This is a genomic window from Vibrio sp. Vb2131 (assembly GCF_033338535.1).
Taxonomy (GTDB): domain Bacteria; phylum Pseudomonadota; class Gammaproteobacteria; order Enterobacterales; family Vibrionaceae; genus Vibrio; species Vibrio alginolyticus.
On record NZ_JAWOSW010000012.1, the window covers coordinates 1 to 57,671 of the forward strand.

At 44.5% G+C, this 57,671-nt stretch carries 44 protein-coding genes, 4 tRNA genes, 1 pseudogene and 1 other annotated feature; of the genes and pseudogenes, 27 read left to right on the forward strand and 22 right to left on the reverse strand.

Going from position 1 to position 57,671, the window contains the following annotated elements:
* Positions 1–288: 288 nt before the first annotated feature.
* On the forward strand, positions 289–801 hold the full coding sequence (locus tag R7E38_RS13675) for a glycine cleavage system protein R (protein WP_047103274.1): 513 nt from the start codon (positions 289–291) through the stop codon (positions 799–801).
* 77 nt (positions 802–878) lie between these two features.
* Here R7E38_RS13675 and nspC read toward each other — a convergent pair whose 3' ends face one another.
* From nspC to uvrY, 10 genes are all read right to left on the reverse strand, one after another.
* Positions 879–2,012, reverse strand: coding sequence for a carboxynorspermidine decarboxylase (nspC, locus tag R7E38_RS13680; protein ID WP_005386789.1), 1,134 nt, complete (start codon positions 2,010–2,012; stop codon positions 879–881).
* Between the two features lie 103 nt (positions 2,013–2,115).
* A complete protein-coding gene (locus R7E38_RS13685; RefSeq protein WP_012841628.1) occupies positions 2,116–3,360 on the reverse strand; it encodes a carboxynorspermidine synthase in 1,245 nt (414 codons plus the stop codon).
* An 18-nt stretch (positions 3,361–3,378) separates the two neighbouring features.
* Positions 3,379–6,255, reverse strand: coding sequence for a pyridoxal phosphate-dependent class III aminotransferase (locus R7E38_RS13690; RefSeq protein ID WP_226083570.1), 2,877 nt, complete (start codon positions 6,253–6,255; stop codon positions 3,379–3,381).
* 897 nt (positions 6,256–7,152) lie between these two features.
* Positions 7,153–7,228 (reverse strand) — tRNA-Gly (locus tag R7E38_RS13695).
* Positions 7,229–7,241: 13 nt separating this feature from the next.
* Positions 7,242–7,328, reverse strand: a tRNA-Leu gene (locus R7E38_RS13700).
* Between the two features lie 77 nt (positions 7,329–7,405).
* Positions 7,406–7,481: transfer RNA gene (locus R7E38_RS13705), tRNA-Gly, on the reverse strand.
* A gap of 37 nt (positions 7,482–7,518) precedes the next feature.
* Positions 7,519–7,592: transfer RNA gene (locus tag R7E38_RS13710), tRNA-Cys, on the reverse strand.
* Positions 7,593–8,055: 463 nt separating this feature from the next.
* Positions 8,056–8,613: a CDP-diacylglycerol--glycerol-3-phosphate 3-phosphatidyltransferase gene (gene pgsA, locus R7E38_RS13715; protein WP_005394805.1), complete on the reverse strand. Its 558-nt coding sequence runs from the start codon at positions 8,611–8,613 to the stop codon at positions 8,056–8,058.
* A gap of 46 nt (positions 8,614–8,659) precedes the next feature.
* On the reverse strand, positions 8,660–10,492 hold the full coding sequence (uvrC, locus tag R7E38_RS13720; RefSeq protein WP_080773718.1) for an excinuclease ABC subunit UvrC: 1,833 nt from the start codon (positions 10,490–10,492) through the stop codon (positions 8,660–8,662).
* A 1-nt stretch (position 10,493) separates the two neighbouring features.
* Entirely contained in the window at positions 10,494–11,138 is a 645-nt protein-coding gene (gene uvrY, locus R7E38_RS13725) for a UvrY/SirA/GacA family response regulator transcription factor (RefSeq protein ID WP_005386783.1), read from the reverse strand.
* Positions 11,139–11,565: 427 nt separating this feature from the next.
* On the opposite strand from uvrY, the gene R7E38_RS13730 reads away from it, so the two are divergent.
* On the forward strand, positions 11,566–13,929 hold the full coding sequence (locus R7E38_RS13730; protein ID WP_042522809.1) for a DNA polymerase II: 2,364 nt from the start codon (positions 11,566–11,568) through the stop codon (positions 13,927–13,929).
* On the opposite strand, the gene R7E38_RS13735 is transcribed toward R7E38_RS13730, so the two are convergent.
* Positions 13,926–14,693, reverse strand: coding sequence for a nucleotidyltransferase (locus R7E38_RS13735; protein ID WP_042522811.1), 768 nt, complete (start codon positions 14,691–14,693; stop codon positions 13,926–13,928). The genes R7E38_RS13730 and R7E38_RS13735 overlap by 4 nt on opposite strands.
* A 194-nt stretch (positions 14,694–14,887) precedes the next feature.
* On the opposite strand from R7E38_RS13735, the gene yeiP reads away from it, so the two are divergent.
* Together yeiP and R7E38_RS13745 are read left to right on the forward strand one after the other, a co-directional pair.
* Positions 14,888–15,454: an elongation factor P-like protein YeiP gene (gene yeiP, locus R7E38_RS13740; RefSeq protein WP_005376801.1), complete on the forward strand. Its 567-nt coding sequence runs from the start codon at positions 14,888–14,890 to the stop codon at positions 15,452–15,454.
* A 2-nt stretch (positions 15,455–15,456) separates the two neighbouring features.
* Complete coding sequence (locus tag R7E38_RS13745; protein ID WP_005376800.1) at positions 15,457–15,777, forward strand: HI1450 family dsDNA-mimic protein; 321 nt, start codon at positions 15,457–15,459, stop codon at positions 15,775–15,777.
* Positions 15,778–15,964: 187 nt separating this feature from the next.
* On the opposite strand, the gene rluB is transcribed toward R7E38_RS13745, so the two are convergent.
* Entirely contained in the window at positions 15,965–16,903 is a 939-nt protein-coding gene (rluB, locus tag R7E38_RS13750) for a 23S rRNA pseudouridine(2605) synthase RluB (protein ID WP_005376798.1), read from the reverse strand.
* Positions 16,904–17,468: 565 nt separating this feature from the next.
* Between rluB and R7E38_RS13755 the strand changes: the two genes are divergently transcribed.
* Entirely contained in the window at positions 17,469–18,179 is a 711-nt protein-coding gene (locus R7E38_RS13755; protein WP_005376796.1) for a calcium-binding protein, read from the forward strand.
* A gap of 93 nt (positions 18,180–18,272) precedes the next feature.
* Here the strand turns inward: R7E38_RS13755 and R7E38_RS13760 are convergent, their stop codons facing one another.
* Both R7E38_RS13760 and rnm read right to left on the reverse strand, forming a co-directional pair.
* Positions 18,273–18,893, reverse strand: a complete 621-nt coding sequence (locus tag R7E38_RS13760) for an L-threonylcarbamoyladenylate synthase (RefSeq protein ID WP_005376791.1) — start codon at positions 18,891–18,893, stop codon at positions 18,273–18,275.
* A gap of 59 nt (positions 18,894–18,952) precedes the next feature.
* A complete protein-coding gene (rnm, locus tag R7E38_RS13765; protein ID WP_005386777.1) occupies positions 18,953–19,810 on the reverse strand; it encodes an RNase RNM in 858 nt (285 codons plus the stop codon).
* Positions 19,811–19,905: 95 nt separating this feature from the next.
* On the opposite strand from rnm, the gene R7E38_RS13770 reads away from it, so the two are divergent.
* From R7E38_RS13770 to R7E38_RS13805, 8 genes are all read left to right on the forward strand, one after another.
* On the forward strand, positions 19,906–20,031 hold the full coding sequence (locus R7E38_RS13770; RefSeq protein WP_005376787.1) for a trp operon leader peptide: 126 nt from the start codon (positions 19,906–19,908) through the stop codon (positions 20,029–20,031).
* Positions 19,978–20,081: a sequence feature (Trp leader region), on the forward strand. It overlaps the preceding gene by 54 nt.
* A gap of 126 nt (positions 20,082–20,207) precedes the next feature.
* The gene (locus R7E38_RS13775) at positions 20,208–21,773 is read left to right on the forward strand and encodes an anthranilate synthase component 1 (protein WP_025767265.1); all 1,566 of its coding nucleotides are present in this window, start codon (positions 20,208–20,210) and stop codon (positions 21,771–21,773) included.
* A 16-nt stretch (positions 21,774–21,789) separates the two neighbouring features.
* Positions 21,790–22,398 carry an aminodeoxychorismate/anthranilate synthase component II gene (locus R7E38_RS13780; RefSeq protein WP_226083571.1) on the forward strand — a complete coding sequence of 203 codons (609 nt, stop codon included), beginning with the start codon at positions 21,790–21,792 and terminating at the stop codon, positions 22,396–22,398.
* 37 nt (positions 22,399–22,435) lie between these two features.
* Positions 22,436–23,446, forward strand: coding sequence for an anthranilate phosphoribosyltransferase (gene trpD, locus R7E38_RS13785; protein ID WP_226083572.1), 1,011 nt, complete (start codon positions 22,436–22,438; stop codon positions 23,444–23,446).
* Positions 23,447–23,459: 13 nt separating this feature from the next.
* Entirely contained in the window at positions 23,460–24,899 is a 1,440-nt protein-coding gene (gene trpCF / locus R7E38_RS13790; RefSeq protein ID WP_226083573.1) for a bifunctional indole-3-glycerol-phosphate synthase TrpC/phosphoribosylanthranilate isomerase TrpF, read from the forward strand.
* Between the two features lie 64 nt (positions 24,900–24,963).
* On the forward strand, positions 24,964–26,154 hold the full coding sequence (gene trpB, locus R7E38_RS13795; RefSeq protein ID WP_151514973.1) for a tryptophan synthase subunit beta: 1,191 nt from the start codon (positions 24,964–24,966) through the stop codon (positions 26,152–26,154).
* Entirely contained in the window at positions 26,154–26,960 is an 807-nt protein-coding gene (gene trpA, locus R7E38_RS13800) for a tryptophan synthase subunit alpha (RefSeq protein WP_130545111.1), read from the forward strand. Before trpB ends, trpA begins: the two co-directional genes overlap by 1 nt.
* 196 nt (positions 26,961–27,156) lie before the next feature.
* On the forward strand, positions 27,157–27,852 hold the full coding sequence (locus tag R7E38_RS13805; RefSeq protein WP_005376777.1) for a Crp/Fnr family transcriptional regulator: 696 nt from the start codon (positions 27,157–27,159) through the stop codon (positions 27,850–27,852).
* Positions 27,853–27,978: 126 nt separating this feature from the next.
* Here R7E38_RS13805 and R7E38_RS13810 read toward each other — a convergent pair whose 3' ends face one another.
* Positions 27,979–29,520, reverse strand: coding sequence for a long-chain-fatty-acid--CoA ligase (locus tag R7E38_RS13810; protein WP_054577046.1), 1,542 nt, complete (start codon positions 29,518–29,520; stop codon positions 27,979–27,981).
* 543 nt (positions 29,521–30,063) lie between these two features.
* On the opposite strand from R7E38_RS13810, the gene R7E38_RS13815 reads away from it, so the two are divergent.
* The 8 genes from R7E38_RS13815 to R7E38_RS13850 all read left to right on the forward strand — a co-directional run bounded on the left by R7E38_RS13815 (position 30,064) and on the right by R7E38_RS13850 (position 37,743).
* A complete protein-coding gene (locus R7E38_RS13815; protein WP_213891790.1) occupies positions 30,064–31,323 on the forward strand; it encodes a dicarboxylate/amino acid:cation symporter in 1,260 nt (419 codons plus the stop codon).
* 156 nt (positions 31,324–31,479) lie between these two features.
* Positions 31,480–32,664 carry an acyl-homoserine-lactone synthase gene (locus R7E38_RS13820; RefSeq protein WP_213891789.1) on the forward strand — a complete coding sequence of 395 codons (1,185 nt, stop codon included), beginning with the start codon at positions 31,480–31,482 and terminating at the stop codon, positions 32,662–32,664.
* On the forward strand, positions 32,657–35,197 hold the full coding sequence (locus R7E38_RS13825) for a hybrid sensor histidine kinase/response regulator (protein WP_226083574.1): 2,541 nt from the start codon (positions 32,657–32,659) through the stop codon (positions 35,195–35,197). Before R7E38_RS13820 ends, R7E38_RS13825 begins: the two co-directional genes overlap by 8 nt.
* Positions 35,198–35,308: 111 nt before the next feature.
* Positions 35,309–35,551 (forward strand): hypothetical protein, encoded by a 243-nt coding sequence (locus tag R7E38_RS13830; RefSeq protein ID WP_005376770.1) that lies wholly within the window; start codon positions 35,309–35,311, stop codon positions 35,549–35,551.
* Between the two features lie 199 nt (positions 35,552–35,750).
* Positions 35,751–36,314 (forward strand): septation protein A, encoded by a 564-nt coding sequence (locus R7E38_RS13835; protein ID WP_005376769.1) that lies wholly within the window; start codon positions 35,751–35,753, stop codon positions 36,312–36,314.
* 225 nt (positions 36,315–36,539) lie between these two features.
* Positions 36,540–36,935, forward strand: coding sequence for an acyl-CoA thioester hydrolase YciA (gene yciA / locus R7E38_RS13840; RefSeq protein ID WP_005376768.1), 396 nt, complete (start codon positions 36,540–36,542; stop codon positions 36,933–36,935).
* A 115-nt stretch (positions 36,936–37,050) separates the two neighbouring features.
* On the forward strand, positions 37,051–37,347 hold the full coding sequence (locus tag R7E38_RS13845; RefSeq protein WP_005376766.1) for a YciI family protein: 297 nt from the start codon (positions 37,051–37,053) through the stop codon (positions 37,345–37,347).
* 3 nt (positions 37,348–37,350) lie between these two features.
* Positions 37,351–37,743: a GspS/AspS pilotin family protein gene (locus R7E38_RS13850; protein WP_005376765.1), complete on the forward strand. Its 393-nt coding sequence runs from the start codon at positions 37,351–37,353 to the stop codon at positions 37,741–37,743.
* 133 nt (positions 37,744–37,876) lie between these two features.
* Here R7E38_RS13850 and metE read toward each other — a convergent pair whose 3' ends face one another.
* A complete protein-coding gene (gene metE / locus R7E38_RS13855) occupies positions 37,877–40,159 on the reverse strand; it encodes a 5-methyltetrahydropteroyltriglutamate--homocysteine S-methyltransferase (protein WP_025767259.1) in 2,283 nt (760 codons plus the stop codon).
* Between the two features lie 278 nt (positions 40,160–40,437).
* Between metE and metR the strand changes: the two genes are divergently transcribed.
* Complete coding sequence (gene metR / locus R7E38_RS13860) at positions 40,438–41,349, forward strand: HTH-type transcriptional regulator MetR (protein WP_005376763.1); 912 nt, start codon at positions 40,438–40,440, stop codon at positions 41,347–41,349.
* Between the two features lie 21 nt (positions 41,350–41,370).
* Here metR and R7E38_RS13865 read toward each other — a convergent pair whose 3' ends face one another.
* The 3 genes and pseudogenes from R7E38_RS13865 to R7E38_RS13875 all read right to left on the reverse strand — a co-directional run bounded on the left by R7E38_RS13865 (position 41,371) and on the right by R7E38_RS13875 (position 44,978).
* On the reverse strand, positions 41,371–41,571 hold the full coding sequence (locus R7E38_RS13865; RefSeq protein ID WP_005376762.1) for a DUF4250 domain-containing protein: 201 nt from the start codon (positions 41,569–41,571) through the stop codon (positions 41,371–41,373).
* 152 nt (positions 41,572–41,723) lie between these two features.
* A complete protein-coding gene (locus R7E38_RS13870; RefSeq protein WP_005376761.1) occupies positions 41,724–42,434 on the reverse strand; it encodes a hypothetical protein in 711 nt (236 codons plus the stop codon).
* Positions 42,435–42,521: 87 nt separating this feature from the next.
* Positions 42,522–44,978: pseudogene (locus tag R7E38_RS13875) on the reverse strand (EAL domain-containing protein).
* 425 nt (positions 44,979–45,403) lie between these two features.
* Between R7E38_RS13875 and R7E38_RS13880 the strand changes: the two are divergent.
* The 3 genes from R7E38_RS13880 (at position 45,404) to R7E38_RS13890 (ending at position 52,457) form a co-directional block, all read left to right on the forward strand.
* Positions 45,404–47,737 (forward strand): YgiQ family radical SAM protein, encoded by a 2,334-nt coding sequence (locus R7E38_RS13880; RefSeq protein WP_226083576.1) that lies wholly within the window; start codon positions 45,404–45,406, stop codon positions 47,735–47,737.
* A 262-nt stretch (positions 47,738–47,999) separates the two neighbouring features.
* Positions 48,000–51,509 (forward strand): T6SS effector BTH_I2691 family protein, encoded by a 3,510-nt coding sequence (locus R7E38_RS13885; protein ID WP_226083577.1) that lies wholly within the window; start codon positions 48,000–48,002, stop codon positions 51,507–51,509.
* A 3-nt stretch (positions 51,510–51,512) separates the two neighbouring features.
* Positions 51,513–52,457, forward strand: coding sequence for a hypothetical protein (locus R7E38_RS13890; RefSeq protein WP_226083578.1), 945 nt, complete (start codon positions 51,513–51,515; stop codon positions 52,455–52,457).
* 132 nt (positions 52,458–52,589) lie between these two features.
* Here R7E38_RS13890 and R7E38_RS13895 read toward each other — a convergent pair whose 3' ends face one another.
* The 3 genes from R7E38_RS13895 to R7E38_RS13905 are packed head-to-tail and all read right to left on the reverse strand — an operon-like array spanning position 52,590 to position 55,460.
* On the reverse strand, positions 52,590–53,006 hold the full coding sequence (locus R7E38_RS13895; RefSeq protein WP_226083579.1) for a GtrA family protein: 417 nt from the start codon (positions 53,004–53,006) through the stop codon (positions 52,590–52,592).
* A 4-nt stretch (positions 53,007–53,010) separates the two neighbouring features.
* Positions 53,011–54,417, reverse strand: a complete 1,407-nt coding sequence (locus R7E38_RS13900; RefSeq protein ID WP_318081840.1) for a glycosyltransferase family 39 protein — start codon at positions 54,415–54,417, stop codon at positions 53,011–53,013.
* 2 nt (positions 54,418–54,419) lie between these two features.
* A complete protein-coding gene (locus R7E38_RS13905; RefSeq protein ID WP_080996144.1) occupies positions 54,420–55,460 on the reverse strand; it encodes a glycosyltransferase family 2 protein in 1,041 nt (346 codons plus the stop codon).
* Between the two features lie 152 nt (positions 55,461–55,612).
* Between R7E38_RS13905 and R7E38_RS13910 the strand changes: the two genes are divergently transcribed.
* Both R7E38_RS13910 and R7E38_RS13915 read left to right on the forward strand, forming a co-directional pair.
* A complete protein-coding gene (locus R7E38_RS13910; protein WP_020197905.1) occupies positions 55,613–56,290 on the forward strand; it encodes a response regulator transcription factor in 678 nt (225 codons plus the stop codon).
* The gene (locus R7E38_RS13915; RefSeq protein ID WP_064376496.1) at positions 56,287–57,585 is read left to right on the forward strand and encodes a sensor histidine kinase; all 1,299 of its coding nucleotides are present in this window, start codon (positions 56,287–56,289) and stop codon (positions 57,583–57,585) included. Before R7E38_RS13910 ends, R7E38_RS13915 begins: the two co-directional genes overlap by 4 nt.
* Positions 57,586–57,671 lie beyond the last annotated feature (86 nt).

Consider the following 57,671-nt stretch of genomic DNA (forward strand, 5'->3'; position numbering starts at 1 on the left):
GTTCTTTTAGTTGTTGATTTCATAACACTCTCCAATTTTGGGGGTGGAAAGTGTCAACCTTATTTAGGACGGCACAGATACTCGGTAAAAAGCAGCCTTACGATGGCTGCTTTTTTGTGCTCTGAACATTGTTTTAATTATTTGCATCACGAATTAGTGTTAAAAATTGACTTTCATCAAACATTACCCGCCCTTAGCACCTACACTAAATAAAAGGATTTATTCCAATAACTTAAGTAGCACGTTTATTCGTACTGCGTCCAAACCTTGATTCCAGGAGGGGACATTATGAACACCGTATTTATTGTTAATTTTGTCGGACAAGCGTCACCCGCCACGATTAAAGAGCTCGCTGCAATCACACACGAAAACGGCGGGAAATGGCTGATCAGCAAAGTAAACTTTATCGAAGACCAAGTTGCAGGTGTCATCAAAGTAGAGCTTCCAAGAGATAATGCCGACATCGTTAAACAGGCGTTCTCTTCTTGTCAGACTCTTGTTGTTAGGTTCGTCGACTCTGAACCTCATTCATATCGTGAAGACACTATCTTCCAACTTCGTTTAGATGCCAACGATAGAGCGGGTATTGTGAATGAAATTACTCACGTTCTCGATAATCAAGGTATCTCAATTTTAGATATGGATTGTCAGCGTGTATTCATTGCTGGAGGCGGAGGGGTAAGCTCTAGCTTATTCAGCGCTAAAATGGCGATAAAACTACCTAGCGAGCTAGAAATTGAAGACATAGCCAATGAGTTAGAATCTCTGAGTGAAGACACTCGTGTAATTGTAGAAAGCTAACTGCATACCTTTAACGCTTCCCCAATAAAAAGAGCAGCAATTCAGCTGCTCTTTGTCGTTCTAATACTCAATACGTTTTATTTCACTGACCACTGAGACAGTGAACGTTTGAAATCAGAGTAGTCAAATTCATTCAGTTTTTGAATGTCACCATTCGAGCGTTCACAGTAAACCGACGGCATACGTAGACCGTTAAACCAGTTTAGTTTCACCATGGTGTAACCGGCACTATCTAGAATATGTAGACGCTGTCCTATCTCTAGAGGCTGTTCGAAGTTCGCTACGCAGAACTGGTCACCAGCCAAACAAGAACACGAGCCGATCACATACTCATGTTCACCATTTTCAGATGCTTCAAGAATTGACGCTGGCTCATTGTAGATCAACGTATCTAAGCGGTGAGCTTCTGTGGCTGAATCGACAATCGCCGTCTTCTTTACGTTCTCTACAATATCAACCACTGTTACAACGAGATCAGTTGTCTTAGTAATTATCGCTTCACCCGGCTCTAAATACATTTGTACGCCGTGTTTCTCTGAGAACGCTTTAAGTGCTAACCCCAACTTCTCGATATCGTACCCCGGCCATGTGAAGAACACGCCGCCGCCCATGCTTACCCAGTCCAGCTTATCTAGGTACTCGCCAAACTGAGCTGAAATAGCATCGAGTAAGCCGATAAACGCATCTACGTCTTTGTTCTCACAGTTCATGTGGAACATTACGCCATCAATACCATCAAAAATTTCCGGTTTGATGTGATCAGCCTGAACACCAAGACGAGAGAATTGACGCGCTGGGTTTGCTAAGTCTTGCCCTGCATAGCTCACACCTGGGTTCAGGCGCAAGCCAATCGATGCTTTACCTTCGACAATATGACGATAAGCCGCTAGCTGTGACTGAGAGTTAAAGATCATCTTGTCACAGATGTCCGCCACATCGCGAACGTCATCTTCGCTGTAACCCACACTGTATGCGTGTGTCTCACCACCGAACGTTTCGTAGCCAAGCTTCACTTCAAACGGGCCAGAACTTGTTGTTCCGTCTAGGTAAGGCTTGATGATGTCGAATACACCCCATGTTGAGAAGCACTTCAGTGCTAATACAAGCTTCACACCAGAGATGTCTTTTAGCTGTTTTGCTTTCTCTAGGTTCTCAATCAGCTTGTCTTCATTGATCATGAAGTATGGCGTTTTTAGTTCGTTTTGTTGCATTTTGATACCTTACGTCCCTTCGCCTTAGCAAAGACACTATAAAATCGAACAAAGCCGACGCAAGTGCATCGGCTTAAACGTACAAATAAGAGTCGCTAAATTCTTACTTCAATTTATGGATAACAGGTTGTCCTGGCTCCAGTTCTTGGACATGCCAATCTAGACCAATAGATGGCATGGTTTCTAGGAATGGGTCTGGATCTAGCTGCTCCATGTTGAACACGCCTTTGTCTGCCCATTTGCCACGGAAGAACTGCAAAGCAGCAGTGATCGCAGGTACGCCAGTGGTGTATGAGATAGCTTGGTGTTCAACATCTTCGTATGCGACTTCGTGATCAGCGTTGTTGTAAATAAATACACTGCGCTCTTTGCCATCTTTCTTACCTTGAACCCAAGTACCGATACACGTTAGGCCAGTGTAGCCTGGTGCGAGAGATGTTGGATCTGGTAGTAGTGCTTTTAGCACGTGCAAAGGTTGAACAACCGTACCGTCGTGAAGCGTTAGTGGATCTGGACTGAGTAGACCGATGTCGCGCATCACATTGAAGTAGTTTAGGTAACGGTCACCAAAGCCCATCCAGAATTCGATGCGTTTCGCCGGGATGAACTCTTGCATAGATCGAACTTCGTCGTGCGCCATTGAGTACACTTTGTGTGAACCACAATTCGGGAATTCAAACTCAAGCATACGTGAGTGACAAGGTACTTGTTTCCACTCGCCGTTTTCCCAGTAGAACGAATCGCCTTGAATCTCAAGCATGTTCGTTTCTGGATCAAAGTTAGTTGCGAACTTCTTACCGTGGTCGCCTGCGTTTACATCCATTACGTCGATAGTATCGATTTCATCGAACAGATGCTTCACTGCGTATGCGGCAAACACCGATACTACGCCCGGATCGAAACCAGCACCAAGAATACCTGTAATGCCCGCTTCTTCAAACTTCTCACGGTAACCCCACTGCCAATCGTAAGCTTGAGGTACTTGTTGGCCTTCAGAGCACAAATCAACCGCAACAGATGTATCAAGGTATGACACTTTAGCTTGGTAACATGCTTCCATAATAGACATGTTCACCCAAGGAGGACCTGCGTTGATCACTAAGTCAGGTTGTACTTCTTTAATTAAAGCAACTAAAGAATCTACGTCGTCCGCGTTTACCGCTCGCGCTTCTAATTTCTTAGTTGAATCTTTCAGATTGTTTTTCTTCTGAATCGATTCGATGATTTTCTCACACTTACCTACGGTACGTGATGCGATTGTGATATCACCCAGAACGTCGTTGTTTTGTGCTGCTTTATGTGCAACTACCCAGCCAACGCCGCCTGCACCAATCTGTAGAATTGCCATAGTTTTCCGTTACCTTTGTTAAACTAGCTCTGCCGCTAGCGTATTGATTTTTGAGAGCAAAGATTCAAAGTCCGCCGTCGTCAGACACGGGTTCAAAATCGTAAATTTCAATGCAGTTTTATCGTCGACAATGGTTTCACCCAATACCGCGATACCGCGTGTTAACGCTTCTAAGCGCAACGTTTTGTTCAGTTCATCAAGATCCGCTGATTCATGTGTCGCGCGGAACAGAACCGTAGATAGTGATGGTTCAGCCAACAACTCAAAGTGTTTGTTATCTCGAATCATGTCCGCCACTTCAAGCGTCTGTTCAAGCAAATGATCATACATATCGCCTAGGGCTTTTGGCCCTACGCTTTGCATCGTCATAAACACTTTGAGCGCATCAAAACGCTTAGTTGTCGCAATAGACTTATCCACCAAGTTCGGTAGTTCGTCGTGTTCGCGGTTCAAATAGTCTGCATGGTGAAGCAGGAATTTAAAGTTAGACTTGTCATTTACCAATAGCGCACCACAACTGATGGTTTGGTAAAACAGCTTATGGAAGTCTACGCTGATGGAATGTGCACGCTCACAACCTTTCAGACGCGCTTTTTGGCTACTTAGAATCAGAGCTCCACCGTATGCACCGTCGACGTGCATCCACATGTCATGTTTCGCTGTAATATCGGCGATAAAGTCTAAGTCATCAATAGCACCGTGGTCCGTTGTACCCGCTGTACCAACAATGGCAAATGGGATCAAACCTTCTGCTTTAGCCTGATTGAGAACTTCGTCTAACTTAGTGACATCCATCGTTCCATCGGCATTAGCATCGACGGTCATGACCGCTTTTTCACCCAATCCCATCCAAGACGCTGATTTTTGAACCGTGAAGTGGGATTTTTTCGAACATACAATACGTAGCTTGTCTGCGTATTCAGGAAGGCCAAGCTTTTGAATTGAGTGTGCACTGAGTTTGTCAGCAATCCAATCTCGCGCAAGCATCAAACCCATTTGATTACTTTGCGTGCCGCCGCTCGTGAAGATACCGTCCGCTTTTGCACCTAACTCATATTTATCGCATAGCCAGTTCACAACTTTCTGTTCAACATAAGTCGCTGATGAAGCTTGATCCCATGAGTCCATCGACTGGTTCAAAGCCGCAATCATTGCCTCTGCCGCGATCGCTGGCATCAACGGTGGAGTATGTAGGTGAGCAATACAATCTGGATGTTGAGTAAAAATTGCGTTTTTCGCGACCAGCTCAGCAGCATCGTCGATAACGGATTTAAGAGGTGCATTTCCATTATCAAGATCAACGTCGTGAATCGCTGCTTCCAATGCTTTTGGATCCATACCTGAATACGGTGCAGTCACTTGTTCAAACACTGACTTCATTGCCGTAGTAGTGTGATTCATCACCGAAGCAAATTCATTGCTGCCCATCTCTCCAGTGTGGATGAAATGCTTCTTCCATTCATCTTGTGGCTGAGTTTCGATGTGACTACCGCCAGCGGCTAAAATCGCGTCTTCAAATACACGTAAAGCAAAGTCGATTTGTTCAAACGAGATGATAAGAGGAGGAAGGAAACGAATTACTGCGCCTTCGCGTCCACCTTTCTCAACGATCAAGCCACGCTCAAGTGCTGCGCGTTGAATAGAAAGTGTGAGTTCACTATCCGCTTGAGGTTCACCAAATTTGTTGAGCTCACCATTTGGATTTTTAATCTCCACGCCTAGCATCAAACCTTTGCCACGAACCTCTGCGATACAGTTCACACGCTTTTGAATACTTTCAAGGCCGTAGCGCAGGTACTGACCCGCAATATTGGCATGCTCAACAAGGTTATCACGCTGGATAATTTCTAATGCTTTCGCACCAGAGACCATGGCTAGCTGGTTACCACGAAATGTACCTGTGTGCTCGCCCGGCTTCCATGTATCATGTTGCTTGTTGATAACCAATAGCGACATTGGTAAACCACCACCAATTGCTTTTGATAAACACAGAATATCTGGAACAATGCCCGACTCTTCGAACGCGAAATTGTAGCCAGTTTTACCAACACCACACTGGATCTCATCGAAGATCAGTAAGATACCGTGCTGATCACAAATACGACGTAACTCTCGTAGCCAGAATGCTGGCGCAGGAACAACACCACCCTCACCTTGCACTGGCTCCACGATAATCGCGGCAGGCTTCATAATGCCTGACTCATCATCGTTTAAAAGACGATCGATATAGCGAATACTTGCTTTCGCACCTTCATCACCGCCAAGCCCAAAAGGACAACGCAGGTTGTATGGGAAAGGCATAAAGTGCACATCCGACATCAAACCAGTTCGACGAGCTTTCGTGCCTAAGTTACCCATCATCCCCATCGTACCATTAGTCATACCATGGTATGCGCCACGGAAGGCAAACATAGTGTTGCGACCGGTAGTCTGTTTCGCGAGCTTGATAGCAGCTTCAACCGCATCAGCTCCAGACGGGCCACAAAATTGGATAACGCTGTTCTCGCTTAACTCTTGAGGAAGAAAAGACTTAACAGATTGAATAAACGTCGTTTTTACTGATGTTGCAATATCTAGCGTCTGATATGGCAGTCCTGAATCTAATTGCTCTTTCAGAGCTTGGTTTATTTCAGGATGGTTATACCCCAAAGCTAGAGTGCCTGCCCCAGCAAGGCAGTCTAGAAAGATCTGTCCACGCGTATCTTCAACCAAGCACCCAAAGGCTTGTTTAATTGCGATCGGCAAACGACGTGGATAAGAACGTACTTCAGATTCATGCTCAGCCTGATCAATCAATACTTGATCTGGCGTTAAGTCATACATTCCCTCAACGATAGGAACCTGAGACGAAAAAATGTTTGCGATATTGCTATCGACTTCAAAGGCAGTGCTCATACTACATAATCCCTTGAATTATAATAATTCTGTATCCTGTATTAATAATCATTAGAATGAAATTACAGGAGGTGTGAATACCCCTCCGCATTTGTCAGTGCATAAATGACAAATACAGATCATCCGCCACGATACTCGCGACTTTATATGTAAAAGGGATTAATCAAGGTTCTGTAATGCACCCGTTTTGTAAAACAGGACATTTCGGCAGTATGAAGCTGATTAGTGTGTGTTTATTCAAAGGTTTCAATGTTGGGTTTCCCATTAATATGCCGCGTTTACAGCATTAGTATCCCGTCTATCGACAAAAGGCTTTGCCGATACCTACCCTACGCAGTGTCACAATCAGCTTGAATGGTCACTACGCGTATCCCCCAGAGATCAAACGTTGTTAATTACGCTCCGAGATTGCGCGCGAATTTATCACAAAATAAAATCTTCTGGCAACGATTTTTCATATTAGTAACAGTGATGTAAATCACAACAAAACATACCCCATCGTAACTCGCATGTTCATATTCATGAGCTATGCTTTTCTGCTTCTCTCAAACAGCTGTTATTTAAACAAATATTCTTGAGATATCATCACCTCATCCAACAGAGGTTTAAGGTTGTGCTGCTTAATCGTAAAACATTCCTTTCTATATCCGGAACATTTAAAAAGATAGCATTCTCGTCACAGCTTTGCCTGGAGCAAGAGTGGTTATTCTCCACAAGTGATGGTTTAAACATAGACTAGTAGGAATGGCTAAGATGCTTTGCAATGGCAGAATGAACAATCACTTGAGTCAATGAGACAAAGGGTTCGTTACTTAACGAAGTCTGTGACAGAAAAGAAGTTTGAGATTTTCAAAAAATACGAAAAAGGCCTAACATTTTCATGTTAGGCCTTAAATCTGGAGCGACACACGAGGTTCGAACTCGTGACCTCAACCTTGGCAAGGTTGCGCTCTACCAACTGAGCTAGTGTCGCATTTAATATGAGATGGTGCCCCGGGCCGGACTTGAACCGGCACAACGCGAACGTCGAGGGATTTTAAATCCCTTGTGTCTACCAATTCCACCACCAGGGCACACAAATATTCTTTGTGATGCCTTTACAGAAAAGTAAAACACCATCTGATACCGCTAATGCCATATCAATAAAACTTGGAGCGACACACGAGGTTCGAACTCGTGACCTCAACCTTGGCAAGGTTGCGCTCTACCAACTGAGCTAGTGTCGCATTTATTCTCGAAAGCCATTCGCTCTCAAAAGAATAATGGAGGCGCCTCCCGGAGTCGAACCGAGGTCCACGGATTTGCAATCCGCTGCATAGCCACTCTGCCAAGGCGCCTCATTTGTGAATAAAGCTAAGCTTTTTCACAACCCTTTTGAGCCGTGCTCTCTTGGGTACGGGATGCATTCTACGGATTCGAGCGATCGAGTCAACACTATTTTTATTTTTTTAAATCGTTTGACTAGAATTTGTGCGAAAGACGATGGATTGCTTAGTTTTAATACTAAAAATCGCTTAAATACACTTGTTTATCATAAAACTTTGGCTACGCCTTACACTGCTGGCCGTGCGTTGCGTGCATTGAAGTATTAATAATCAGAAGACTCGCCTCTCTAAGACTCTCCAAGGACAAAAACAAGACTTAGATCACAAATAGAACTCTATCGAAGCAAAAGCCCCAGATACAAATTGCAAACATGGCCGTTAGCAAGCATTGAAAAGCGAGAGAAGCCAAAAAATGCTGTAGATTGTCTTAGATACAAAAAAGCAGGCTATTAAGCCTGCTTTCTAACATCAGAATTTAATGGTGCTCTTCATTCAACAGATCGTCTTTCGCAGCAGCCAAATATTGAATCATTGACCAATATGTCAAGAAAGTTGCCACATACAAGGCCGCAAAGCCTAGCCAAACCATCCATTCATCGTAACGCCATATCAACACCCATAAGGCGAACATTTGCGAAACAGTTTTTACTTTGCCAACCCAAGATACCGCAACACTTGCTCGCTTACCGATTTCAGCCATCCATTCTCGCAATGCTGAGATAATGATTTCTCGCGCAATCATCGTTACCGCAGGAATGGTCACCCAAATTGAATGATAATGTTCCGTGATTAGAATCAATGCCGTTGCCACTAGCACTTTATCAGCGACAGGATCAATAAACGCGCCAAAACGAGAAGTTTGGCCAAGTTTACGGGCCAACATGCCGTCAAGCCAGTCAGTAAAACCCGCTACCCAAAACACCATTGCTGCTGCAAACGGTGCCCATGAATAAGGTAGATAAAAGACAACCACAAAAACAGGGATTAGGAACAGTCTAAGAAGAGACAGAATGTTCGGGATATTCAAACGCATTTTATTATTCTCTTACACATTGCGGCTTAATGTTGCGCGATTTTCCTTATTGTTTCAATGCTTGGAAAATAATTTCTGCTAAAGAGTGACTTATTCCCGGTACTTTGGCGATTTCTTCGACACTTGCACGTTTAAGTTCTTGTAACCCACCCATGTACTTGAGTAACGCCTGACGTCGTTTAGGGCCGATTCCCTCAATCCCTTCGAGTGCACTCGTACGTCTGGTTTTACCTCGCTTAGCACGGTGCCCCGCTATAGCATGGTTATGGCTTTCATCACGAATATGTTGGATAAGATGCAGCGCAGGAGCATCGCTTGGTAAATGAAACTCGTCCCCATCGACTGTAATCAGCGTTTCTAAACCTGGTTTGCGAGTAACGCCTTTTGCAATACCAATCATGATAGGACGCTTTGGCCAATCCCCCCAGTACTGCGAAATGATGTCATGCGCACGATTTAACTGACCTTTACCGCCATCGATAAAGATGATGTCGGGAATTTTCTCTACGTCCAATTGCTTCGAATAACGGCGCTCCAACGCTTGTCCCATTGCTGCGTAATCATCACCACCGGTAATCCCAGTAATGTTGTAGCGACGATACTCTTGCTTTACGGGGCCTTCGTTGTTGAACACCACACATGACGCAATCGTGCTTTCCCCCATCGTATGGGAGATATCAAAACATTCCATTCGAGCTATAGACTCCAACTTCAATGTTTCGCGAAGCGCATGAAAACGCTGATTAATCGTCATCTTGTGATTGATTTTGGTGGTAATCGCCGTTAGTGCATTCGTGTTCGAAAGCTTGAGATACCTTGCTCGAGAGCCAGTTGGCGAGGTATGGAAATGAACCTTACGACCTGCAACTTCACTTAACGCTTTCTGTATTGGCGCGATATCTTCTGCCAACTCTTGATTCAAAATAATACGAGAAGGAATCGTGCGTGCTTCGTTATGGCTCAAATAGTATTGAGTCAGAAAACTATCGAACACTTCCTGCTGGCTTGTATTTTGTGGGATTTTCGGAAAATGGCTACGGCTACCAAGCACTTTGCCTTGGCGTATCATCAGGATATGGATACACGCGATACCATTCTCCTGAGCAAACCCGAGTACATCCATATCATCCATGCTGTCTTCTGAGACGTACTGCTGCTCTTGAACACGCCTAATCGCTTGGATTTGATCGCGAAATTTAGCGGCATCTTCAAAGCGCAATTGCTGACTGGCAACTTCCATTTTCTCAATCAACTGTTTGAGTACTTGCTGATCTTTGCCTTGCAAAAACATGCGCACAAAGCCAACCAACTCTGCATATTCTTCATCAGAAATGATGGTATTAACGCATGGTCCTGCACAACGACCAATTTGGTACATCAAACATGGGCGCGTTCGGTTGGAATAGACAGTGTCTTCACACTGGCGCACAGGAAATATCTTTTGCAGCAAATGCAATGTTTCTCTTACTGCACCAGAATCTGGGTAGGGGCCAAAATATTCACCTTTGCGCTTCTTGGCGCCACGGTGGATAGAAAGCCGTGGGTGCTTATGACCGCTAATAAAGATATAAGGGTAAGACTTATCATCTCGCAGCAACACATTGTATTTCGGCAAATACTGCTTGATGTAGTTATGCTCTAGGATCAGCGCTTCTGTCTCAGTGTGAGTCACCGTGACGTCTATTTTGGCGATATTACTGACAAGCGCGCGAGTTTTCTCACTGTCTACTTTTTTTCGAAAGTAGCTTGAAAGGCGCTTTTTAAGGTCTTTGGCTTTACCTACGTAGATTACAACAGCTTCGGCGTTGTACATTCTGTAAACGCCGGGCTGATGAGTTACTGTCTTGAGAAAGGAAGCCGAATCGAAAGGAGGATTCACGCTAAAGGGTCTCGGTGTCCAGCATTCCGTGGCGAATCGCTAAGTGAGTTAACTCAACGTCACCATTAATGTCCAATTTACTAAAGAGTCGGTAGCGATAGCTGTTGACTGTCTTTGGACTTAAATTAAGTTGCTCAGAAATATCCGTTACCTTTTGGCCTTTGGTGATCATAAGCATGATCTGCAATTCACGTTCGGATAAGTCTTTAAAAGGGTTCTCAGAGGCTGGAGAAAATTGACTCAATGCCATCTGCTGCGCAATCTCTGGCGAGATGTAACGCTGCCCACTATTAACTACACGAATCGCATTCACCATTTCGTCAGGGCCAGCACCTTTGGTTAAATAACCAGACGCACCTGCCTGCATCACCTTGGTTGGAAACGGGTTTTCTGTATGAACGGTAAGTACGATGATTTTCACATCAGGATTCACGCGAAGAATTTTTTTAGTGGCTTCCAAGCCGCCAATTCCTGGCATGTTCATGTCCATTAAAACGACGTCAGCATGATTACTGCGACACCATTTTACTGCATCTTCACCGCTGTCAGCTTCTCCTGCTACGTTCATTCCACGGACGTCTTCAATAATACGTCGTATCCCTGTGCGAACCAGCTCGTGATCATCTACAAGGAAAACATTTATCAAACTTGTATCTCCACACTTTGTATTGGTTCTGCACCCACATAACCATTATTTGTTAAATGTGGATATCAGTATGACTGCCTATATACTAACGTAATCGACAAAAAATTGCTTTCTATGAATATGTGCTGAAACGCAAACTTTAGCAAGAACTTATTCATAAACCACTCTATTATTTTAGAGCGTGATGAGCAGAACCGAAATCTAAGAAAAGACAATTAACAACATTAAGTACAATAAATCAAGTAACTAGGTTTCATATTGCCCAGAGAAACACGCTATAACTTAAAATGACACTGTCCCTCTTGCACCAAAGACTAACTTGTAATCACTAATTCCAGCAAAAATTTGAGACGCTTTCTTTACTGGTTATTTTTACAGTTCTTAGTGTTAAACTAACGTTCTTCAAGTTTTCTAAGGTTTCTCACATTTGAATATCCAACAAGGCTTTCTGCTTACTCGACAGGCACGAGACATCAAAGGTCAAACTCAAATCGAGTTGTGGCTTTCGACAGAAGCAGGTCCTACTCAGTTACTTATTAATGGTGAGAAGCCAGTATTTTTCATCGCTCAGAAACACTCAGAACAAGCAAAGACACTCGCACGAGAAAAAAACATATTCGTCGACATCCGCCTTTTGGATCTCAAAACGTTTGAACATACGCCTCTTGCTGCCTGCTATACCAATGTAACCAGAGACGCTCTCGCACTCAAAGACACATTCGCTCAAAAAGATATCACTACGTATGAAAGTGATATTCGCCTCGCCGATCGCTACCTAATGGAGCGTTTTATCAAAGGCAGTATCGAGTTTACAGGCAATGTGACTCGCACCAATGGCTACCAACGCGTCCAGAGCGCAAAATGCCGTTCGGGGCAATATGAGCCGAAGTTAAACGTTGTCTCGCTAGATCTAGAATGCTCTGAGAAAGGCATTCTTTACTCAATCGGATTAGACAGCGTCATGGATTCCCGCGTTATCATGATCGGAGAACCAGAACCTTCGGAGACACCGATACAATGGGTTAAGGATGAAAAAGCGCTTCTAGAAGCACTCATCGTTTGGTTTAAACAATTCGACCCCGATGTCATTGTCGGTTGGAACGTCATTGATTTTGACTTTCGTCTACTACACAAACGAGCAGAATGGCACAACATGAAGCTAATGCTTGGTAGAGCAGACCAAGCCAGCTTTTTCAGAAGTTCATCTCAAAGCCAACAAGGGTTTATTTCCATTCCAGGGCGAGTTGTAATGGACGGTATCGATACGTTAAAAACGGCGACTTATCACTTTCGGTCTTGGTCATTAGAGTCTGTATCTCAAGAACTCTTAGGGGAAGGGAAAGAAATCCACAACGTTCATGACCGCATGGATGAGATCAATCGTATGTACCGCTCCGACAAACCATCGCTGGCTAAATATAATTTACAAGACTGCGTGTTAGTGAATAAGATTTTCAATCACACTCACCTGCTCGACTTTGCAATAGAGCGCTCTCGTCTCACTGGTGTCGAACTGGATCGTGTCGGCGGTTCGGTTGCAGCATTCACAAACCTATACATGCCTCAGATACACCGAGCAGGCTACGTTGCTCCGAACCTACACCCTGAAAATTGGATTGCCAGCCCCGGCGGTTACGTGATGGACTCCATCCCTAACCTATATGATTCTGTTTTAGTATTGGATTTTAAGAGTCTATATCCATCGATTATTCGCTCTTTCTTGATTGATCCTATGGGTTTAGTTGAGGGGTTATTGCTCGATATTGGAAAAGAAGAAAATCAGGCTGTACCTGGCTTTCGCGGTGGGCAGTTCCATCGTACGAAACACTTTTTACCAGAAATGATTGAAAAGCTTTGGGCAGCACGTGATGTGGCAAAGAAGAACAATGAAAAAGCTTTTTCTCAGGCAATCAAAATCATCATGAACTCCTTTTATGGCGTACTGGGCTCATCGGGATGTCGTTTCTTTGATACTCGGTTAGCTTCTAGTATTACCATGCGCGGACATGAAATCATGAAGCAAACTAAGGTGCTGATTGAGGAGCAAGGATATCAAGTGATTTACGGCGATACGGATTCCACATTCGTGTCGTTGAATCGACCATACAGTCAAGTAGAAGCTGACGCTGTTGGAAATCAATTAGTTGATTACATCAACTCTTGGTGGCAAGAACACCTGCGTTCTGAGTACAACCTAACATCTATGTTGGAAATCGAGTATGAAACCCATTATCGCAGATTCCTTATGCCAACGATTCGTGGCGCAGAAACTGGCTCGAAAAAGCGCTACGCGGGTTTAATCGGTGAAGGAGAGCAAGAACGGATTGTATTTAAAGGGTTAGAAAGTGCCCGTACTGACTGGACCTCGTTAGCACAGAAATTTCAAAATACACTCTATAGCATGATTTTCCATGGTGAAGATCCAAGCGACTATGTCCGAGAGATGGTTGAGAAAACTAACAACGGTGAATTTGATGAACAGTTGGTGTATCAAAAGCGACTGCGAAGAAAACTGCATGAGTATCAGAAGAACGTCCCGCCACAAGTGCGTGCAGCTCGTTTAGCCGATGAGATAAATGCCAAGCTTGGCCGCCCATTACAGTATCAAAACAAAGGGCGAATTGAATACATTATTACCGTGAACGGCCCTGAACCTTATGAGTACCTCAATAGCCCGATTGATTATCAACATTACATTGATAAACAACTCAAACCCGTTGCGGATGCGATTCTCCCTTTCATTGGGACGGACTTTGACAGGCTTTCAGCGCCACAAATGGGGTTGTTTTAGCCGATACGAAACTCTGTTTTCTGGTACTGTTTGACTAACCAATCACCAAACGCATCAATTAGCCCGATAACAGAACGCTTGGGAATACCCCGGCCAGAAAGTAAAATTTCTAGCCGCTCGATCTCAAGCTGCTTTTCAGGATGATAAGTTAAGAATACCTTGCCACATTGTATAGGGTCATCAAACCAATGTTTATCTCGATACATCACCAAAGAGTATGACGCTCTTAGTAACTTTTTTGCAATCACGCGCTGGGCGGCCACCTGCTCTTCTATCGTCTTCGCTTGTACGATTTTTTTGCGATACACCGTAATCCAATCTTCCACATCCATATTCCAGTGCTTAGCAATTTCCCAACTTGGGACGTAATCACCGAAGCATTCTGCTAGATCATCACCGTAAACACAGACACAGCAATGCTTAAGCATAAAGCCCCAAGTAAAAATACTATCTAAATTAGCCACTTCGCTCACTAAGGCTGTACGGACCGATACACCATTAACTTGAGAGTAACTCTGCTGCGCACGCCACTTAATTGTGTTGAGCAAAGTCGCGCGATTGTGCTCAAAGGATGATTGAGTAACGACAACCAGGTCTAAGTTCGACCTTCCTGCGATCGCTGTTTTACGAGCAACACTACCGTATACATAAACGCTGTGTAAGTTTTGCCCCAGTCCACCTTTGAGACAAGCGGTGACTTCCCTAATTAAAGGCGCAAACTCTGGTTGAAATGGTTGTTTAGGATCGATAACAGGCAGAGACATGACTTAAAACGTGTTCTCAGATGGTTCAAGAAGTTGGACTATATGTTCTCTTAGCCGACTCACTGAATCAAGTCCATTCAGGTGTTTAGTCATGGGAGTAACAACAAATTTCTGCAATGAATTTTAATGCTAGGCGGCTAACTTAGCGCTATAATCACCGAGTTTTGCTTAATAAGTATGAATAGGAATATACAATGCCAAAGGCAAGTGAAATCAAAAAAGGCTTCGCAATCGAGTCTAATGGTAAAACTCTTCTAGTTAAAGACATCGAAGTAACGACTCCTGGCGGTCGTGGCGGCGCTAAAATCTACAAAATGCGTTGTACAGATCTAAACACGGGCGCACGTGTAGATGAGCGTTACAAGTCTGATGACGTTGTTGAAACGGTAGAAATGAACAAACGTGCAGTTGTGTACTCATACGCTGACGGCGATGAGCACATCTTCATGGATAACGAAGACTACTCACAATACACATTCAAGCACAATGAAGTTGAAGACGACATGCTGTTCATCAACGAAGATACACAAGGTATCCACATTATCCTTGTTAACGGTGCTGCAGTGGGTATTGAACTACCATCTTCTGTTGAGCTAGTGATTGAAGAAACTGACCCTTCAATCAAAGGTGCTTCTGCATCTGCTCGTACTAAACCAGCACGCTTCGCTTCAGGTCTTGTCATCCAGGTTCCTGAGTACATTGCAACTGGTGACCGAGTTATCATTAACACAGCTGAACGTAAATACATGAGCCGAGCATAAGCATGTCTGATTTGATTTCTTACGACGACGTCATCGACGCAGCGTACGACATTTTCCTTGAGATGGCTCCAGATAACCTAGAGCCTGCTGACGTGATTCTGTTTACTGCGCAATTTGAAGATCGTGGTGCCGCAGAACTTGTTGAAACCGGTGATGACTGGGTTGAACATGTTGGCTTCGAGATCGACAAAGAAGTATATGCAGAGGTTCGTATCGGCCTAGTAAATGAGGAAAATGACGTTCTTGATGACGTATTTGCTCGTATGCTAATCAGCCGAGACCCTGAACATAAGTTCTGCCATATGCTTTGGAAACGCGATTAACGTTTCTTCATCATGAACAAAGATACCAGCCTAGTGCTGGTATTTTTTTATCTGTTGTTTTCGTCTAGCTGAGATATTTGTTTATACAAAGCACCCTGCTCTATATAGGCTTTAGATCCTTTTGTTATGTAACAGATAAGAAAAAGGCTTGCCGAATTGGCAAGCCTTTCTGATGTTTTGCTATCGATTAACGATGCTTGTTGCGTGCGCCTTGGTCACCAGCAGTCTTCTTCGGCTTACGACGAGAAGGGTTGTTGCTGCGACCTTTTGGCGTGTTAACACGCTCTTCATGGCGCTTAACTGCGCGACGAATTTTTTGGCTGCGTGCACGCTCACGTTTGCGTGACGTGTTGTCTTTGTTCAGATCAAGCATGGTTTCTTTCTCTGGACGAAGCTCTACAAGCTCCCGCAAGTAGTTTACTTCTTTCAGGTCAAGCTCCATCCAACCGCCACGAGGCAGTTTCTTGTCTAAGAAGATGTCGCCGTAACGAACACGTTTCAGACGACTAACGGTACACTCTTGCGATTCCCATAGTCGACGAACTTCGCGGTTACGACCTTCGTTGATAACAACGTAAAACGTGTGGTTCATGCCTTCACCACCCGCGTAAACAACATCTTCAAAGCGAGCTAAACCGTCTTCCAGTTCAACACCTTTGACTAGATTACGAACTTTCTGTTCAGTTACTTCACCGAACACACGTACTAGGTATTCACGTTCAACTTGGCGGCTTGGGTGCATTAAGCGGTTCGCCAGTTCACCATCCGTTGTGAAAAGTAGAAGACCAGAAGTGTTCGCATCCAGACGACCAACTGAAATCCAACGAGAGCCACGAATTTTTGGCAGACGATCAAAAACAGTACGACGACCTTCTGGATCGTGACGAGTACACAGTTCACCCTCAGGTTTGTAGTACGCAAGTACACGACAAATCACTTCTTCTTGAATCTTTGCAGAGACAATGTGACCATCGATACGAACTACGCTGCTCTCGTCTTCAAGTCTTTCACCAAGCTTAGCGACTACACCGTTCACGCTAACGCGACCAGATTTAATTAACGATTCAATCTCACGACGAGAACCGTGACCAGCACGTGCTAATACTTTTTGTAACTTTTCGCTCATTTATCTACCTATGTGTCGTCTTCACAGACGTCTAGACCAGGATTGGTCTGCATTTTGCTATTTACCCATTTCAGTGGGATTTTTCGGTCGGACATTATACGTAACTTTCTTAGTTAATGTAAGCTAAATCGGCGCCATTCTCCACACCAAAATTCACATCAAAAATGACCGAAATATTTGTCCTATTCTGCAACTTTTTTACTACTTAATGCAGGCATTGCTCAACGAGAATCCCACTAATATCGGTCTTCCTGAACCACTTTAACCACGCGGTACCTGATAAAATTGTCAGGGTTACAACAATAACCACTTGGGGTGTGTTTACTGTTCGTATTGCTAGAAAGCAACGAAGAATAAGCCGTCCCTGTTTGCTGCTAAGTAATACCAATCACCGCAGACAATGAGCGCTCATAGCAAAGCACGGTCGTGAGTAACAAGACAAAAATTGTCTTTAAGTCATTAGTTCACATCAAAAATAACACTAATGCTATCGTGTACTCTGACTCTCTAGGTTCGCTCTGCACTCTCGGCGATTGGCATAAATCAGACAAAAAGGAATAGAACAATGTCTATGCTAAATCTCGACCTAAATTGGATTTTTGGGACATCTCAAGATGACGATATGACAGGCACAAAAGGCTCTGAAACAACCGATATTTTCTTCGGCTTCTGTGGTGATGATAAGTTTGTAGGATACGGAGGTAATGATATTGTCTTCGGTGGCTGGGGAGATGATACCTTGCTTGGTGGCCGAGGTAACGACTTTGTTTCTGGCGGCTTTGGAAACGATTTCCTATCCGGAGGATTAGGAAACGACAAACTCTTTGGTGGCTGTGGCGACGACACAATTTTTGATTATTCAGGCAACAACTACTTGAGTGGTGGCTGGGGTAACGACACCCTCGTTGTTGGTGATGGTGAATCAGTACTGAGCGGTGGCTGTGGAGACGACACCTTCGTGCTTACAAACCGCCTGGCTATTGGTGTACCTGATCAGCCAGTATCTTCCAACGATATTGATGTCAAAGCCGACATTGTCGATTTTAATATTTTCCATGACAAACTTGTCTTTGATATGGGCCGAGACACTGATAACGATGGCATTCGAGATACGTTCTTGGATTCAGCGGATGATCTGACTTTATCTTACAATGAGTGTGGCTGGGCAGTATTCTCAAGTGATGAATACAATGTTGAAGTGACACTAAACGGTGTGAGCTCTGCATACATCAACTATGCAGAACAAAATGGTATCGACATTTTCGATTTCGCTTAACCTCAATCAGTTAAGTTCAATGAGATATTCGATATGACAACTAAAATAGGAGGCGCGATGCCTCCTATTTTGTTTGACGATGATGTGCGTCTACTATTCGAATGGTGCAGGGTCACCAGATCCCAAACGAACTACAACAGGTTCACCTTCGCTAAAGTCAATTACAGTCGTAGGTTGTTCACCTAGGTAACCGCCATTAAGAATCACATCAACCGCATGTTCTAGTTTATCTCGAATATCCTCTGGATCAGATTCTGTTACGTCACTGCCAGGTAGAATCAACGACGTAGACATCATCGGCTCACCTAATGCTTCCAACAAGTCCAAGGCAATTTGATTGTCTGGAACACGGATACCGATGGTCTTACGTTTTGCATTCATCAAACGACGCGGCACCTCTTTTGTGCCTTTGAAGATGAAGGTGTAAGGACCTGGTGTGTTATTTTTCAGCAGTCGGAATGCAGAGTTATCCACTCGCGCATAGAGAGAAAGCTCCGACAAATCACGACACAGTAAAGTAAAGTTATGCTTATCATCCAGACGACGAATCTGACAGATTCGTTCCAGCGCCTGTTTGTTCTCCAACTGACAGCCAAGTGCATACCCTGAATCAGTAGGGTAAACCACAACGCCGCCGTTACGAATGATTGCTACTGCTTGATTAATCAAGCGAGCCTGTGGGTTTTCTGGGTGAACGTAAAAAAACTGGCTCATTGTAATTCCTCATTATCGAGCCTCTCGGCTCTATATTTCTATGGGTTCTCGACTTCGTATTACTGAGTATTATTCAACGAAGGATCTATTCCCCAATCTTTCCAAACTGGTTCGACGCCAGCAGGCAACCATAGGTTCCTTCCTAGCTCCATCCACGGTGATGGGTAGTGAAAATCACTGCCTTGAGAGGCTAATAGTTTGTATTGTATAGCATAATCAGCCAAGTTGCGCCTTTCTTGTTGTGCTTGCTGTGGCTGTGCAACTTCCATCGCATCACCACCTGCTTCGACAAACGCTGCTAGAAGACGCTTAATCCACTTCGCTGTCAACTTATATCTGCCAGGATGCGCTAATACCGCCATTCCACCAGCCGCATGGATAGCATCAACCGCATCCTTCATCGAACACCAATTCGGTGGTACATAACCTGGGTTATTACGCGTTAGGTATTTTTTAAACACCATTTGCATGGTTTTTGCGTAACCATTATCTACCAACCATTTCGCGAAATGCGCTCTTGTCACTGGAGCATCACCGGCGATTTGCCTTACCTCTTCAAGCACACCTACTCGAGTTGCTTTTTGTAGTCGCTCTGCAATTAACTCAGATCGTGTTATGCGATGCTGCTTCTGCTGTTCTATGAGGGCAGATAATTGTTCATTTTCCGGATCAATATTCAGGCCGACAATATGAATGTCTTTGTTTTGCCAGACGGTCGATATCTCAATGCCATTGATGATTTTTATCGGCAAATTATTATCTTGAACGTATTGCTTAGCTAACGCCAAACCGTCAACCGTATCGTGATCAGTGATCGCCAAAACCTCGATATCAAAACTCAGCGCCCTTTCCACTAAATCTTTAGGTTCTAACCGACCGTCCGATGCAGTGGTGTGACTATGTAAATCAATTCTCATATTTTTATCGTTTTAATGCCGTTTTGGGGTTGACTTTTTACTCTCGCACTAGTTAACTAGTACATAAATACAAAGTACGTAATTTAAGGTTCACCATGTTACAAGAATTTAACCAAAACCAAAAAGCGAAAGTTGCGGTTTGTCTTAATAAGGCAAACTCATCAGATCTTGCTTGGTGGCGCACTTGGACTAGTTCTTGGTGGGCAAACGTATACTTCTAGTTTATAGAACCAAACGTTGTAAAGCCCGCTACTTAAGCGGGCTTTTTTGTTTTGTTGATCATTTCACATTCAACTGCCTAAACATTAATCGAATATAGCCAACTCTAGATTGGGAGAACGTTTGCTTTATGCGACTATGTACGGCAGGAAGATTTAAACAGCTACAAGGAGGTCTTGTGAACAAGGCCATTGAAATTAAGAAACTTGGACAGCTTGAAGTGCTAACGGCTTCCGTCCCTTATACTCAAGACCCGACTCGCTTGTTCCACACACTATGTGAGAACAAAACTGACAGCCTATTGCTGGAATCTGCTGAGATCGATTCAAAGCAAAATTTAAAATCCCTGCTGATCGTAGATTCAGCGGTTCGCATTGTTTGCTTCGGCCATACCGTTAGCATGCACGCCTTGACCAATAACGGTAAAAACCTACTGTCTCACCTAAACCAGAACATCCGTGGTGACGTTGAGAGCAAGTTCGATGGCGAAACGCTAACTTTGGAGTTTAACCAGCCATGCGACACGTTAGATGAAGACTCTCGCCTACGTGAAGCCTCTTCTTTCGATGCGCTGCGTTTGGTTCAGCATAGTTTTGATATTTCACAGCAAGACAAACACGCAATTTTCCTTGGTGGTCTGTTTGCCTACGACTTAGTCGCAAACTTTGAGCCGCTTGGTAATGCCGAAGCAACAAATCAGTGTCCAGATTACGTTTTCTACGTCGCGGAAACACTACTTGTTGTCGACCATCAAACGGAATCTTGCCAGCTTCAAGCGACGTTGTTTGTTGATGGTTCAGAGAAAACAGCGTTAGAGACTCGTATTGCAGAAATTAGCGCCCAGTGTGCAGCGCCAAAACTGTTGCCGAGCGCAGAGCAAATAACAGATGTAACGGTAGAACCTAGCGTGTCTGATGCAGACTTCTGCCAAACCGTTCGCGACTTAAAAGAGTTCGTAGTGAAAGGCGATGTATTCCAAGTTGTACCGTCTCGTAGATTCACTCTACCTTGTCCTTCTCCACTGGCGGCTTACAAAGAACTGAAACAAAGTAACCCAAGCCCTTACATGTTCTACATGCAAGATGAGCTGTTCACTCTGTTTGGCGCATCACCTGAAAGCGCGCTTAAGTATGAAACCGATACCAACCAAATTGAAATCTACCCAATTGCAGGCACACGTCGCCGCGGTAAGCGCCCGAATGGAGAGATCGATTTCGACCTAGATAGCCGCATCGAACTTGAACTACGCACCGACATGAAAGAAAACGCAGAACACATGATGTTGGTTGACTTGGCACGTAACGACGTCGCTCGTATTGCTCAAGCTGGCACTCGCCACGTAGCAGACCTTCTAAAAGTCGACCGTTACAGCCACGTGATGCACTTGGTATCACGCGTGGTTGGTCAACTGCGTGAAGACCTAGACGCACTGCACGCATACCAAGCTTGTATGAACATGGGCACGCTCACTGGTGCACCAAAGATTCGCGCAATGCAGTTGATTCGCGATGTGGAAGGCGCACGTCGCGGTAGCTACGGCGGTGCGGTTGGTTACCTAACTGGTGAAGGCACACTCGACACGTGTATCGTCATTCGCTCAGCTTACGTAGAAAACGGCATTGCTCAAGTTCAAGCTGGTGCAGGCGTGGTGTTCGACTCTGATCCGCAAGCGGAAGCAGACGAAACGCGCGGCAAAGCACAAGCGGTAATCTCTGCTATCCAAGCAGCGCATAAGTCACAATAAGGAATAGGGTTCAGAGATGGCTAATATCATTTTTATCGACAACTTTGACTCGTTCACCTACAACCTTGTGGATCAATTCCGCTCGCTAGGTCACTCAGTCAAGATTTACCGAAACAACATTCCAGCAGAAACCATTGAACAAGCGATAAACGAGCTTGAAAACCCGGTGGTTCTGCTATCGCCAGGTCCTGGCGCACCGTCAGAGGCAGGCTCAATGCCGGAGCTTATCCAACGCATGAAGGGCAAAGTGCCGATGATCGGCATTTGTCTTGGTCACCAAGCGATTGTTGAAGCATACGGCGGCACCGTTGCTGGCGCAGGCGAAATCATTCACGGTAAGGTCTCTATGATGGAGCACCAAAACCATGCGATTTACCAAAACCTACCATCACCACTTGCAATTGCACGTTACCACTCGCTGGTTGCGACCAAGGTTCCTGAGAGCCTAACCATCACAGCAGAAGTGGATGACTTGGTAATGTCTGTTGTACATGAAGAAGATAAAGTTTGCGGGTTCCAGTTCCACCCGGAATCTATTATGACGACCTACGGAGCGACACTGTTGGCCAATGCCATTGAATGGGCACTTGAAGAACAAACTTCAACGAACCCACTCACTGCTTAAAAAGCACTTGGCACATAAGAAATTTAGGAGAGGAAATATGGAAGCAATCATCAACCCTATTATTACCAAACTGTACGAGCAAGAATCGCTTACTCAGGAAGAAAGCCAACAGCTATTCGACATCATTATCCGTGGTGAACTAGATCCAATTTTGATGGCGTCAGCACTGACTGCACTAAAAATCAAAGGCGAAACACCAGATGAAATTGCAGGCGCGGCGAAAGCACTGCTGGCAAACGCAAACCCATTCCCTCGCCCAGATTACGATTTCGCAGATATCGTAGGTACTGGTGGCGACGGTCACAACACCATCAACATTTCAACCACTGCGGCGTTTGTTGCTGCAGCATGTGGGCTAAAAGTAGCGAAACACGGTAACCGCAGCGTTTCAAGCAAGTCTGGTTCGTCTGACCTTCTTGATTCATTTGGTATCAACCTAGCTATGAGCGCAGAAGATACGCGCAAAGCGGTAGACGATATTGGTGTTGCTTTCCTATTTGCACCTCAGTACCACGGTGGTGTGCGCCATGCGATGCCAGTGCGTCAAACCATGAAAACACGCACTATCTTTAACATTCTTGGCCCACTGATTAACCCTGCTCGTCCTAACATCGAATTGATGGGCGTTTACAGTGAAGAACTGGTTCGTCCTATCGCAGAAACCATGCTACAAATGGGTATGAAGCGCGCCGCTGTAGTACACGGCAGTGGTTTGGATGAAGTGGCGATTCACGGTGAAACAACCGTTGCGGAAATCAAAGACGGTAAGATCACAGAATACAAACTAACGCCTGCAGACTTCGGTCTAGAAGCGCACCCGCTAGAAGCGATCAAAGGTGGCGATCCTGAAGAAAACAAAGCGATCATTACCAATATTCTGACGGGTAAAGGTACAGACGCACAATTGGGCGCAGTGGCGGTGAACGTTGCCCTGCTAATGCGTCTATTCGGCCTCGAAGATTTAAAAGCCAACACGCAACAAGCGATTGAGGCAATGAATTCAGGCAAGGCGTACCAATTGGTACAACAACTTGCCGCACACGCTTAAGGAATTGAAGAAGATGACTGACTTCAACACTCAGCAAGCTGACAACCTGTCTGAACACGTTTCTAAGAAAGAAGCAGAAATGGCAGAAGTACTGGCGAAAATTGTCCGCGACAAATATCAGTGGGTCGCAGACCGTAAGGTGTCTCAACCGCTAAGCACATTTCAGTCTGATTTGCTGCCATCGGACCGCAGCTTCTACGATGCTCTGAGTGGCGAAAAGACGGCATTCATCACCGAATGTAAGAAGGCATCTCCTTCTAAAGGTTTGATTCGTGATCATTTCGACTTGGATTACATCGCATCGGTTTACAACAACCACGCAGATGCGATTTCAGTCCTAACAGACGAGAAGTACTTCCAAGGTAACTTTGACTTTCTTCCTCAAGTGCGCGGTCAAGTCAAACAACCGGTTCTGTGCAAAGACTTCATGGTAGATACCTACCAAGTTTACCTAGCACGTCATTACAGTGCTGATGCCGTGCTACTGATGCTTTCTGTCCTGAATGACGAAGAGTACAAAGCGCTAGAGGAAGCAGCACACAGCCTGAACATGGGTATCCTGACCGAAGTCAGCAACGAAGAAGAGCTTCATCGTGCCGTTAAGCTTGGCGCACGCGTTATCGGCATTAATAACCGTAACCTTCGCGACCTAAGTACTGATTTGAATCGTACTAAAGAACTGGCACCGACCATTCGTGAACTGGCTCCTAACGCAACAGTAATCTCAGAATCTGGCATTTATACACATCAACAAGTTCGTGAGTTAGCGGAATACGCAGACGGATTCTTGATTGGTAGTTCACTGATGGCGGAAGACAACCTTGAACTTGCAGTACGTAAAGTGACGTTAGGCGAAAACAAAGTGTGTGGCTTAACGCATCCAGATGACGCAGCAAAAGCGTATCAATCTGGCGCAGTATTTGGTGGCCTGATTTTTGTCGAGAAGTCGAAGCGTGCGGTTGACCTTGAAGGTGCTCGCTTAACCATGAGCGGTGCTCCACTGAATTACGTTGGCGTTTTCCAAAATCACGATATCGATTTTGTTGCTTCTGTCGTGACCTCTTTGGGTTTAAAAGCAGTGCAGCTGCACGGTCAAGAAGACCAAGCTTACGTAAACCAACTCAAAGCCGAACTGCCAGCAGCGGTAGAAATTTGGAAAGCTTACGGCGTGACTGATGCCAAGCCAGAACTACTTGCAGAAAACATTGATCGCCATTTATTAGATGCGCAAGTTGGCACTCAAACTGGCGGAACTGGTCAAGTGTTCGACTGGTCACTGATCGGCGACCCAAGTCAAATTATGCTAGCGGGCGGACTGTCGCCAGAAAATGCTCAACAAGCAGCGACATTAGGTTGCTTGGGATTAGATTTAAACTCTGGTGTAGAAAGCGCACCAGGCAAAAAAGATTCACAGAAGTTGCTCGCGGCATTCACCGCTATTCGCAACTACTAAAGCTGGATATCAGCTAAAAAATTTAAAGCTATTCGTAGCGAAAAATACGAGAAGGAATATAACGATGGCAAAACTGAATGCCTACTTTGGCGAATACGGCGGTCAGTACGTTCCGCAAATTCTAGTTCCAGCACTGGAGCAACTAGAGCAAGCGTTTATCGACGCGCAAGAAGATCCAGAATTCCGCAGTGAATTCATGACGCTTCTTCAAGAGTATGCGGGCCGTCCAACGGCTTTGACTCTAACTCGTAACCTAACCAAAGGTACGAAAACCAAACTGTACCTAAAACGTGAAGACCTACTTCACGGTGGTGCCCACAAGACTAACCAAGTGTTGGGTCAAGCGCTACTTGCGAAACGCATGGGCAAAAACGAAATCATCGCTGAAACTGGCGCAGGTCAACACGGTGTTGCAACCGCACTAGCATGTGCACTGCTTGGCCTTAAGTGTCGCGTGTACATGGGTGCAAAAGACGTTGAGCGTCAAAGCCCGAACGTATTCCGTATGAAGCTAATGGGCGCAGAAGTTATTCCTGTCCACTCGGGTTCAGCAACACTTAAAGACGCATGTAACGAAGCGCTGCGTGACTGGTCTGCAACTTATGAAGATGCACACTACCTATTAGGTACAGCGGCAGGTCCTCACCCATTCCCAACCATCGTGCGTGACTTCCAACGCATGATTGGTGAAGAAACGAAGAATCAGATTTTGGCACGTGAAGGTCGTCTTCCTGATGCGGTTATCGCATGTGTGGGCGGTGGTTCAAACGCTATCGGCATGTTTGCTGACTTCATCGAAGAAGAAAGCGTTCGCCTAATTGGTGTTGAGCCAGCAGGTAAAGGTATCGATACTGACCAGCACGGTGCACCACTTAAGCATGGTAAAACAGGCATCTTCTTCGGTATGAAAGCGCCATTGATGCAAGATCCAAACGGTCAAGTAGAAGAGTCTTACTCGGTATCTGCTGGCCTTGATTTCCCTTCAGTTGGCCCACAACACGCACACCTAAACGCAATTGGCCGTGCTGAATACGACAACGTGACAGACGATGAAGCGCTAGAAGCATTCCAAGAGATTGCACGCCATGAAGGCATCATCCCTGCTCTTGAATCTTCTCACGCACTGGCTCATGCACTGCGTATGGCTCGAGAGAACCCAGAGAAAGAACAATTATTAGTCGTTAACCTATCAGGTCGTGGTGACAAAGACATCTTCACCGTACACACCATCTTAGAAGAAAAAGGAGCAATCTAATGAGCCGTTATGAGAAGATGTTTACGCGCCTAAACGAAAAGAACCAAGGCGCATTTGTACCGTTCGTAACGGTTTGCGATCCAAACGCCGAGCAGTCTTACAAAATCATGGAAACACTGGTCGAGTCTGGTGCTGATGCCCTTGAACTCGGTATTCCATTTTCAGATCCTCTTGCGGATGGCCCGACTATCCAAGGTGCGAACATTCGTGCTCTAGATTCAGGCGCAACACCGGATATCTGCTTCGAACAAATTGGTAAGATCCGAGCTAAGTACCCAGAGCTACCTATTGGCCTTCTGATGTACGCGAACCTTGTTTACTCTCGTGGTATCGAGAACTTCTATGAGCGTTGTGCAAAAGCAGGCATCGATTCTGTTTTGATTGCAGATGTGCCAACTAATGAAAGTGCCGAATTTGTTGCTGCTGCAGAAAAGTTTGGTATTCACCCAATCTTCATCGCACCACCAACCGCAAGTGATGAAACACTGAAGCAAGTATCAGAGTTAGGTGGCGGCTACACTTACCTACTCTCTCGTGCAGGTGTTACTGGCGCAGAAACCAAAGCAAACATGCCTGTAGGTCATATGCTGGATAGACTGAACCAATTTGATGCACCACCAGCGCTACTTGGTTTTGGTATCTCTGAGCCAGCACAGGTGAAACAAGCACTAGAATCTGGCGCCGCTGGTGCAATTTCTGGTTCAGCCGTGGTAAAAATCATTGAAGCGAACGTTGAGCAGCCACAAATTATGCTCGACAAGCTAGGTGAATTCGTTTCTGCAATGAAAGCTGCCACTCAAAAATAATTTCAGTTTGATATGACACAACAACGCCCGCTTAACATTATGTTTAGTGGGCGTTTTCTTACTATCGCGTTTATACCACGTCATTTTTTGTTCAACGCCCGCACTTTCCAAATCTATCTCAAGCAGAGCACTCAAAGAGTGTTAAGCTTGGGTAACTTAACTAACTCAATAAAGCAATGTGCAGTAAGGTTGCTACATGGAAGAAGTCAAAACACTGCTAGCCAAATGTCCTGTACTATCAGGGCTGCCAGATAAAGGGCTTAGTGAAGCAGCGCAAATGACTAAGGTTCGCTGCTTCGACGAAAAAGCACTGATTTGCAATAAAGGTGCGCTTCAATCTTCTCTTATGGTCATAGCTCAAGGTGCAGTGAGAGTGAACTCAATTAGTTCAAAAGGCAAAGAAGTCACACTGATGATTTTCGAAGCTGGTGGCTGGTTTGGAGACAATGTTTTTTCTCCCGGCATGCCTCGTATTTTTGGTGCGACCGCGCATTCGGACGTGACTGTAATGGAGCTTCCTGGAGATAAATTTCGCCAATTACTCGCCAAATACCCTCAAAGTTACCCCACTATACTCGACTTACTTAGCCGCCGCTTGTGGTCTGCTATTTCTGTTATCGAAGATGACGCGATTAGAGGAATTGAAGAACGAGTCGCCAAAAGGTTGCTGCTACTTGCTGAATACCAACTTAATCAAGCGATCGATACTCGACCATGCGTTGTCAGGGTAACAAGAGAACATATCGCTAACATGATGGGGCTAACTCGTCAGAGCGTACACAAGATACTAAAACGATTAGAAAGTATTGGGATGCTAGAGCTAAACTATGGCTCAGTAACCATTACCAATCCGAAACGCTTAGAAGAATACTTTAAAGAACTCGAGCAATAGATCCATTCAACAAACGCTAAGTATTGTCTAACGATAGCTAAAAACCTTATGCATCTAATTGGTCAAGAGCACAACACCATTTGCACTTAGGCAAGTGGCGCTGTGACACAAAAACCATTGAATTGACTAAGCTATATTCAATTCAGATTTCAACTCACGTTTCAAAATCTTTCCTGTCGCACTCATCGGGAGGTGTTCACGAATTTCGACATAACGAGGATATTTAAACGAGGCTAATTGCTCTTTACCCCACTTTTGTAATGAATCGGCGTCAATGTATTCTTTTGGTTTAAGTACAACGTAGGCTTTTATCTCTTCGCCATACTCTTCATTTGGAATCCCTATCACCGCGACCATTGAAACGGCAGGATGAGTCATGAAAACTTCTTCAATTTCTCTGGGATAAACATTAAATCCACCTCGAATGATCAGATCTTTCATTCTATCGACAATAAATAAATTACCTGAACTGTCAAAGCGGCCCACATCACCAGTATGGAACCAACCATTTTGTAGCGCAGATTCAGTAACTTCTGGGCGGTCAAGATATCCCTTCATAACATTATGACCACGCACAACAATCTCACCTTCTTCGCCTATCGGTAGTGCATTGCCTTCAATGTCGATAACTCTTACTTCGACGCCTTGAACCGGTTGACCTACCGAGCCTGGTATTCGCTCCTGATCTAAATGATTAAAACATGCAATAGGACTTGTCTCCGACAACCCGTATCCTTCTAAGATCGGCACATTAAATGTTTCTTCAAAGGTTCGAAAGATTTCGGTTGGTAATGGCGCACCACCGCTTACTGCAACACGCAATGACGAGGTATCAAATTGATGCTGCACATGAAGCAGACCGATGTACATCGTTGGCACACCAGCAAATATCGTCACCCTATGTTTTTCCACCAGCTCAAGAACATGTTTAGGCTCAAACCTAGGCACTAACACCAATGTTGCCCCGCCCAAAACACTAGCATTTAAGTGGACGGTTTGACCAAATGTATGAAATAAAGGCAAAGTTACTAAGTGAATATCATCGGCCTGGCTGCCCATAATGTTTTGTGCCACCAGAGCGTTCATTATGATGTTCTGCTGAGTCAGTTCAGCGCCTTTTGGTAAGCCTGTCGTCCCTGATGTATACAAAATCACACATGTATCATCCGCATTACGCGGTATATAATCCGGCAACGGTTGGACATCGGCTATAAACGCATTGAGAGTTATTACACCATTCCAATAGCTTTCATCTTGAGATTGAGTCAATACGACTATGCCTTCGCATGTATCGACTTGTTCAAAGGCTTTGACACCCTCTTTTGCCATTGGCAGTTCTTTCGTCCCTTCAAAGCAGAAATAAAACTTCGCTTTTGAATCTTCTAAGTGATACTTAATTTCTCGCGCTTTCAAAAGCACATTTAATGGGACTGCAACCGCGCCAGCTTTTTGTATTGCATAATAAACAAACGCGAAAAAAGGAATGTTTGGGCATGAAATCGCAACGCGGTCACCTGGCTTTACGCCTTTATTGATTAAAGACGCTGCGATCTTGCCGGCGATCGCATCAAACTGCGCATAATTTATCTTTTCAGTGCCACATATCAACGCCGTTTTATCTGGTTTACTCGCAGCATTTCTTTGTAACGCAGCAGCAAGATTCATCATAGTCTCTTCACCTCTTACTTGTCTTTCTCGTCTAATCAGCTCAGGAGCATTAACTAAGCAAGTTATCTCTAACACTGGATCGTCAGCATTTGAGTCTCACCAGTCATTACAATTTAACATTATGTTTACAACGCAATTAGAGCCAAGAATGTAAAGCAATTAACATTTCAGAAGGCAAATTAATAAAAGTGTGAGCTTGAAAGAGATGAATTGTTATAAATATCAACCCAAGTCACTAAAAACTCTGACTGCAATAGCAAATACAAAAGCGGTTAAAATTAACAAAAAGAAAACAAATAAAGAAAAATAAACTTGAACAATCCTAAGCGCGACCCTTATAAGAAAAATCAATAGCAAACGTTTGCTATTGAACAAAACTTTATCGCTCGTCAATAAAATATCGATTAATCCATCAATAATACCTTGCTGCATATTGCCAATTGTAAACGATAAGTGTAAAAAGCAAGGCGAGATAATTATCCGTAAATCCATTTATGGTTAGTGGGTAATTTTAGGATTTTACATTTTATTAGCACAGAGGTTATGGAAGTGTTAAAAGAAAAGAGTTTGCTAAACAACATTGGCGTACAAGTCGTAATCGCCATGATCGTGGGCACAGCCGTTGGTGCCATGATGGGTCATGATGCGACAGTGTTCGCTCCTTTAGGTGCTATCTTTATCAACTTAATCAAAATGTTGGTTATTCCTTTGGTCGCTGTAGCCTTGATTTCTGGCGCCGCTGGTCTTGGGAACAGCCAGTCAGCAGGTAAAGTTGGCATCGTCACTCTAGGTTATTTTGGTTTAACATCCGCCCTAGCCGTTGCGCTTGCACTATTTATGGGTGAAGTATTCCAACCAGGCATGGGTATCGACGTCTCTGGCGTTGAAGGCATGTTCTCAGCAGAATACGCTTCAAAAGGTGAACTACCTACTTTCTGGGCAACCATCACTGGTATGATCCCAACCAACGTTTTCCAATCACTAAATGAAGCAAACATCCTACAGATCCTCGTTTTCTGTATGTTCTTTGGTATTGCGATTTCTAAGCAAGCAAAAGAGCGTCGTGAACCAATCATCAATGGTGTTAACTGCATCGTTGACGCAATGGTTTGGATGATCAACAAAGTAATGATCATTGCACCTATCGGTGTATTTGGTCTGATGGCAGAAGCCGTCGGTACGTTCGGTTTTGGTGCACTAATGGTGGTGTTTAAACTGTTCGTTGTTTACGTTGCCGCCATCCTAATCTTCGGTTTCGTTGTTTACCCAGCAATGGTGCATGTTTTCACGAAGACATCTGCGAAGAAATTCCTGTCTTCAATGAAGAAACCGCAAGCAGTTGCGCTTTCAACAGCGTCTTCTATGGCAACACTGCCTGTTACAATGGACACCTGTGAAAAAGAGCTGGGCGTAAAAAATTCAACTGCATCATTTGTTCTGCCTCTAGGCGCAACGATCAACATGTCAGGTAATGCGATTTACTATGGCTTGGTTGCTATCTTCTTTGCTCAACTGTTCGATATCGATCTAGGCATGGGCGCTTACATTGCAATTATCGTAACGTCTACATTGGGTGCGGTTGGTCAAGCGGGTGTTCCTGGCCCTTCTTTCCTAGTGGTTGCCGTGCTTCTTGCCGCTGGCATTCCAATTGAAGGTCTACCGCTGCTATTCGCTCTTGACCGTATTTTCGATATGATTCGTACAGCACTGAACATCACAGGTGATGCTGCATGTGCAGTTATCGTTGATGCGCTAATTGAAGAAGAAACGGCAGAAGCTGAGCTTAAAAAGCAAGAAGCCTAACCCTTTCTTGAATAGACCAAAAACCGCTCATAATGAGCGGTTTTTTTGTCTTTTCTTGCATTACGTAACTATACAAATAGAAACCGATGGCATAAATTTTTCAAAATGATATAAACCATTACAAAATATAACAAAACGTTAGAGCTAGGTTATATCATGAGTCTTGAGCAATCTTTGGAATATCTCACCAAAATAAATTTGCCGATCGAATCAAAGCAGCAGGCCCTGGTTGACTCAGTTATTCTTACCCTAACGAAACAAAAACGAGATGCTCTTTTTCAACAGGTTGCTCTGTATCGAATAAAACTGCTTAAATCTCTCTTTCCTAAACACGCATCAAAAAGTCTTTCTGCACTATTTGAGTTAATGGATTATCGAGATTTAGTGCAACAGTATCCGACAGGTTTCTCCAAAGAGATTCGTTTACTTGAACAACTTGCCGCAGATTGTTACCCGCATTGGATGGTTTTCTGGTGTCAATGCGAGATCGAAGCAATCAAGCAAAAATATCCTTCAAACGAAGCTGCGATTCCTACTCCGCTTCCGTTTGACGACCACAGCTATACTAGCGTGTTAATTGAAGATATCGCAGATTGCGATCTTGAGGTAATGCTGCCAAATCATGCAGCGTTAATGCCGATTTCCGAAGCGATCACACTGAGTAATCTTGAGCTTTTCGTCCAAACTGAACAATGGTTTGAAATCTTGCCTCTTTTATCACTCTCGCAAAAAGGGCAGCACTTTGCCCTCTTGCTCAAATCGTCATCTTCACCAATCATGGTCTCCTCTGCTTTAGTGCAAAGCTGGCATCAACGAAATAACTGGCTCAGTTACTCACCACAGTTTAGTAGCGAACAATGGCAGTTTTGCTTTCCTAATCATGGGTACAGTGTTCTCAATCAACTGGGTATTTTGGAGTGTCGTGCTCTAACTCATGAGCACACTCTTATTGAGTTTGATGCTCAGTTTCAATCTCGTGTAAAGAACAGTGAAGCGGTTTGCGAAGTACTGCGTCTTACGGTGGGAGGCAACATTCAACAAAAGCTGTATTTTTTGTATCTGGCGCAAAAAACTATGATGAGCGAGCTCTATAAAGCAGGCTATAAGCTCGGCTTTACCATTATTGAGCAAGTATTTATGTTAAATTTCTATCAATCTATTGATTTAAGTGCCTACTTTCACTCAGGATACCGCGACATTAACGGTGACGGTACCAAGACATACCGCGGTTTCTGGAATTTAGGTATGATGGTTGAAGCATTTCAAGACATACAATTTCGCGACTACAAACATTGCGTACGAACAAAAAGAATGGATAAAAAGGTGAATGAGCATGCTTGATGTTCATTTGCACGGTCTCTTTTACCCAAAAGCAATGGCATTGTACGCGACTGTACTAATAGTATTCGCTTGGCTACTGTATTACTGCTATCGCCTAAAACAGAAGAGTGAATCAATCTTAGGCTCGCATCACACGCCTTACATCGCTTATTCCAGCTGTATCATTGTTTGGATAAGCAGCAACGCCTATTTCCATACCGATTTATTGCCAGAATTAGGCTCTGTTGGTGGCATTTTTATGGCTAAGTTAGCGAACTTAGCGTCTTTTTTCGCCTTTGCGTTTGCATTCTATTTTTCTTGCCAGTTAACCGCAGATGTTAAAAAAACAGCGGTCAAAGCCTGGCAAAAAGTCGTCTTTATCGCACTAGCAACGTATTCACTGTACATCAACTTAGTACCGAATCTTACTGTCGAAAATGTCACCATTAGTGGTCCAAGCCAGTTCGTCATTAAATTTGGCCCACATACCTCATATTTTTTCATTAGTTTGCTAGCTTTCGTGGTACTAACGCTGCTTAACTTGATTGCCATGCGCGCTAACAGCAGCAAGCTCACGTTAGCAAAAAGCAACTATATGATCGCTGGCATTTTGGTATTCATGTTATCTACGGCAGTGATACACCTTGGAATGACGTATTTCCTTGGCGACTTCTCCCTAACTTGGTTACCACCAGCACTTTCAATCAGCGAAATGTTGTTTGTGGGCTATGCCCTACTTACCTCTCGCTTCTACAGCGCTAAATATCTCACGTACTTAACGGTAAGCGCGCTCTTAGTCTGCGCCATTTTTGTTCTGCCGCTAGGGGCGATATTTATTCCTATCTCTGAAGATAACCAATGGCTTGTTGCGGTACCTTTATGCGCGCTTATCGGTATCAGTTGGCACTTGCTTTTTAAGCGAGTCAGTCGTTTCGCTTCATATTTTATTTATGGGAAACGACACACTCCCGTTCAGCAAATCCTTGGGTTAGAGGAAGAGTTTAAACGCTCAATAGATGATGCTATGCGTCAGTTGGCATCGTTACTTAACATACCAAACAACAAGCTACAGCTAGTCACTAGCAATTACACAGAAACGTTTTACGAAGAGTACCTGCCGTCAAGCAAGTCAGTTCTCGTGCTTGATGAGTTGTCTGAAGAAATTGATTATGCCTCCTCTTCTAAAGGGTCGATGAGAAAGCTCTACGAGCGTATGCGCTCAAGCAATACTGCGCTCGTTATGCCTCTCTTCGGTCGTGGAAAATCTGTTACTCACTTGCTGATTTCTTCACATAAAATAGATAATAAGCTGTTTTCTAATGAAGAAATCTCAGCTCTGCAAACGTTATTAGTTCGCATCCAGAGCACCATTGAAGCCGATAGAAAGGTACGCCAAAGCCGTGCGCTGGCTAACTCCATTGCACATGAAATGCGTAACCCTCTCGCTCAAGTACAATTACAATTTGAAGCTTTAAAACAGCATATAGAGTCAAACGCCTCACTGGATACGCTAAAAAGAGAAATTGATAAAGGTGAAGCCGCTATACAACGCGGTCGACAACTTATCGATATTATTTTACGAGAAGTTAGCGACAGTTCACCAGAGCATGAGCCTTTAGCTCTCACTTCCATACATAAAGCCATCGAACAAGCAGTAAGCCGTTATGGTTTTGAAAACGATCAAATAATAGAGAGAATTAACCTGCCACAGGCACACGATTTTGTCGCGAAGTTAAATGAGACCCTGTTTAACTTTGTCATTTTCAATTTGATTCGTAACGCTATCTACTATTTTGATTCTTATCCCGACAGTCAAATTGAGATTCGTACCCAGACGGGGGCTTACGAAAACATTCTGATCTTCCGAGATAGTGGGCCAGGTATAGATCGCAGTATCTTACACAAGATATTTGATGACTTTTTCTCGTATCAAAAAAGCGGAGGCAGTGGCTTAGGTTTGGGCTATTGCCAACGTGTTATGCGCTCCTTCGGAGGACGAATAGAGTGCCAGTCTGAATTGAGCGAGTTCACAGAATTCTACTTGTATTTCCCAGTCGTACCAAACGCACCAAAACCAGAGATATTGAGAGCACCGGACTTTGATAGCTGGAAAGCAACTCCATCACATTCTGAAAATCATTCAGCTCAACACGTACAAATATGTAACGATGCACCAACAGTGCTCATTGTTGATGACAAAGAGGTGCAACGCACCTTGGTACAGATGTATTTGAAAAGACTGGGAGTCAACAGCTTACAAGCAAATAATGGAGCCTCTGCGGTAGAACTATTCCACTCTCACAAGATTGATCTCGTTCTTATGGATGTCCAAATGCCGGTAATGAATGGATTTGACGCAAGCCAACGGATTAAGCAAATCACATCCTCCGTTCCAATCATTGCCTTATCTGGTGAGTCTGGAGCTAGAGAGTTGGAGCTAATTTCGAAACTCATGGATGACAGACTCGAAAAGCCCACCACGTTAAATGCACTTCAAGTCGTCATCCAAAGATGGTTACAGAACGAGAATTTTGCACCTTCCAACACTTTTTAATCTGCAAATATAGAATTGGCACTAGATGTGCATTATTGGGGTAAATCGAATTATCCAGAAGGTCAAGCAGGCTGCAAATGAGTAGCGTATGAGCTTGATAAGGAGATCGCCATGTTACTTCATCGACATACATACTACGGCTTGATTCATCATGGAATCAAAACACTGTTACTTGATCGCTTAGGCCACTATACAGAAGAAGAGTATCATCAATATCTGAGCCTGATGACTGGTAAATCCACTTGCTTCACGATGTCTCTCGAAGAGCTAGAAGCAACGGTCGATAACTTACTACGGGAAGGCTATTTAGAAGATGTAAAAACGCTTATTTCCCAATATCAACGTGTGGCTTAAGGTTTAAAACTCTCAACTTTATTGCCGCCTCATCGCGGCAATTTTTATTCCTTCCATATGCTGTTTCGACATGGAAGAAGCTTGCGGGCTGTACGATATACTAAGCGTTACTATTCTTACCTTAACTTCCTCAGTATTCACATCTTGTCAGATTCCGTTAGACTGTCTTCAATTCAACAATTAGGTAGATTTTGCCATCATGAAGCAGATCCTAGACTTTATACCACTCATCGTTTTCTTCGCTTTATACAAGCTGTACGACATCTACGTGGCGACAGGTGCACTGATCGTAGCAACAGCCATTCAGCTTGTCGTCACCTATGCGCTGTATAAGAAAGTCGAAAAGATGCAGCTAATAACATTTGTTATCGTCACTATCTTCGGCGGCATGACCCTTTTCTTCCACGACGACAATTTTATAAAGTGGAAAGTCACCATCATTTACGCGATTCTGGCGATTGGCTTAGCAGTGAGCCACGCATTGGGAAAATCAGCCATCAAAGGTATGCTAGGCAAGGAAATTACGTTACCTGACGCTGTTTGGGCAAAGATTAACTGGGCTTGGGTTGGCTTCTTCTCATTCTTCGCTGGCCTAAACATTTATATTGCTTACGAATTGCCGTTGGATGTTTGGGTTAACTTCAAAGTATTTGGAATGTTGATCGCGACATTTGCCTACATGATTGCGACTGGCTTTTACATTTATAAACACATGCCAAAAGAACAAAAAAATAACTCATCCGATGTGTCCACTGATGATTAAAAACTCAGTTTTGCTATAATCCGCGACTTCACAGCGACCTTAGGGTCGCTGTTTTGCTCCATGTATCAGTAAACCGCTCAAACAACGTACCGTTTTCAGACCATTCTTGCTGCTGTAAACCAACTTTCTCTGGTCCGGTATCTGCGGTTTTTTAAGGACCTTTGGTTCTAGGTATTTACTATGTTGGCGCTTAGTTTGAGCGCCTTTAAGATTTAGGATGTCACAATGAGTCAAGAAATTAGCTCTCCGAAAGGTCAAATGCTGCTTCGTACCCTTGCAATGCCTGCAGATACAAACGCCAATGGCGATATTTTTGGCGGTTGGATAATGTCTCAGCTCGACTTAGCGGGCGCGATTCTGGCAAAAGAGATCTCTTGTGGTCGCGTTGTCACCGTTTCGGTATCAAGCATTACGTTCAAAAAACCTGTTGGTGTGGGCGATGTCGTATGCTGCTACGGCGAATGCACTAAGATCGGCCGCACATCCATGAGTGTCGATTTGGAAGTATGGGTCAAACCCGTCAAAGCTCACGGTGTTGGCGAACGCTTCATGGTTTGTGATGCGACCTTCAACTACGTAGCCATTGACAGTGAAGGTAAACCACGTCCGGTTCAGAATTAGTCAACCTACAACGCTAACAGTTAGAAAGGATCTCACATTTTCTGTTGTTCACTTGTGAGAGACACAAAAAAGGCGTTAAATTAACACTTTACCCTACCAATTAAGGAACTATGCTATGTGGTATGTCATCTTTTCACAGGACGTTGAGAACTCGTTGGAAAAACGCATGAGCGTTCGCCCACAACACTTGGATCGCTTACAAAAGCTACAAGACGAAGGTCGCCTTCTTACAGCTGGTCCGATGCCTGCGATAGATTCTGACAATCCTGGTGAAGCTGGATTTACGGGCTCAACTGTCATCGCTGAATTCGCCTCGCTAGAGGATGCTAAAGCGTGGGCAGAAGCCGATCCTTACGTAGCGGCTGGTGTTTACGATAATGTAATCGTGAAACCGTTCAAAAAAGTGTTTTAATTTATGAAAAAATTACTGTGTCTTTTCTTGGTATTTGGTGCTCTGGCTGGCTGCTCATCAACCGATGATAAGCAGCGCCAACTTGAGCTTATGGCATCAAACCGAGCAGGAGTCTTGTCAGCTGGTCTCCCTTTAGAGTACGGTCCACTGCAAATAATGCGTGTCTCATCCAACAAAAATGTTGTAGAGATGATGATGATTTATAACGATGGCGCCCTCGGTGCAAAGCCGTTAAATCAAGTACTGAATACCAGTATCTATACCTACTGCAGCAACCCAGAAGTTCGCAAGCAAATTGATATGGGCTTGATGTATCGTATTAAGGTACGTAATTCTCGCGGTCAGTTGATGGCAGATGAGTTGGTTTCAGCACAGACTTGTACTCAGGTGAAGTAGCTACAGTAATTTTTGTTGCTTTCGGCATGAGACGATGATTCGCTATTATTGGATAATCTGAAAACGAAAGTTAACAATTAAGAATAGAAAAACGGAGACCACAGTCTCCGTTTTTATTTGCTGTAACGACGTGTTACGCCAGCTCAGCACGGAGCTTCTTCGCCGCTGAAACCAGATTTGCCAATGCGGCTTCTGTCTCCTTCCAGTTTCGTGTTTTCAGACCACAATCTGGGTTTACCCACAAACGTTGAGCCGGAATTTTTTCTGCCGCTTTCTTGATTAAACCTTCAATCCATTCTTCCGTAGGAATGTTTGGTGAGTGAATGTCATAAACACCAGGGCCAATTTCGTTCGGGTAATTGAACTCTTCAAATGCTTTCAGCAACTCCATATTCGAGCGAGATGTTTCAATGGTAATGACGTCCGCATCGAGTGCCGCAACCGAATCAATGATTTCATTGAACTCGCTGTAACACATATGAGTGTGAATCTGAGTTTCTGGTTTTGCACTTGCCGCAGAGACCTTAAACGCATTTACGGCCCATTCTAAGTACGCTTTTTGATCGCGTTTTTTGAGTGGTAAACCTTCTCGAATGGCTGGCTCATCAATTTGAATGATATTGATGCCTGCATCTTGCAGGTCAGACACCTCATCACGCAGTGCCAAAGCAAGTTGCTGCGCAATTTCTTGACGTGTGATGTCTTCACGTGGGAACGTCCAACACAAAATCGTAACTGGTCCAGTCAACATGCCTTTCATCTGTTTGCTGGTTAGCGACTGGGCGTACGTCGACCATTCAACCGTGATCGGTTTTTCACGTTCAATGTCAGCAACTACAATGGCAGGTTTCACACAGCGAGAGCCATAACTCTGTACCCAACCAAATTTGGTCGTTTGAAAACCCGCCAAGTTCTCAGCGAAGTATTCCACCATGTCGTTACGCTCTGCTTCACCATGAACAAGCACATCTAGGTCGAGCGCCTCTTGACGTTTTACTGCGTCAGCAATATGTCCTTTAAGTGCTTGGATATATTCAGACTCAGATAATTGACCTGTACGATAAGCACTGCGCTGAACACGAATTTCACCCGTTTGAGGGAAAGAACCGATTGTCGTGGTTGGCAACAGAGGCAAGCCCAATACTTCAGCTTGATGCGCAGCACGCTCCGCGTAAGGTGCGCTGCGCTCGGCAAGTGACGCAGTAATACTGTTTAAACGTGCTTGAACTTGTGGCTTATTCACATGCGTTGCCGTTTTACGTGCTTTGATTGGCTGGCTGTAGGTATCACAAGCGAGAATCGCATCTTGATCACCATCGAGTGCGCGGCCAAGCAAGGCGACTTCTGTTACTTTTTGTTTTGCGAACGCAAACCAGCTTTTCACTTCCTCACTGAGTTCTGTTTCCTGTTCCAGATCAACCGGGCTATGTAGCAAAGAGCATGAGCTCGCAACCCAAAGGTTGTCGCCCAGTTTTTCTTTTACTGGCTGTAGACGTTCAAGTTGCGCACTCAAATCCGAGCGCCACACGTTACGACCGTTGACCACGCCAGCAGACAGCACCCACCCCTCCGGTAGTTTGGCAACCACGTCGTCAAGCTGCTGAGGCGCGGCAGATAAATCGATATGTAAACCATCCACTGGTAGCTTTACAATTTTGTCTAGCGTATCGCTTATAGAGTCAAAGTACGTCGTTAGCAGCACTTTTACATCGCTTCGAATCACTTGGTACGCTAGCTTGAACGCATCAGCCCATTTGCTTTCTAGCTCCAGTGACAAAATTGGCTCATCAATCTGAACCCACTCAACACCTTGACTTGCGAGCTTTGCCAAAATAGCTTGGTAAGCCGTAAGCAATCGTGGCAGTAGCGTCAGGCGATCGAACCCTTCTTCTACCTCTTTACCTAAGTAAAGATAACTGACTGGACCAAGCAAAACTGGCTTCACTTTATGCCCAGCTTGGGTTGCTTCGTTGACTTCTTCAAACAGTTGAGGCCAACTCACTTCAAATGTATCGTCCTTGCTAAATTCAGGTACGATGTAGTGGTAGTTTGTGTTGAACCATTTAGTCATATCCGATGCTGCAGCGCCCGCACAGCCGCAACCCGCTTGAGATTGACCGCGACCCACTTTGAATAGCGTATCCAAATCAGGGAAACCGTCTGCGTGACGTTTTGGCACGTGACCCAGTAACAACGTGGTCGTCAGTACATGATCGTACCAAGCAAAATCGCCAGCGGTGGTAAAACTCAAGCCAGCATCTGTTTGCGTTTGCCAGTTTTTAGCGCGCAGATCTGCTCCAACCTTTTTAAGCTCTGCTTGATCAATTTCTCCGCGCCAGTATTTTTCCTGAACGAATTTTAATTCTCGTTTTTCACCGATGCGTGGATAACCTAGTACGTGCGTTGTTGTAGCCATGTCCCTATTCCTTTTTCAATCTTGTTTAATTTGTTTGGGTCAGAGTATCTTTCGTCATGAAAGATGTCTGGATGGCTAAACTATCGCTCTCATCTGCGGTTTGAACAACGTCCATTTATTCAACTTGTTTATTAAAAAAATTCATCATGAGGCGACATGATTCGCAAATAAACACAACAAATAGACGTCTAGACGTTTACATATCCATTTTTTGTCGTTAAGTTATTTACACGATTGCTATTCTGTTCATAGCGAGCAACAAAGGATGAAAGGAATTCATGATAGAGCTAAAACATTTGCGGACACTCACTTCGCTTCGAGACACTGGCTCTCTAACGGCAACAGCGACCGCTTTACATCTCACTCAGTCGGCACTGTCTCATCAGATCAAAGATTTGGAGGCGCGAATTGGAGGGCAACTGTTCCTGAGAAAGACTCGTCCGGTGAAGTTCACTTCAGAGGGAGAAATCCTATTGCGTCTTGCAGAAGATATCCTTCCGAAACTCGCAAGAGCAGAAAATGATTTAGCGAGCTTGAAAGAAGACGTCAATGGCCGATTACATATGGCCATTGAATGTCACTCTTGCTTCCAATGGCTAATGCCTGCACTTAGGGAGTACCAACTTGCTTGGCCTAGCGTAACATTGGACTTTTCCTCTGGTTTTGGCTTTGAACCACTCCCTGCTCTATTGGCAGGCGAACTCGATCTCGTTATTACTTCCGATATCCAACCTCGATCTGAAGTCCACTACGAGCCTCTATTCGACTTTGAAATGCGTTTAATTACCGCAACCAACCACCCATTGGCGGAAAAAGAAATTATTGATCCGCAAGATCTCGCAGATCAAACCATGCTCTCTTATCCGGTTCAAAAACAAAGGCTAGACGTCGTAAAACACTTTCTTCAGCCAGCAGGAATAGAACCTGCGAAATGGAAGCAAGCCGACAATACTCTCATGCTAGTTCAGATGGTCTCTGCTGGATTAGGGGTGGCGGCACTACCCAATTGGGCGATTTCTGAATTTTCTCGCCAAGGTCTTATTACCAGTAAACCTTTCGGCCAAGGCTTATGGCGTCGCTTGTTTGCAGCAACGCGTCACTCAGAGAAAGAGAAGCGTTACTTACAAGCTTTTTTCGCAACCGCGAGGCTACAATGTAAAAGCCACCTTGACGGAATCAAGGTGGCTTAAAAGATTTGGGTGATGAAAGGCTTAGCGTTGATATGCTTTAAATTGGTTAGTCAATGGATCGTACTGATAACCGAGCATATCAAGCTTGCCGACTACAGACTCTACATCCATCTCATACACTGATACTAACTCGTCAAAACTGTCGCACTCTAAACGTAGCTTTTCGTTGACGATACCTAGCAAAATAGTGCTGTCCAGATTACCTACATTGCTTAAATCCATCGCGACTCTCCTCTTCGACAAGGTATATAAACAAGCGTAGTAGTAATCACGCGAATTTAAAGTGAGTGCGATCTAAAACGTGATCACCTTATACCCAAGCACCAAGAAAGCACTTGGATATAAGCCGTCTAGCTTTGTCTTTAGAATAGAGGTTAAGCCGCGAGAGAGAATAAACCTTGCAGGCTCGTCATCGACGCGAGTGCTAGAAACAAGGCAACGCTCAGTTGCACCTTTTCTGGTTTCTTATGCGTAAAAATATGCCAACACCACACAATAATTGAAGAAATTAGCATAGCTAAAGACAGCAAGATCGGCTGTGTCGCAGCGTTTAGTGTGGCTTCATTTAACTGGTAAGAAGCAAACAACGTTGCGATGACTAATAGCATTCCAGACACAATGCCAGTAACTGGTAAAATGCGGTGAAATGCCTGTAATCTGCTGCGAGCTATCGTAAGTAGCAATTGAGAAAATGACGCCCCAAGGAAAAATATCATTAGCGCCATCGCTATCGATGCTGGCCAGCTTGATTGCTCAAATACTTGAATACTCACATACGCAAAGGCCAAACCATTCGCTAAATGCATCGCCCATAGTGGCCCTTTTTCACGCGTTTTCTTGGTTTGAACCTGAGAATAGAAGTAGAAAATAGCAAACACGATCATAAATGCTTCAATGCGAAGTGACGCAACAGCGAGCCACAATACAGCTACTGCAGGCAACATTTTATGAAGACGTCCTCGCTGACCAGGACAAATATCGCCCTTGATTAGAAGCAAAGTCAGTAGCGCTTGTGCGCCAAATAGCATCGGAGGGAAAGTAACCAGCAATTGTTGAATCATGTTGAATGCACGCTCAAAAGTCATTTTGGGGGGGCGATAATATCAAATCAACTATCGCCAAACCACCGAAAGTCGGCCCCCAAATGAGCTAAAACGGTAAGACAATTTTATTCACAGAGAAGCAAGATACTTCAACGCGTCTTCCTGCGTTAAAACTCCACGGTACTCTTCTTTGGTATTACACAATACCCAAGGGAAACGAATGCCGGTTTTAACCAACTCTCGAATAACAGAGACAGGTAAATCCTCATCAACCAACACAAATTCGGTGCTCATTATCTGATTAACAGGACGTTTCCAAATTCGGCTTTCTCGTTCAGTTTCTCGCTCTGTTCCCATCGAAGGTGTTAGGTGTAAATTCACCGTCTCTTTCGTAATTAACCCAACACAACGATTTTCATTGAGAACAACTAAAGGCGAGCTTGGATTCAAATTCATGTACTCCACTGCCAAGGAGAGCGGTTCTCCAGGGTCCATAGACCTGACTTGTTCATGGCTCACAGATTGCAACACATCACTTTGCTTAGACTCAATCGCGATGTCAGAGAACAGATGCTCATAACTGTCCGCTTTATCCATCAAATCGACAGGCACGGCAGCAGAAAATAGAAAGCCCTGCATGTAATCGACACCGATTTCTGCCAATACTTGAAGTTCTTGCTTAGATTCCACGCCTTCAGCAACCACTTTTACATTCATTTGCTGTGCAAGCTCGGTGACCATTTTCACAATGTTATAGCTGGTGCTCCCTTTATGAATGTTCTTGATGAATTTTCGGTCTATTTTCAGTAAATCAAACTGCCCTTTTTCTAGATAAGAAAAAGAAGAATACCCAGTACCGAAGTCATCAATCGCGATCTCAATGCCCTCTTTCCGCACTTCCTCTAGAGCTCGAGTATGCTCCTCATCTTGTTCAAAATACGCGGTTTCTGTTAGCTCGATAGTTACTCGCTTAGGGTCTACACCACTGGCTTTAATCAAATCATGCGACCGCTGAAGGATCTGAAGAGAATCCAATTTCGTATTGAGGGAGCGATTGATGGTCACGCCCACTTCCTCGCCATAAATTTCTTGTAAGCGCGGAAAGTGCTTCAACGCAGCTTGGCAGACCACATCATCAAGTGCCGCTATGAGTTCTAGATCTTCAATAATAGCGATCATCTTCTGCGTACAATACGCATCATTTTCATCATAGAAGCGTGCGAGGGCCTCGAACTTAACCACTCTTCCGGTTTGAACGTCGATAATCGGTTGAAAGTAAACGTCCACTAGTCCACTCTCTATTTGCGCCTCCAAAAACGCCTCGAGATGTTGGCGCTTCACTAATTCAGAGTGAAGTTCACTGTCGTAAAAGTTGAAATAGCTGCCTTCACCGGAAATAGAGGACAACATCGCTTGCGCTGCATGTGCTAGCGCTTGTCTTGGTCGGTTCGTATCATAGCCAAGGATTGACACACCAGTTTGGCCTTTAACGATAGTGGCATGCATTTTTGTGCCCATTTCATTTCTAAGCTCATTAAAGAATCCTTTCATGGCAATTTGGATCAAACGAACCGGGCTCAACCATTGACAATGAGGGGTCTGCAAGCATACGACAAACACGTCCCGAGATAACTGCCCCGCAATACTGGTGTAGCGACTTCGCATAATAAAATCTGCAAAACCTAATTGCTGTTCAAGCAAGTATCTCTCCGAAAACTTGGGTCTGAGTGTCATAACAATGTTGAGTTCTTTATTTCTGCTTTCATTCGCTAAGGTAGCTAATTGGAGTTCAAATTCTTTCCTCGTTGGTAAAAAGGCAGCCCAATCATGCTGTTGTTCACAACGATTTTTCATCCACTACAACGAAGCAGAAATATCCGTAGAAAACCCGAGATAAAGAATTCGTCCAGAATGAAACGTAAGTCGGTAAATACAAAGATGATGAGCTTGGTTGCTACCGTTTGCTGTTTTGCTCAGCAAGTTACCACACCAACATCCTTCATCATTAATTTGCTGCCACAACTGATCATAAAACGCTTGGCTATGGTGAGAGGTACTGAAAATATGAGTTTTAAGCCCAACCAGATCTCGGTTTTGATAGCCCATTTGTAACTCAAAGGCACGGTTACAACCTAAGATGCGCGTATCTTCATCGGCAACTAAAACGCCCACATTCGGCAAATCAAAAATCGTTTCGAGGATTGTCGCTAACTCCTCGCAACCAGTGATTGTTAATTGTGGAATGATAGTGCCTTGGATAATGCGCTTATTGAGCCTTTCAAAACTAATAGTAACGTGCACTAAGTTAACGTTTTTTAGCATCATGCAACAAGAAAACCGCCCCCGTCCGCCAAAGAGTTCCACTTCTAGAATTCGTTGTTTTAGCGTTTCTTGTTGCCCCATCAGCATATGATCAAACAAGTTATTTAGGCTGGTTACTGACGTACTTATCCCAAATGCCTTTGCCATTCCTTGCTGATCACATTCGAACTCGCGAGTATCAATATCGTAAGACCACTCTATAACAGGAGTTAGACTGGAAGTCGTTTGCATTTTTGGATGCACTGTTGTCGTAGATTCACTCATACCCTAGCCCCTTTTTTTGTAATTAGCCCAAGGCTCAAAATTCACAGTCAATTCGCGACATTCCAGTTGGGACCTGCCGATCCTCTTTATAGATGGATTGTGTCAACGATAAGCCTATCGACTTAGAACTATTTCCAGAGCAGCTCAGCCTTTTGCATTTAATATGCACTAATTTGATTATAGGCTTTACCCCATATAAACACACCATTGCTTATGCTTTGTATTAAGATTGCGACATTTTTCATGAACCGATCTATAACCATGAGGCTTTCAAGGTGAAATTAGACAGAAAATCGCCGATAGAGCATTGATATTTTTACAAACCAAATAAAACTCGATGAACTAAGCTTGAATAGATGAGTTTGTTATAGATACCTGATAATCAAATCGCTATAATTCGCGCTCCCTGGAACAGAGAGCAAAATATGACCAATAACATCACTCCTATTCATGAGTACAAAAAATACTGGGCAGAGTGTTTTGGTACGGCACCTTTCTTGCCGACCAGTCGCAAAGAAATGGATGCCCTAGGATGGGATAGCTGTGACATTATCATTGTAACCGGTGACGCTTATGTGGATCACCCAAGCTTTGGTATGGCTATCATTGGCCGCCTGCTAGAAGCACAAGGTTTTCGTGTCGGTATCATTGCTCAACCAGAATGGCAAAATAAAGATGCGTTCATGCAACTTGGTAAGCCAAATCTGTTCTTCGGGATCACTGCGGGTAACATGGACTCCATGATCAACCGATACACCGCGGATAAAAAGCTTCGTCACGATGACGCGTACACACCGAATAACGAAGGTGGTAAACGCCCAGACCGCGCGACTTTGGTATACTCTCAACGTTGTCGTGAGGCTTACAAAGAAGTACCTATTGTTTTAGGTGGTATCGAAGCCAGCCTACGCCGTGTGGCACACTACGATTACTGGTCAGATAAAGTTCGTCGTTCAGTACTGTTTGATGCAAAAGCAGACATCCTACTTTTTGGTAACGCAGAACGCGCACTTGTCGAAGTAGCACATCGCATCGCAAACGGCGAAGACATCAGCACCATGACCAATATTCGTGGTACTGCCGTGAACTTGCCAGCGGCGCCAGAAGGCTACACGGTTATTGATTCTTCTCGCATTGAAAAACCTCGTAAAGAAGCGTTCGTACCAAAGAACCCATACGAAGTAGAAACTCAGTGTGAAACTAAAAAAGACGAGCCAGTTGCACAACCAATCACGATTCGCCCATCACGCCACGATGCTGCGACGACTGCGGTCCGTTTACCTTCGTTTGAAAAGCTAAGAAACGATCGCATTCTTTATGCGCATGCAAGCCGTGTATTGCATCTAGAAACGAACCCGTACTCTGGTCGAGCGTTACTTCAAAGCCATGGTGATCGTGAACTTTGGGTAAACCAAGCTCCAATTCCATTGACGACCGAAGAGATGGACTTTGTGTTTGGCCTGCCTTACGCGCGTGTCCCTCACCCTATGTACGGGAAAGCAAAAATTCCTGCGTACGACATGATCAAGACGTCTGTGAACATCATGCGTGGTTGCTTTGGTGGCTGTTCTTTCTGTTCGATTACCGAGCATGAAGGTCGAATCATTCAAAACCGTTCGAAAGAGTCTATCATCAACGAGATTGAAGAAATTCGCGACAAAGTTCCAGGCTTTACCGGCACAATTTCCGATCTTGGTGGCCCGACTGCAAACATGTACCGCCTGGGCTGTAAAGATCCAAAAGCGGAAGCGAACTGTCGTCGTCCTTCTTGTGTATTCCCGGGCATCTGTAACAAGCTAAACACAGACCACAAACACACGATCGATTTATACCGCGAAGCGCGTAAAGTTGAAGGCGTGAAGAAAGTGATGGTTGCATCTGGCGTACGTTACGACCTTGCGATTGAATCACCAGAATACGTGAAAGAGCTCGTGACTCACCACGTAGGCGGTTACTTGAAGATTGCACCGGAACATACAGAGAAAGGTCCTCTTGATCTGATGATGAAGCCAGGCATGGGTACGTACGATCGCTTTAAAGAGATGTTCGAGAAATACAGTGCAGAAGCAGGCAAGAAGCAGTACTTAATCCCTTATTTTATCTCTGCGCACCCAGGCACAGAAGACGAAGACATGCTGAACCTTGCTCTGTGGCTGAAAAAGAACAACTTCGAATGTGATCAAGTACAAAACTTCTACCCTTCGCCAATGTGTAACGCAACGTCGATGTACTACTCAGAGACAAACCCTCTGAAACGCGTGAAGTACAAAAAACGTGAAGATGTACCTGTAGCAAAAGGTGAACGTCAACGTCGCCTGCATAAAGCGCTGTTGCGTTATCACGATCCAGCAAACTGGCCAATGATCCGTGAAGCCCTAATCAGTATGGGTAAAAAACATTTGATTGGTGACAAACAAGGCTGTCTCGTTCCTGCAGAAGACATTGAAGCACAAACACCTGCGCAACGTCGTAAATCTGGTCGTCACGGGGCAAACCGCTTTGCAACCAAACATACCAAAAACCAACCAGGCTTCGGTGGTCATTTGAACAAACGTTCTGAAGGCGGTTCAAAAGATGGTAAACCATCTGGCAACCGTAACGGTTCGGGCAAAGCTACAGGTGGTCAACGCCCTGCAAGCAACGGCCAACGTCCTAGCGGCAACGGTGCAAACCGCCCGGCAGGTAGCAAGCCACAAGGCCAAGGTCGCCCACAAGGACAAGGCAAACTAGCTGGTCAACGTAAACCAAAGCGTCGCTAATTATTTAGAGCTTAAATACTAGAAAGGGCTCCAGAGTTAACTCTGGAGCCCTTTTGTTTTGTCAGCTCATTGAGGCATCACTCACAACTCAAACTTTGATTCAATCAATACAAAAAATGGTAAACACCAACCAACTTATTGGAAAAACAAACAATTATTTGATTGAAGCAAAACCATAAAAATATAACTCATTGATTTTTAATTGCTTTATTTTGGTGCGATATTTGCGTAACAGAGTAAAACTCTTAAACATGGGCTAACGATGAATAATCCACTTCCCCCAAAAACTTCTATGTTCTGGTATGACAACAGCTATACCTATGAGGAGGCCGTTCAGGCATTTGAAAGAGATGGTACACTGAAATCGCTGAATATCGTTCCAACCACGGAATCCGATGATCTTGCTGGCTCACCCCCAGAGCGCAGTATGTTTTGGGAGGGAGAAACAAAAAAAATCGATCCGCCACCGCCGTCTGAACCAGAGCCTCTCAATTTAAAAACTGAGAAAGAAGCAACGGAAGCATCACCTGCGCACTTTATCCCAGTCCGCTATGCCATCGATCAGCTAGAAACAGAAGAGACACAACCTTTTGGTTTGCCTGAAGAATGGAAAGGCCAAGGCCCAGCCAAACTCAATACCGTTGGTTACACCCTGCGTCAACTGCGCGACGGTTGGCTGTATGTGTATGATGCAATCAACAAAAGCTTAGACGAATACGAAATCAAAGGAACGCAATTCACGCTCTATAAGTTGGGAGAGTCAGAAAGCCCAAAATCAGAGCAGCGTGGGACACCACAAGATGCAAAGCCCTTTCTTACTTACGTCAACGGAAGCGTACTATCGATTTGCTTCTCTGAGCACCGGTGGACATGGCACACGTTCATGCGCGTACTTAACAATCCGAATAATCATATCGATCGCATGCAAACCATTGTTCTGTCCTCAAACGAGAATCAGCACAACATTGCACCAATAGATAAGTTAACCCAAGTCGCTGATATTGAATCTTCTGCCGTCGATGATGATCGCTTTGCGGATTCTGGCATCGCCACCAAAGCAGATGAAGATGGTTCTGTCTTTAAACCTGTCGTAGTCGAAAGCGATTTAACCTCTGCGATTCCAGAAGAAGAATCAGGCTACTTCGTCGCGATAAAAGATTACGCCGCAGACATTCAAGATATGTCACTGCATTTTGTTGGTGCCGCAAGCCCTTACCGCCTTTTCACTGACCAGTTTTCAAACCAGTGGAACTTGATGCAGACCGCCATGCAGCTGTGCATGTTCGGGGCAAGCGACAATATAGACATGCCTACAGGAGTAAAGCGCAAAAACCAAGAGCTTGAATTCTATATGGACATGGCGGATTACTATGACAACTCAACAATGGTTGACCTTACCAGTGAATCTCAAGCAGCTATCATCAAAGGAATGCCGTCTTCATTTTCCCAGCAAGCTATCGATGATTACCAAAAATCCACTTCAGAAATAGCAGAGGCCATACAGAAAAAATATGGCATTTCAGCAAACCGATTTGGTAAATACGAGCAATGGATAGCGACTGAACGCTGGCGCAAGCAACTCAACTGGAAGCAAATGCTGAGCGAGATGCAAGAGCTGTCAGAACAAAAAGAAACCATGCTAGCCCAAGTGGTTTCGGTCAAACGCGACTTTATCGCAGTAATGGAGTCCTTAACGCCGCATCATCTCGAAAGAACCTTCGACCTATACAGCGAAGACACGCAGTACAGCTTGTATCAACTACACAAGCAAGCGGTTGAGTCATTTACTTTGGTGATACAAGAAGAAGACCGCCAATGGGCTGAAAGCCAATGGGAGAAACCAACCAGTTTACTTGCTCTCTATGCCTCTGGGTTTAGCCGAAGCTTATTTAAAGTAATAGAGAAGAATATTACCGAGGCGCAGAATGAACAGTCGATCGCCTCGGAATATTCTGATGCTGATAATAAGTTGATGGACCAGATCTCTGCTACCAGCAACCGTGTGAGCATGTACTCTAAGATCATGGATTTTGTTTCCAACCCAAACACTGCGGAAACGGACTTTCTCAAGGATATCGCCAAAGGTTTCCAAGAGCTCGATATTATCTTTAAATCTGCAATAGGTGCGCTTGCAAAAGGCGTTATAGAGTTTGGCGTTAGCTTGACCTCACAAGCATCGATTATGCTGATGCCTGTTTTTGCTAAACCTCTGAACCGCCATAGCTATTATCTGTTTGCTGTTATAGCAGAGCATATGGCACACAATATGCCAGTTACTTTAAATGAAAGCTACGCTCGCGATTTTAAAAAATGGAAAACACGCGTAAATGATTACCCAAGTGAGCTCAAGAAAAACGATGCGGTCATTGCTGACTTCCAGAAAAACAACCGCAAAGCCGACTCTAAATACACAACAGCTTTAAAAAATAAAAAGAGAATTAAGAAGGCACTCGCTGTGGCTACATTGGAGTACCCACAGCGTATTGAATTACCCGATGATCTACCGCAAAGAACCGTCGAGCTTAGAACTCGGATCGCTATGAATAAGCTCGATGATTTGAATAAACTGTTCGAGAATGCCGGTGGTCTAGGCTTTATGGCATTAGTATTTAACTGCATCGCGCTTGGTGATGCCATGAGTAGTATCCAAGACACAGGGTTAATGTCCTCAGATGAATTCTTGGATATTCAGCAAAAGCTATTTTATGCAGCCAATGCTTGGACGGGTATTCGTACAGGGAAGTTATGGGATAAGGTTAAAGGGAGTGACGAACTCAGAAAACACTCACTGAAAACTATCAAAAAGTTAGTAGCTCGAAATACAAAAGGCTTTGAAAACCTGATTATTGATGACTTAAAGGTATTCAATAAATGGCTAGCTGTAACCGGAGTTATTGGAGCTCTTGCTTCAGGGATAGAGGCCTATCGCTCATGGAAGAAAATTGACGGCTTGTACGGCAACGCGAGAGTTGTCGAATACTTCAACTTTGCATCTTTAGTTGGATTGACACTTATTGGTGGATTTCAAGCTATCGGCGGAATAACAGGCATATGGTCGGCAAACATTCTCTTTGGAGGACCAATAATGTTTGTCATTATGGGCCTCACTGCGGTTTATCTTCTCAGTAATCATATCATGAGTAAACTTAAACAAGACGATTATCAAAAATGGTTAGATAAACTTCCTTGGGGCTATCACCCAGATAAAGCCCTTTGGAGTCAATCCTCAAGCTTGGTAGAGAGAGAAAAGCATAACTCTTCTTTAGTACAAGAGGCCCTTTTTGAGTTAAAAACCATAATGGATAAACCTTTAATCTGCCAAATACCAATGATGCGTACCGTTCCGAATTCAACAACACAATATCCAGCAGCAAAACAAGAACTGTTTGGTATTGAGCTACATATCCAAGTTCCCACTAATAATGCAAGAGATGGCATAAAACTTCGGACAAATACTTCTGTAACAGAGGGGGGACTGATGTCGGGAGCTTGGTACACAGGAGTAGACCTAGAAACGTTGAATAGTTCAAAGGATTCCTCAGATTCTCAAAGTGTCTATAAATTGACTCTACCAATGAAAGACTCAGCTAACTATCTAGCATTTGAGATTGAATACATCCTTGATGATAAAAACGAATTAAGCCGTAAGTACTGGTTCCAAAATAATGCAAAACAGCGTGCAACTTATACGGCGATTTCAGACAATACTAAACAAGCAACGATCAGAAGTTCATTAACTTCAGATGCTAGTGAACTTAGCTTACAGGAGTAACCCTTGGCTTATTTACCTTTTTACATCACGCCAGACGAGCTTTCGGCTTATCAAGAAGAACAAGAGCAACAAATTCTAAAGGGGAAAGATCTCACAACCTGGCACAAGCACGATATTGAAGAGCCTTTTCGATACTTATACCTATCGATTGCTATAGCCGCTGTCAGTCCAATATTTTTCCTTACCTATTTCCTACATGATAACAGTGACATGATCTTAACTTATATTTTATCGGGTCTAACGATAATTATGTCTGGTGTATCTTATCTGACATTTGGTTTGGACAATCGTTATGATTACATCTTGTCCGATCGCGGATTGGTTATAAAAAAGCGACGTGATTTACCGAATTGGGTCAACTCTGCGACTCAAGCCATGGGCTGGATTGGAGCAATAGTTTGTGTCGTGATGGTTGGGGTTGCTGGACCCATGGTTCTTGCCGGAGCTGGTGGGTTTATATTGGTTTCATTTGGTATGCTTAAACGACAGCCTGATGAAGCAACAGAAGTGAGAGTAGGCGAACGAGAAGATTGGCTGTTTGCGGACTACAACAAGAAAAGGAAAGTGATCCAATTCTATTTTAAGCAGGACATATGCAGATATCGAGATACTGCTCATAATACTATCTTTCGCTCACAAGATAGATCAGATTGTTATGTTTTCTTTAAAACTGAAGCAGATTTAGAATCCATGGTCGCGCAACTGTCAAAGGTCTACAAGCTGGATTGTACAGAGGTAGATGACCACAAAAAGCTGTTTGAATCGAAGCCAGAATCAAGGCTCTTTAGTATTCCGGTTTGTAGTAGAGAATATCAAACCGAAGAGGTATTTGATTTAAGGGCGTCAAATGCCCCACTTCCTGAGCGTGAATACCTTTACAACGGCAAGTGGCAAACGGAATCTGAGATTGAAAAATCAAAATCTGAACTAACGGCAGCCAAGGTATAAACCTTGGCTTGTTTACCTTTTACATCCCCCCATGAAAAGCTTTAGGTTTACTCTGATGTACAAAAAGAAAAATTGGTTCAAATAACGAATTTTTAACTCGAGGATAGGAGAGTAAGCCCGAACCTTCTATCCTCAACTAAACACCCATTTTGCACTGAGTAAATAGTTACTCACCATGCCTGCCAATATGCCTAAGATCAAAGCCAAATAGACCATCACCCCTTGCGTTCCTAGCGCGAACGTTACGCCTTTGAACACAATAAAGTTCGGCAAAGCACTGATACAGGCACTCGCCATAAATTTTTGCCATTGAGCGAAAGGGTTGGTTTTTTCTGCTTGAGAGAAAGTCAGCCAGCGATTGCCAAGCCAAGTCGTGGTTGCTGCAAACAAAAATGCTATCCCACGAGCCAGCATCAACTCCAGACCAAACCAATGGAACAACACAGAAAAGATAAGGGTGTCGACCATAAAGCCGACACCACCTACCAGAGCAAACCTTGTTAACGAAGCAAACCTTTCCAGCGAAGCAAATTTTGGTAATTTGCGCATTCCGTTATCCAACCACACAGGTGTAGAGTGAGCGTTTCGATTTTGCTGTGAACTCGTTGGTACAACTCAACGCATTTTCATGAATCATGCTATCCACTTGCTGCGATTTACCAATCAGGTGGAATTTCTTCAGATTGTTTAAGTCATTCTTATCTTCAAGCTTTTTCGCCTGACCATGACTATAGAACTGGCCTGAGAACGGGCGCTTACCAATATAAAAGACCGGAGCGTTGTCATTAATTTGCGCGAAGATTATGCGGTCGCTGCGGCTATCTGCTTTGCCCATATTCAAAACCAACATCGCAATCATAAGCAGGGCTGGCAACACCGCTGCCGTTCCGGTCAACCATTTGAAATCGTGTTTATCCACCAGCATTGCAATCAAGATACCCAACGCAGGCACACCCGGTAGCACGTAAGTAGGCAAAATATTCCCAGCCATGGTGAACAAGATCATTGGAGAAATCAGCCAACACATCAGGAAGCTAAACAAACCTTGATGATCGGTTTCAATGGCTTTGAGTACCTTACGACGTTTCCACGCCAAGATAGGCAATACAATTGACCAAGGCGCAGCCGACTGTAGCCAGAATACCCAGATCATCCCACGTGGTTGATCATGAGCAGAACCATACAGATCCCCTTCCCAACCGCTGACAACAAAACGCTTAAAGTGCTCGCCAACAATGAAGTAATCAATAAATCCAGGCGTCGCCACTTCAGCCATGATGTACCAAGGTAGAGCAATCGCCAGCATGAGCGCCAACCCCGACACAATTGGAAAACGCTGCCACAAGGCTTTTAAGGCACCAAAGAAACCATGCTGAATCACGAGCCAAGGAAATACTGCGATGCCCATGATCACGATCGCCACTGGACCTTTCGCTAACAGCCCGCAAGCCAAGCCAAAGAAACCGAGGTAACCCCACAATCGGCTGTGTTTGTCTTTGCCAAGCCAGCAATAGTAAAAACCAACCATCGCCATCGTCATTGCCAACGTCAGTGCCATGTCTGTCATCACCGCACCCGCCGCAATTGAAAAGATGCCACACGTCGCCAGTACCAACGCTGCGATGACAGCATTAAAGCCTGCACGATGCGCGATGAAAGCAACAAAAACAATCGTCGCAACACCCGCTAACCAATGAGGCGCGCGCACTGCAAATTCATTCAATCCAAACAGCTCAATGCCGTAAGCACTCATCCACGTGAACAGGGGGGGCTTCCCCCAAAAAGGCACGCCGTAATCAAACTGTGGGGTAAGCCAATTGCCGGTTTCCACCATTAAGCGCGCCATTTCGCCGTAGCGGGCTTCGGTGGTGTCCATCAAAGGGTAAGCGGCAAGTGAAATAAGACGGAGTAAAAGAGCAAACGCCAACAACAACCACAGATGGGTTTTATTAATACTCATGATTACGCGGTTTCTCCCAATTTAAACTTCATGGTTTGGATGGATTGATGTTTTGCAGGCTGCTCGTAAACAGACTGAACAAGATATAGAGGACGTTGCTTGGTCTCGACAAAAATGCGGCCAATGTATTCACCCAAAAGGCCAATCGACAGCAGTTGCACACCGCCCAAGGCAAGTTGGACGACCATCATGGATGGGTAGCCAGTGACGGGCTCACCAAACACAACGGTTTTCATCACAATGAATGCGCCATAGATAAAGGCACTGAACGCCACTAACGCACCGGCAAGTGTCGCTAAGCGCAAAGGACGAATGGAAAACGAGGTAATGCCGTCCATTGCAAGGCCAATCAGCTTGAGGTAGTTCCATTTGGTTTCACCACAGAAACGAGCGTCACGCTCAAACTGAACCGTCACTTGCTTGAAACCCGGCCAAGAGAAAATGCCTTTCATGTATCGGTTACGCTCTGGTAGCGAATTGATGTGTTTAACCACTTTTGCGCTCAGTAGACGGAAATCGCCCACGTTCTCTGGCACCTCTAATTTCGCCATGCTATTCAGCACTTTGTAAAAGCAAGCGGCCGAGAAGCGTTTGAACCAGGTTTCACCGTGGCGTTCACTGCGCTGCATGTTCACCACGTCATACCCTTCACGCCATTTTGATACCATTTGCGGGATCAACTCAGGCGGGTCTTGCAAGTCAGCATCAATCACGATCACCGCTTCACCTTGACAGTGTTCCAGGCCCGCACTCATGGCAGACTCTTTGCCGAAGTTACGGCTTAGTGCAATACAACGAACGTCGCTAGAAGATTGAGAAAAGTTTTGCGCGATCATGAGGCTGTCGTCTTTGCTACCGTCGTCGACATAGACGATTTCGCAGCGTTCTGGCATTTCATCCAAAACGGCGGCTAAACGACGATGAAATTCAGGCAAGACTTCTTGCTCGTTAAAGAATGGCACCACAACAGACAAAACTGTTTTAGGCTCAGTGTGTTGGCTCACCTTTGAAAAGGTTGCAGCGTGAATGTTGAAGGTTGACATGCTACTCTTCCACTAAATCCGATGAATGAATCCAGTCTACAAACATCAACGTGAAAGAGATGTTATTGACATCTTTTTCACGTCCTTAGTGAATAATGTTCGGTTAAGACGAAGTCTTATTTTCGAACACCTGCCCACTTGGAGAGAAATACATGAAACGCGTACTTTTAGTCGAAGATAATCGAGAAATTGCAGGCATGCTGTTCGATTATTTTGAGTGTGCAGGTATGGAACTCGATTATGCAGACAACGGCGAACTCGGCCTGAAACTAGCGATGGAAAACACCTTCGACATCATCTTGCTCGATCTCATGCTGCCACGCATGGATGGCCTGACCATGTGTAATAAACTTCGCGACGCGGGCAACAACACACCAGTGCTTATGCTGACAGCACTCGATAGCCGTGACGATATGCTAAAAGGCTTCCAACACGGTGCGGACGACTATCTGACCAAGCCTTTCGATCTGGATATTCTTGAAGCGCGCATGATGGCACTGATCCGCCGTTACCGCGGCACTGTCGCGTCGAGCAAGTTGGAATATGGCGAAGTCTCTATCGACCAAAAAACGCGTAAAGCTTACCGCCAAGATAAACTGTTGGCGCTAAACCCCACCACTTACACCATTCTGGAAATGCTTGTGAAAAGCGCGCCAGACGTAGTAACACGTGAAGAAATCGCCTTCCAACTATGGCAAGAGAACGAGCCGAACAACGACGTTCTGCGCAGCCACATTTACCAACTTCGCAACCAACTTGATAAGCCATTTGAACAACATGTGCTGATCACCGTGCCGAAAGTTGGCTTCCGCTTGGAGACAGTTGCATGATCAATCGCTTACTTGCTAGCACGCAAAGCACACAAAGTATGACAGGGCGACTCGCTCTGTTTTTCTCTTTTGTGTCTGTCGTGATTGGCATCTTCTGCTTTTTGTTGATTACCGGCTCCCTGCTTTGGTCTGAAGACCGCGTGGGCGAGCGTCGTATTATGGTCGACAAAAAAGAAGCAATTGAACATTTCCAGTCCCACCCAGAGCAAGGCAGTATTCAGCTTGACCTGCTCACCACCGCATACAACGACATCTCATTGGTTGCCGAGCGCTACCAAAAATACCTGATTGGTCAAAAGCACTTTCTTGATGAAGTAGAAGACGGTGAATACTCGCGCATGGTTTACATGAGTACTTACACCTACAAAGGCGTTGAACATCCTGTGATCCTGGTTTCCTTGATTGATGAAATCGAGATCACCTCAGAGGAATTCATTCTCGTCGTCGCGATGGTATTGTCCATTGTCGCCGTGCTGGTGTTCCTGTTTGGTAGCCTGCTACTGCGCTTATCACAACGCTTGATTGAACCCGTCAATGCGCTCAAAACTCAACTCGACCATCACCAAGGAGATGCCACGCAAACTTTTAGTGTGCCTGAGGGCTCGGCCAAAGAGTTCCAAACCCTCGCGGATGAGTTGAATGAGTATCGCCACAAAATCAACCAAGTCATCAAGCGTGAGCAAGCCTTTGCACGATACGCAAGCCATGAACTGCGTACACCGTTAACAGTAATGAAAGGCTCAAGCAGCTTACTGGCGAGAAGTGCGAACACGGATTTCCAGACCCGACAAGTGAACCGAATCCAGGATGCAACGCAGCAGATGTCGACCATGGTAGATGCCCTACTCGGCTTAGTGCGTTACGAGCGTAATGCAGATGATTCACCAGTGCGCAGCATCACCGAAGAAGAACTCAACCAAATCATCTTCCAAAGCCAAGCTCAGGCGGATGAGAAAGCACTCAACTTTGATGTACAGATAGACGGTAACCCAAGAACGCGCGCGACCAATGCCGTGCTAACCATTATTCTTGGCAACCTGATTCGCAACGGCATCGCCGCGACACCATCGGGATCAATTCATATCAACATGGATGAGAACACCATCTCGGTGCGTGATGAAGGTGAAGGCTTTTCGACCATTCCGCACTCTGATGGACACGGGTTAGGTTTGATGATTGTGGATGATTTGTGCCAACGCTATGGCTGGCAATTTAAGATTGGTACACATCCAGAGGGTGGTTGTGAAGCAGTAATTGACCTTACGTCAGAGCATCAAGAGGCTTGCTCAGAGTAACTTCCCCAGCGCCTAATTCAATTGAGAGGTATCTACTTTGCTCAGTATCAAACGAGCAATTCGATACCTCTTTCTAATTTCGATTG

Coding starts and splice junctions, on each gene's coding strand:
- R7E38_RS13675 (WP_047103274.1), top strand. CDS start 289: ATGAACACCGTATTTATTGTTAATTTTGTCGGACAAGCGTCACCCGCC.
- nspC (WP_005386789.1), bottom strand. CDS start 2,012: ATGCAACAAAACGAACTAAAAACGCCATACTTCATGATCAATGAAGAC.
- R7E38_RS13685 (WP_012841628.1), bottom strand. CDS start 3,360: ATGGCAATTCTACAGATTGGTGCAGGCGGCGTTGGCTGGGTAGTTGCA.
- R7E38_RS13690 (WP_226083570.1), bottom strand. CDS start 6,255: ATGAGCACTGCCTTTGAAGTCGATAGCAATATCGCAAACATTTTTTCG.
- pgsA (WP_005394805.1), bottom strand. CDS start 8,613: ATGCGTTTGAATATCCCGAACATTCTGTCTCTTCTTAGACTGTTCCTA.
- R7E38_RS13735 (WP_042522811.1), bottom strand. CDS start 14,693: ATGTCTCTGCCTGTTATCGATCCTAAACAACCATTTCAACCAGAGTTT.
- yeiP (WP_005376801.1), top strand. CDS start 14,888: ATGCCAAAGGCAAGTGAAATCAAAAAAGGCTTCGCAATCGAGTCTAAT.
- R7E38_RS13745 (WP_005376800.1), top strand. CDS start 15,457: ATGTCTGATTTGATTTCTTACGACGACGTCATCGACGCAGCGTACGAC.
- rluB (WP_005376798.1), bottom strand. CDS start 16,903: ATGAGCGAAAAGTTACAAAAAGTATTAGCACGTGCTGGTCACGGTTCT.
- R7E38_RS13755 (WP_005376796.1), top strand. CDS start 17,469: ATGTCTATGCTAAATCTCGACCTAAATTGGATTTTTGGGACATCTCAA.
- R7E38_RS13760 (WP_005376791.1), bottom strand. CDS start 18,893: ATGAGCCAGTTTTTTTACGTTCACCCAGAAAACCCACAGGCTCGCTTG.
- rnm (WP_005386777.1), bottom strand. CDS start 19,810: ATGAGAATTGATTTACATAGTCACACCACTGCATCGGACGGTCGGTTA.
- R7E38_RS13770 (WP_005376787.1), top strand. CDS start 19,906: ATGTTACAAGAATTTAACCAAAACCAAAAAGCGAAAGTTGCGGTTTGT.
- R7E38_RS13780 (WP_226083571.1), top strand. CDS start 21,790: ATGGCTAATATCATTTTTATCGACAACTTTGACTCGTTCACCTACAAC.
- trpD (WP_226083572.1), top strand. CDS start 22,436: ATGGAAGCAATCATCAACCCTATTATTACCAAACTGTACGAGCAAGAA.
- trpCF (WP_226083573.1), top strand. CDS start 23,460: ATGACTGACTTCAACACTCAGCAAGCTGACAACCTGTCTGAACACGTT.
- trpB (WP_151514973.1), top strand. CDS start 24,964: ATGGCAAAACTGAATGCCTACTTTGGCGAATACGGCGGTCAGTACGTT.
- trpA (WP_130545111.1), top strand. CDS start 26,154: ATGAGCCGTTATGAGAAGATGTTTACGCGCCTAAACGAAAAGAACCAA.
- R7E38_RS13805 (WP_005376777.1), top strand. CDS start 27,157: ATGGAAGAAGTCAAAACACTGCTAGCCAAATGTCCTGTACTATCAGGG.
- R7E38_RS13810 (WP_054577046.1), bottom strand. CDS start 29,520: ATGATGAATCTTGCTGCTGCGTTACAAAGAAATGCTGCGAGTAAACCA.
- R7E38_RS13815 (WP_213891790.1), top strand. CDS start 30,064: ATGGAAGTGTTAAAAGAAAAGAGTTTGCTAAACAACATTGGCGTACAA.
- R7E38_RS13820 (WP_213891789.1), top strand. CDS start 31,480: ATGAGTCTTGAGCAATCTTTGGAATATCTCACCAAAATAAATTTGCCG.
- R7E38_RS13825 (WP_226083574.1), top strand. CDS start 32,657: ATGCTTGATGTTCATTTGCACGGTCTCTTTTACCCAAAAGCAATGGCA.
- R7E38_RS13830 (WP_005376770.1), top strand. CDS start 35,309: ATGTTACTTCATCGACATACATACTACGGCTTGATTCATCATGGAATC.
- R7E38_RS13835 (WP_005376769.1), top strand. CDS start 35,751: ATGAAGCAGATCCTAGACTTTATACCACTCATCGTTTTCTTCGCTTTA.
- yciA (WP_005376768.1), top strand. CDS start 36,540: ATGAGTCAAGAAATTAGCTCTCCGAAAGGTCAAATGCTGCTTCGTACC.
- R7E38_RS13845 (WP_005376766.1), top strand. CDS start 37,051: ATGTGGTATGTCATCTTTTCACAGGACGTTGAGAACTCGTTGGAAAAA.
- R7E38_RS13850 (WP_005376765.1), top strand. CDS start 37,351: ATGAAAAAATTACTGTGTCTTTTCTTGGTATTTGGTGCTCTGGCTGGC.
- metE (WP_025767259.1), bottom strand. CDS start 40,159: ATGGCTACAACAACGCACGTACTAGGTTATCCACGCATCGGTGAAAAA.
- metR (WP_005376763.1), top strand. CDS start 40,438: ATGATAGAGCTAAAACATTTGCGGACACTCACTTCGCTTCGAGACACT.
- R7E38_RS13865 (WP_005376762.1), bottom strand. CDS start 41,571: ATGGATTTAAGCAATGTAGGTAATCTGGACAGCACTATTTTGCTAGGT.
- R7E38_RS13870 (WP_005376761.1), bottom strand. CDS start 42,434: ATGACTTTTGAGCGTGCATTCAACATGATTCAACAATTGCTGGTTACT.
- R7E38_RS13880 (WP_226083576.1), top strand. CDS start 45,404: ATGACCAATAACATCACTCCTATTCATGAGTACAAAAAATACTGGGCA.
- R7E38_RS13885 (WP_226083577.1), top strand. CDS start 48,000: ATGAATAATCCACTTCCCCCAAAAACTTCTATGTTCTGGTATGACAAC.
- R7E38_RS13895 (WP_226083579.1), bottom strand. CDS start 53,006: ATGCGCAAATTACCAAAATTTGCTTCGCTGGAAAGGTTTGCTTCGTTA.
- R7E38_RS13900 (WP_318081840.1), bottom strand. CDS start 54,417: ATGAGTATTAATAAAACCCATCTGTGGTTGTTGTTGGCGTTTGCTCTT.
- R7E38_RS13905 (WP_080996144.1), bottom strand. CDS start 55,460: ATGTCAACCTTCAACATTCACGCTGCAACCTTTTCAAAGGTGAGCCAA.
- R7E38_RS13910 (WP_020197905.1), top strand. CDS start 55,613: ATGAAACGCGTACTTTTAGTCGAAGATAATCGAGAAATTGCAGGCATG.
- R7E38_RS13915 (WP_064376496.1), top strand. CDS start 56,287: ATGATCAATCGCTTACTTGCTAGCACGCAAAGCACACAAAGTATGACA.